Below are 54,336 nucleotides of genomic sequence, written 5' to 3'. Positions count from 1 at the left end.
GCCTCGCTGAGCACCACCGCGATCGTGGCGGCGCTGGCGACCGGAATCGTCGTGACGCTGCTGGCGTCACTGATACCCGCCCGGCGGGCCACCCACATCGCACCGATCGAGGCGATGTCGGCCGCACAGACCGAGCCCGACAAGGGCCTGGGACGACGGGCCGTGGTGGGGGTCGTGCTCGCCGGTGTCGGAGCCGTCCTCATCGTCCTCGCCCTGACGGTGAAACTGCCGGAACCGATGGTCTGGGCCGGCGCAGGCATGGCCGCAGAGATGGTCGGCGTGGCCATCGCGTCCCTGCTGCTGGGCAAGCCGCTGGTGTGGCTGGTCGGCAAGCTCTACCGCTCCGCGTTCGGTGAGGTGGGCAAGCTGGCGGCACTGAACTCGCTGCGTCAGCCCCGCCGCACGGCCGCCACAGCCTCGGCGTTGATGGTCGGACTCACCCTGGTCTCGATGATCGCGATCTTCGGCCAGTCCGCCCGTGCATCTGTCGTCGACCAGGTGAGGAGCACGGTTCGCGGCGACTACATCATCGGCCAACAGGGCTTCAAGGAGTTCCCCGCGCAGGTTGCGGAAAAGGTCGCCGCCGTGGACGAGGTCCAGGCCGTCCACCAGATGAAGCTCGGGTTGTTCTACCACGTGCCACCGGGCCAACAAGTCCCGCCAGCGGACGTGCTCGGGGACAAGGCCGGCCGCTACGTACAGCCCGTCGGCGGTATGCAGCCCACGTCCTTCAACAAGGTCTTCACCCAGACGATCACCAGCGGCCGCATGTTCAGCGCCCCCCGAGAGATCATCGTTGAGGAGGAGACCGCGACGAAGGAGAAGCTACGGGTCGGCTCCACGGTGACCCTGTACTCACGCGACGCGCAGGCGACGGTGGAGATGACGGTGGTGGGCATCTATTCCAAGGGCACCGGAACCACCATCGTCGACACGTGGGTCTCGACCTCGACGCTGGAGGAGTTGGGCCTGGGCCGCAATGACGTGTACCTGGGCATCTACCTCAAACCAGGGGCCGATGCGGCAGCCGCTCGCACGGCGCTCGACCGTGCCGTGGCAGACATGCCGCTGGTGAGCGTGATGGACCTGCAGGAGTACACCGACCAGATGCTGGCGAACCTGTCCCAGACGATGGCGCTGCTCTACGGCCTGCTCGCCTTGAGCATCGTGATTGCGGTGCTGGGCATCGTGAACACCTTGGGGCTCAGCATCGTCGAACGCACCCGGGAGATCGGGCTGCTGCGGGCGATTGCCCTGACCAGGGCGCAGGTGCGACGCATGGTCGCGTTGGAGTCGGTCGTGATCGCCCTGCTGGGCGCCGTGATCGGGATCGTGCTGGGCACCATCTTCGGGATCGTCCTGCAACGGGTTCTCCCCGAGGACCAGGGCATCACCCTGCTCAGGATTCCCGCCGGACAGCTGACCTGGTTCCTGGTCGCTGCCGTGGTGGTCGGGGTGCTGGCCGCGCTGTGGCCGGCCCACCAAGCCGCGCGAACGAACGTGCTGGAGGCCATTGCGGCGGAGTGACGATGGGCACGAGACGCACCTGACCCGGACAGCTTGGGGCGGCCGATGCTCGCTAGGACTGGGGGTCCACCAGAGCTTCCAAGGCGTCCGCATCCATGATTTCGACCGCAGCGCCCTCCACTCGGATCGCCCCATCTCGCTGCAGACGATCCAGCGCCCGACTCAACGATTCCGGAGTCGTGCCCAAGTAGGAGGCGACGTCCTTCTTGGGCCAAGGCAGCACCACACCGACCCCACCGCCAGAGGGGACGGTTGGCAGGTCGAGCAGGAAGGCAGCCAATCGCACCGGCACGTCCACCGACGTCTGGGTCAACCGGCGCTCCGCGTCCTGCAACCGCTGGCTGAGTGAGCGCAACATGCCCGCCGCGATCGCGGGGTACCGCGCGACCAGTCCGGCCAGGTCCGATGCCCCGAACGCGCAGACCCGTGCCGCTGACAGGGCCTCGACCTCGTACCCGGGCGGCTCGCCGGTCAGGAACGCGTGTTCGCCCACCACGTCACCCGGTCCAGCCACCCGCAGCACCCGTTGGTGGCCACTCGCCGCGACATGGGTCACCTTGAGTTTCCCCCGGTGGACGACGAACAGCGCCCGGCTGGCCTCACCGGCCCGGTGCAACAGCGCTCCTCGTGGCACGTCGACCGAGTGGGCGAAGGCGGCCACCGCGTCCTGCTGGGGGGTCGTCAGCTGCGCGAAGATCGGCACCCGGCGCACACAGGAGCCGTGGGACGGGTCGTCCACGATCGGCAGCAGTGTGGCCATGGGCCTCATCCTTCCACCGGGCCCGGTCTGGCGAATCGCCCGGTGGGTCAGTCAGCCGCGCAGCAACTCCTCCAGGGCGGCGGCCTCCTCGGCGCACACCCCGCACCCGGCCAAGTGCGTCTCCAGTCGATCGTCGCGGAAATCGCGGTCGGACACCCTCCGCTCGACGTACTCGTCGATGCGGGCGAAGCACTCGTCGCAGGACAGATAGGGCTCGGTGTCCGCCAGCAACGCGCGGACGGCTTCTGGGGTGAGGTCTGCGGCGGCGGTCATCGCGTGCTCCGGCGGGGAAGTTGGTCGAGGAATCCACGCTCGGTGAGCGAGGCGCGCAGGCGCTGGCGGGCGTCGTGCAGGGTCTTGTAGAGGGCATTGCGGGTCGTGCCGAGGCGGTCGGCGAGCACATCGATGGGCACGTCGTCGACCAGCAGCGCGAGCGTCACGTGGCGCTGATGGGGGGTGAGGTCCCGGGCGATCGCCGACGACAGCGCCCGCGCCAGGTCGTGGCCCTCGGCCTCGGAGGCCGGAGTCGCAGTTCCTGTCACCAGCACCAGAGTGTCGGGCAGCCCCACCTCACGGTGACGCCACGCCTGTCGGCGAACCGCGACACCGGCGTGGAGCAGGCCGAACTTGAACACCCAGGTGCTGAAGCGGCTGCGTCCCTCGAAGGTTCCGAGCTTGCCGAGCACGGCGACCATCGCGTCGTCCGCGGCCTGCTGCGACAGGTCCTCGAGATCCTGGATGCCGGCGCCGGGAAGCTGGTCGCGCAGTCTACACACCTGGTGGCGGGTGGCGCGCAGCAGCAGCTCATGGAGATGCTGTCTGGCCGCATGCCCCTGCGGGCCGGGGTCGTCGAGGGCCTCCACCCACGACTCGCCAGCGTCCAGCAGGGTCGCCTCACCGTTCATGGGCTTCACGAGCGTCATTGTGTCACCGGGTCCGGGACGGGGGAGAGGATGCGAGCCGCCAGTTCCGGGGGACACCCCTTGTCGACCAGCCCCAGCAGCGCATGCAGGTCCACCCGCGCGTCGCCCGCAAGCTCGCTTGCGACGCCCTCGGGGAACCGCGCCCCGAGAAGCTGCTGGCGCCGCCAGGCCACCACCTCGGGCGGCAACCGGAGCTCGGGCTTCGCCGGTGTCATGGGGATCGGGTTCATGATTCCTTGGTGTCACGGCGCCGGCCGTTCTTACTCCACGACTGCCGGGTAAGACCTCACCCACCCCACGACACCAACGCTGCGAGGCCCATCGGGATGCACCCGCACCCGCCAGTCGTCGGCCTGTTCGAGGAGAGGACATCCCATGACCACCACCACCCCCGTCGCGAGCGTCAGAAGGTCGGCCGCGACCATGCCTCGGCTCGCGGGCGCCGACCGGGCGTTCTGGCTGCTGCGCACCGTGTTCACGGTCGCCCCGATCGTGTTCGGGCTCGACAAGTTCTTCAACGTGTTGACCGACTGGGACCGCTACCTCGCCCCGTGGATCAACAACCTCGTGCCGGGCACTGCCCACCAGGCCATGCTCGCCGTCGGCGTGATCGAGATCGTCGCGGGCATCGGCGTGGCCGTCCTGCCTCGCTGGGGTGCCCTGCTGGTCGCGGCCTGGCTGGTCGGCATCATCTTCAACCTGGTCAGCATGGGTGCCTACTACGACGTCGCCCTGCGCGACTTCGGGCTGTTCGTCGGTGCGCTCGCCCTCGCGGCGCTGGCCTTCGACCGGCCCCGAGCTGTGACGGAATCGACCGGGAGGGCTTGACGTACGTCAAGGCGCCGTGAGCAGCGCGGATCTAGCGTCGAATCAGCAACCACAACCATGGAGGACTGACATGTTCCAGCTGATCAAGCGCTTGTTCGCACTCATCCCGCAGGTCGAGGCGCACTGCGACACGGCCGATGGCCCGGCGGTCACCGACGGCCGCCGCGCACTCGAGAGCGGCAACCTCAACCACGCCCTCAAGTGGATCCCCGCCGATGGCGAGGCCGAACTGAGGCACGTCTTCGAGCAGGCGATGGTCGTCCGCTCGCTCGGTGCGGAGGCCAAGGAGGTGGCCGATCGCCTCTTCCTCGAGACCTTGGTGCGGATCCACCGGATGGCCGAAGGTGTCGGCTTCACCGGTATCCAGGGCCACGGTGCCGCCGTCGAGCCGGTGGTCACGGCGGCCGATCGTGCCCTGGAGACCGGCGACCTCGAACCGCTTCGGCCGCTGGTGCCGGCCGATCGGTTCGACGAGTTGGCACACCGGTTCGAGCACGCCCGCGAGAAGAAGAACTTCGCGGTCGACGACGTGATGGCCGGACGCGACTACATCGCCGCGTACGTCTCCTACTTCAAGTACGCGGAAGGCGAGGACCACCACCACGCCCATCACGCGCACGCCCACGGGCACCATGCCTAGGACGCCCTGGCCCGCCGTCGTGAGGGTGGCTGGACGATCGATGCAGCCCACCCTGGAGCCCGGCGACCTGCTGCTCACGCTGCCGGTCGCCGGGAGGCGGGGTGACCTCGTCGTCCTGTGCCACGAGTCCGGTGCCCGCTATGTGAAGCGCGTGGTGGCCGCCGCGGGGGACGTCGTCGAGTTGGAGGCGGGACGACTGAGGGTCAACGGTCAGGCGATGGACGGACGACCTCCGGTGGCCGGCGCTGTTGTGGCGCGGTGGGAGGTGCCGCCGGGAACCGTCTTCGTCGTCGGGGACAACCAGCTGGTCTCCGACGACTCGAGGACGTGGACGGAGCCGTTCGTGCGCCTGGGGGCGACTCGGCGGGCGATGCGGCTTCCCACGGGGTGGATGGCGCGTGCGGGCCTCAGGCCTGTTGGCGACGCCTAGCCGGGGGTCTGGCTGGAGGAGTGCCGTGTGCCCTCGGGGTCCTCGGTTCGCTCCAAGGACTCCTCGAGGATGGCCTCCGCCTGGTCCCGGGCTGATTCGCTCCCGACGGCTTGTTCCTCGGGCAGCAGTTCCGCCCGCGTCTCGACATCGCGCTCGTCCGGCTTCTGAGTCATGGTCAGGACGTTAGCCGCTCGGATGGGTGCCAGTGGCTGAACTGGTTCAGCCCTCGAGCATTTCCCTCATCGACTCCTCGGTCTGGAACGGGCGCACCTCGACCGCTCCACCGCATGCCTTCGACCCTTCGGCAGCGAGCGCCAACGCCTCGTCCAGATCAGCGGCCTCGATCACCCAGAACCCGCCCAGGTACTCCTTCGCCTCGAGATAGGGACCATCGGTGAACACGGGCGCCTCGCCACGCCCGTCGACGGTGGTGGCCGTGCTGACCTCGGCCAGCCCGTCGGCGAAGACGAAGTGACCTTCGGCCTGCAACTTGTCATTGAAGACGCCGGTGTCAGCGAACGACTGCAACATGTCCTCCTTGGACGGGTAGCCGCCGAACTTCGGACGCTCGGCCGGGCCGTAGACCGACAACAGGTATCTGGGCATGGTGTGCTCCTCAGTGAGTGGGGTCGTGGTTCCCCGGTGGTGACGGCCAGGACGACCGTTCATCTCGTCCACGAGCGAGGTTGCGCATTTCGACGGGCCCAGTCGTCCGCACTCGTGGCGTATCACTTTCCACCCTGCACCCTGGCTTCGGATCATGGGGCAACAATGGCCGCATGGAGCAGATCAAGGTCGAGGTGTTGGTCATCGGCTGGGGGAAGGGTGGCAAGACCCTGGCCGGGGTTCTCGGCCGGGGCGGCCGCCGGGTTGCGGTGGTGGAACGCTCGCAGCACATGTACGGGGGCGGCTGCATCAACATCGCCTGCGTTCCCACCAAGGCCCTCGTCCACAGCGCCGAGAACCGACGCGAGACCGACGACGCTCAGCGGTGGTTCGACCGATCCGTGGCCAGTCGCGACGCATTGACCGCCAAACTGCGGGCCCGCAACCACGCCATGCTGGCCGAGGTCGACACCGTCACCCTGATCGATGGCGAAGCCCGGTTCGTCGGCCCGAACCAGGTGGAGGTGACCGCGGGCGCCGACCTGCTCGCCGTCCGCGCCGAGACCATCATCATCAACACTGGAAGCGTGCCCAGCCGACCATCGCTGCCGGGGGCCACCGGGCCCAAGGTGCACGACTCCGAGACCCTGCAGCACGTCCGCCCGCTCCCGCGACGGTTGCTGGTCGTCGGAGCCGGCTACGTCGGGCTCGAGTTCGCCGGTATGTTCGCCCACTTCGGTTCGCACGTGACCGTCGTGGCCCGCGGGGAGCGCGTCCTGCCCCACGAAGAGCCCGAGGTGGCGACCGCCGTGCAGGCCATGTTGGGCGAGTCCTCCGTGGACTTCCTGGTGGCAACCGAGGTCGAGCGCATCGACGACACCGGCGACGAGGCGGTGGTGACCCTCACCACAGCAGACGGCTCGCGACAGGTGGGCGTCGATGCGGTCCTGTTCGCCACCGGACGACGACCCGCCACCGATGCGCTCGACCTGGCAGCCGCTGGCATCGAGTCGGACGACCGCGGGTTCGTCGTCGTGGACGAGCACCTGCGCACGTCGGTGCCCGGAGTGTTCGCCGTCGGCGACGTCAACGGTGGTCCGCAGTTCACCTACATCTCCTTGGACGACCACCGCATCGTCCTCGACCAGCTGACGGGCACCGGCACCCGCGCAACCTCTGATCGGGTGGCGGTGCCATCGACCATGTTCCTCACCCCGCCCGTCTCACGCGTCGGCATGACGTTGGCCCAGGCCAAGGCCGAGGGTCGGGACGTGCTGGTCGCCACGAAGAACATCGCCGACATTGCGGCGATGCCGCGACCGAAGATCGTGGGGGAGACCCACGGTCTGATCACGGTGGTGGTCGATGCGGCCACCGACCTGGTGCTGGGAGCGACCGTGTTCTCGGTCGACTCCCAGGAGGTGATCAACCTGCTCGCGCTGGCCATGCGTGCGGGGGTCACCGCGAGTGCCCTACGCGACGGCATCTGGACCCACCCTTCGAGCACCGAAGCGCTCAACGAAGTGCTCGGAGCGCTCCATCCCGCCTGATCAACCCACCTGACCAAGGGGGACGGTGCGAGGATCGAACCACCACATTGATCAGAGGAGATCCCCATGCAATACCGCAATCTGGGTGACACCGGGGTCCAGGTCAGCACCCTGTGCCTGGGCACGATGATGTTCGGTGGCGTCAACAATGGCGACCGCGACGACTGCGTGCGCATCATTCACACCGCCCTCGACTCGGGCATCAACTTCGTCGACACCGCCGACGTCTATTCCCAGGGCGAGTCCGAGGAGATCGTGGGCCAGGCGCTCAAGGGCCGCCGCGACGACGTGGTGCTGGCCACCAAGTTCCAGGGGGCGATGGGTGACGAGCGGAACCGCCGCGGGGCCTCCCGGCGCTGGATCGTGCGCTCGGTCGAGGACTCGCTGCGCCGACTGGGCACCGACCACATCGACCTCTACCAGCTGCACCGGCCCAACCCCGACACCAACATCGAGGAGACCCTGGGCGCGTTGGACGACCTCGTGCGTCAGGGCAAGGTGCTCTATGTCGGGCACTCCGCCTTCCAGGCCAGCCAGATCGTCGAGGCACAGTGGGCGGCCCGCGACCGCGGCACGGTGCGTCCGGTCTGCGAGCAACTCTCGTATTCGCTGTTGGTGCGTCTGCCCGAGGTGGACGTGCTGCCCACCACCCTGCGACACCACATGGGAGTGATCTGCTACTCACCGTTGGCCGGTGGTTGGCTGAGCGGGAAGTGGCGCAAGGACGCCGAGGCACCCACCCCGTCGGCCGGTCGCGGCGCCAGTGGTGTCTTCAACCGGCGCTACAACCTGGACGAACCGGCCAACGCCGGCAAGCTCGAGGCCGCCGACGCCCTGGCCTCGTTGGCCGAGGACAACGGCATGACCCTGGTCGAACTGGCGATCGCGTTCGTGGTCAACCACCCTGCAGTGACCAGCGCCATCATCGGCCCGCGCACCATGGAGCAACTCACCACCCAGGTGCCCGCGGCAGACCTGACCCTGTCGGCAGAGGTGCTCGACCGGATCGACGAGATCGTGGCACCGGGGACGACGCCGAACCCGTTCGACAGCGCGTACGTCAACCCTGCACTGCAGCCGGAGGCCCTTCGCCGCTGACACGAGCCGGCTCGCCATCATCGGGAATCGGCCGCGAGGCGTTCCCACTCCGGCCCGAGGGGCGCAGACTTGGAGCAGGGACCCTGTTCAGAGTCTCGGGGGAGCGATGGTCATGAACGGACGCGTGTCGATGTGGCCCGCCACCACGTGGTGGCGACCGGCGGTGCGGGTGACTGCGGTCGTGGCACCCCTGCTCACGGCGATGCTGCTCTCCACGATCAGGGACCGGGTGACGGCTGCCACGGCGGTGCTCGCCTTGGTCGTCTGGGTGGTGGCAGCAGCCGCCACCGGCGACCGGGTGGCGGGAGTGTTGGCAGCGGTGTCGTCCGGGGCCTGGTACGACTTCTTCCTGACCGCCCCGCACCTGCGGTTCACCATCGCCAAGGCCGACGACATCGAGGCAACCACCCTGCTTGTCCTGATCAGTCTGGTCGTCGGGGAGGTGGCACTGTGGGGCTACCGGCAACAGCGACGTGCCTCCGAACAGGCGGGCTACCTCGAGGGAGTGCTGGGCGCTGCACGAGCCGTCGCCGCCGGCAGCGCCGAACCTGACGCCCTCGTGGAGGTCGTGGCACGCCAGATCGGCACCATCCTCGTCGCGGACGGCTGCCGCTACGTCGATGGCCCCGTGGGTGACAGCCGGATCGCCGTGCTCGACCATGACGGTGGGCTGACCCGCAACGGGGAGCCGGTCGACGTGGACGCTGCGGGACTGCCCGACGACGAGTACGTCGCCGTACCGGTGCATCTCGGCAACAGAGTGGTGGGTCACTTCCTGCTCACGGCCACCGCCCGACCGAGCTATCCGACGCTCGAACAGCGCCGGGTGGCCGTGCTGCTCGCCGACCAGGTCGCCGCGGCCCATCCCTGAGGGCTGTGGTCGTCCTCCCGGGACGATCCAAATCCGTCCTGTGGCGGCGGATGTGGCTCATGGTGGGCAACATCTGGAACTTGGGCACGGTTTTGGATCGCGAGTCGAGTTCGAGTGGGTGGATCGGCAGTGGGATCGCATGCCGACAGCCCGCGCCCACCCCAAAGGGCAGAGCCCCTCCCACTTCCTGACAAGGGGTCTCAAGCGTGGGTAGCCTCGAGATCATGGCTACCAAGAAGAGCCCGTCCACGTCGGGCGGCAAGCAGAGCACCTCCACCAACGCCTCGTTCACGGTTCCCGGTGTCGACCTGGCCCAGGGCCAGGAACTGGCTCAGAAGCTGCAGCTGCGCCTGCACGCGCTGAACGACCTGCAGCTGACCCTCAAGCACGCGCACTGGAATGTGCTCGGGCCCAAGTTCATCGGTGTGCACGAAATGCTCGACCCGCAGGTCGACGCGGTCCGTGCCATGGTCGACGTGGTCGCCGAGCGCATGGCCGCCATGGGCATCTCTCCCAACGGCTGCCCCGGCGCCCTGGTCGAGGCCCGCACCTGGAACGACTACCCGATCGGACGCGCGCAGGCCGCGGAGCACCTGGGCGCGCTCGCGGTCGTCTACAGCGGAGTGATCGAGGGCCACCGGGAACTGATGGACGAGTCCGAGGACATCGACCTGGTCACCCAGGACATGCTGATCGCGCAGGTCGCGGAGCTGGAGAAGTTCCAGTGGTTCATCCGCGCCCATCTCGAGGACGACAACGGCAAGCTCGCCACCGACGGTGACAGCAGCGCCACCCAGGCGGCAGCCGATGCGCTGGCCGCCGACCGCAAGATCGACTGACACCCCTCAGTCACGACCAGGCACCGGTTGGCAGCGGGGGCAGAAGTACAGCTCCCGCTGCTCCGGTGCCTCACCGATGCTGGCCTTGGTCAACGGTGTGGCGCAGCCCGGACAGGGTCGTCCGGGTTTGCCGTAGATGTAGAGCGGGTCGCGCCAGTCGCCGGTGGACACCGACCCTTGGAAGCGCAGGGTGCCGGTCAGCAGCCGATGGGCCCGCGCCACGACCGCCGCCAGAGCCTCGTCGTTGAGACTGCCCACGGGCAGCCACGGGCTGACCTTCTCGAGGAAACAGATCTCGGCGTCCCACATGGTGCCGATCCCGGCCAGGTTGGACTGGTCGAGCAGGGCTGCACCCAAGGGTCGATCGGGTCGCTCCCGAAGCCGTCGGAGGGCTTCCTCGGCGTCCCAGTCCTCGCCGAGCAGGTCGGGCCCGAGGTGACCCACCAATTCGTGTTCCCGGTCGGTGGGGACGAGGTCGACCATGCCCAGTTTTCGTCCGGTGGCGAGGCTCTCGGCAGTGCCGACCAGCACCCTGATCGACGGGTCTGACGCGAAACCGCGTGGCCGGGCGCGTCCGACCGGGCCGACGGCCCACCGGCCGTCCATGCGCAGGTGGGTGTGCAGGGTCCACCCGTCGTCCAGCCGGTGCAGCACGTGTTTGCCGCGGGGGACGACCTCGAGGGTGGTTCGTCCGCGCTTGTCGGAGGCGCCGAGACGACCCCAGCGCAGTTCCCAGGCGGTGATGGGGCGGCGGGCCAGCGCGTCGTGCAGTCGACGCGCGGCCCGCCACACCGCATCACCTTCGGGCACGGGTCAGCCCAGCTTCTTCTCGGCCAGCCAGTCCTTGGCGATGGTCGCCGCGGGCAGTTCCTCCTTGACGGAGCGTCCGTTCATCTTGATCAGGTCTTCGGGGGTCATGGCGGCCGAGACCTTGTTGATGACCGCGGCGGCTGCGTCGTCCACGTTCTTGCTGGCCAGCGGCACCACGTGCGAGGCCAGGAACAGCCCCTTGGTGTCCTTGAGCGAGACCAGACCGTTGGCGGCGATGGTCGGGTCGGCGGTGTAGATGATGGCGAGCTGGATGTCGTTGTCCTTCAGCGCCTTGACCGTGAGGGGGCCGCCACCGTCCTCGATGGGCTTGAAGCCCACCTTGACGCCGTAGGTCGCCTCGAGCCCCTTGGGGCCGTTGGGCCGCGACTCACCCTCGGAGTTGCCGCCCATGGTCATCGGTACGGTCACCTTCTTGAAGTCGTCGATAGTGGTCAGACCCCACTTGTCGGCGAACTCCTTGGTGACGGTGTAGGAGTCCTGGTCGGTGGCCGGTGACTGGTCGAGCACCCGCAGCCCGTTCTTGGTGGACTTCTTGAGTTCGGCGTACACGTCGTCGGCCAGGCGTGCCTTGGTGTCCTTGACCCAGTACTGCAGCAGCGGGCCGGAGTACTCCGGGAACAGGTCGATCTTGCCTGCCTCGATCTCGGGCAGGTAGACCTCGCGCTGCCCGATCTTGAACTGCCGCTTCACCTTGTGGCCAGCCTTCTCGAGGGCCTGCGCGTGGGTCTCCGCGATGATCTCGTTGGAGTAGTAGTCCTGGGAGCCGATCACGATGGTCGCGCCGCCGGCCGAACCACCGGACGACGGTGCGCTGCTCGTGGTGCCCTCGGTGAGCGGGTCGGAGGAGCCGCATCCGGCGAGGGCGACTACCCCCGCCAGCGCGAGGAGGGAGCGCCGGGGCACCGGGGTGATGAACGGGATTCCGGTCATGGAAGGTTCCTTTCGGGATGTGCGACCCGGTTGGTCGCGAGTCGCTGGCAGGAGGCCAGCACGAGTTCGAGCACGAGGGTGAGGACGACCACCAACAGGGCCCCGCCGAGCATCTGGGGGTAGTCGCGGGTCTTGAGGCCGGCGAACAGGTAGCGGCCGAGGCCGGTGTCGCTGGTGTAGGCGGCGAGGGTGGCGGTGGCGACCACCTGCAGGGTGGCCGAGCGCAGCCCGCCGATGATGACGGGCAGCGCCAACGGTAGTTCGACCGAGCGGATCACCTGTGCAGGTGTCATCCCGATCGCCTTGGCGGCTTGGGGAATGGTGGCGTCGATGTTCTCGATGCCGGCGTAGGCCCCTGCCAGCAGCGAGGGGATGGCCAGCACCACGAGGGCGAGCACGGGGGCGGACAGGCCGATGCCGAGCCAGAGCCCGAACAGGGTGAGCAGCCCCAGGGTGGGGATCGCGCGGGCGCCGCCGGTAATCGCCCCGATCATCCCTGACCCGCGGCGGGTGTGGCCCACCAGCACCCCGGCCGGCCACGCGATGGCTGCGGCGATCACCAGGGTCAGCAGCGTGATTCCCAGGTGCTGCAGCACCCGGGTGGGGATGCCCGAGGAGCCCTGCCAGTGGGTTCCGTCACCGAGCCAGGCCAGTGCCTGGGCGAACAGGTTCATGCGCTCACCCGCCAGGGGGTGAGCAGTCGTCCGGCCAGCAACAACAATCCGTCGAGCACCAGGGCTAGCAGCACGGTCACCACGACCCCGGTCAGCACCTCACCGGCGATGCCCCGCTGGAACCCGTCGGTGAGCAGGTTGCCCAGGCTCGAGACCCCGATCAGTGCACCGATGGTGACCAACCCGATGGTCGAGACGGTGACCACGCGGATGCCCGACAACAGCACGGGCAGCGCCATCGGCAGGTCCACGCGCCAGAGCAGGCTTCGTGGCGAGCAGCCGATCGCGACCGCGGCGTCGCGGGTGTGGGTGTCGACGGATGCGAAGGCGTCCGCGGCCGTGCGCACCAGCAGGGCGACCCCGTAGATGCTGAGCGCGATGACCATGGTGGCCGACGACCTCAGCGGGGTGCCGAACACGGCCGGGATGATGATCAGCAGCGGTAGTGCCGGGATGGCGTACATCAGCGAGGCGGCCCCCAACAGGGGTGAACCCCAGCGCGGACGGCGGTGCGCCAGTCGTCCGATGGGGACGGCCACCAGCACGCTGATCACGATGGCGGGCACGCTGAGCAGCAGGTGGTCGACGGTGAGGTCAACGACCTGGGTCCAGTTGAGCCGCAACCAGTTCATGCGCCGTCCCGCATGACGCCCACCGGTCGTCCCTGACCGTCGACGACGACGAGTCGTCCGTCGACCCGGGTCGTGGTGAGGGACCGTTCCGAGCGGTCGGCACCGATGAAGTGTCGGACGAAGTCGTCGGCCGGGTGGGCGAGGATCTGCTCCGGCGTGCCCTGCTGGGCGATCTGGCCCCGCTCGCGCAGCACGACCACCTCGTCGCCGAGTCGGAAGGCCTCGTCGATGTCGTGGGTGACGAACAGGATGGTCTTGCCGAGATCGGCCTGCAGTCGCAGCAGTTCGTCCTGCAGATCGCGGCGCACGATCGGGTCGACGGCACCGAAGGGTTCGTCCATCAGCAGGATGTTGGGGTCGGACGCCAGCGCCCGGGCGACGCCCACGCGTTGTTGCTGGCCGCCGGAGAGTTGGGCCGGGTAGCGCTTGGCCACCTCGGACGACAACCCGACCCGCTCGAGCAGTCCCAGGGCGTCATGATGGGCCTGGCGACGGCTGGTGCCGTTGAGCACGGGCACGGTCGCGATGTTGTCGACCACGGTGCGGTGGGGGAGCAGGCCCCCTTGTTGGAGGACGTAGCCGATCCGTCGGCGCAGCTTCACCGGGTCGCCCTCGCGGACATCGACGTCATCGATCAGCACCCTGCCCGAGGTCGGGTCGACCATCCGGTTGACCATGCGCATGAGGGTCGTCTTGCCCGAACCGGACGAGCCGACCAGCACCACCGTGCGGTGGGACGGGACGACGAGCGTGAAGTCCTCGACCGCGACGGACCCGCGGGCGTACACCTTCGAGACCTGCTCGAACTGGATCACGGGGGTCCTTCCGTGGGCGGGAGTGCGGTCAGTGTATGCATCGATGCAATGGGCACAGCGGACGTTCGCCGTGACTGGGTGAGGGTGTGATGGGCACCCGGCGGGCACCTCAGGCGCGTGTGCGCGCCAGTTGTCGCTGCAGGAAGGCGACCACGTCTTCCAGTTCCGGTTCGATGATGGTGTGCCCCATCGGGTAGTCGTGCAGTTCGAGGTCGAGGTGGTCGGGTGCCCAGTCGAGGGTGGCGCGGGTCTTCTCGGCGGTGATCACCTGGTCGGCGGTGCCGAAGGCGACGAATCCCGGCAGTCCGCGAGCGGCCAGTGCCGCGTCGTTCTCGCCGCCGCCGTTGTAGACGAAGCCCGAGAGCGCGACCACGTAGGCGAACCGGTCGATGTCGGTGCGTACCAACTGGAGGGCCGTCGCGGCACCTTGGGAGAAGCCGAGCACACCCACGGACTCGAAGCCCTCGGGGCGCGCGTCGAGCCAGTCGAGGATGCCTGCGACCGAGGCGGAGATCTTGCTGGTGTCGGTCGAGTGATCGGGGGTGACGTCGAACCACGAGCGGCCGCCGTTGGGCCACGGCAGGGGTCCGGGCAGGGACGCCACCGTGAGCTGGGTCGGGAGGTACGGAGCCAGACCGATCAGGTCGTGCTCGTTGCTGCCGACACCGTGCAACATCAGCAGCAGGTGGGAGCCTTCCCGTCCGCCCTCGGCATCTCGCCACTGGACTGCTGAGTCATCGATGCGGTGCGTGTTCGCCATGGGAGTCCTTTCGTCACAACCGTGGGCACAACGCGTGACAGGTTCACATTCTTCCCCAAGCGGAGGGATCCGTACGCGTGTTCGAAAAAATGTCTGAGGGGTTTCGTAGCGTGGTCGCATGGCGGAGTTCGACGGGTTGAGCGATGGGCAGGCGTGGGCTGCCCGAACGGGTCGCGCCTCGGCCCTGGCCGGTGTGCTGTGTCAGGCACAAGCCGATCTGGTCGCGTTCACGGTCGAACTGCTGGCGTCATCGGGATGGGCCGGAGACGGTGTCCGCTCTCCGGAACACTGGCTGCAGGTCTACACCGGGCTCGGGGTCGGCCAGTGTCGTGACCTGGTGCGAGTGGCTGAGCGAGCCCCCGACCTCGGCGCCGTGGTGGCCCGGATGGAGACCGGCGCCGTCACCCTCGACCAAGCGGCGGTGATCGCCCGCCACCTGCCGGCCGAGACCCCCGAGGAGGTGGTCGACCAGGTCGCCCACCTCGCCGAGGCGACCACCACCACGCAACTGGCCAGGGTGGTCGCCCACTACCACTTCGACCGCGAGCAGCCACCACACGAGGAACCGCGCGACAAGCCCGAACACCGTCCAGCGACCCTGTCACTGCACCAACGGGACGGCCGGTTCGTGCTCCGTTACGAGTGCACTCCGACCGACGGCGTTCTCGTGGAGCAGGCCGTCCGGGAGGCCAAGGACGCCCTGTTCACCAGCGGCCAGACGGGAGCCACCCTGGCGGACGGACTGCGCGAGGTGTGCACACGATCCCTGTCGGCCGTGAGCGGCGTCGAGCGGCGTGAGACGTACCGGGTGTTGATCCATCTGGACGTCGACGACCACGCGTGGGTGAACCGCCGAGGGGCGCTGCCGGCGAACCTGGCTCGGCACGTCACCTGTGACGGGACGATCACTCCCGTGTGGGAACGAGACGGCGTCCCGGTGGCGGTCGGTCGGGGACAGCGGATCGTGCCCCGCCGGACCCGTCGGTTGATCGAGGACCGTGACCGCGGCTGCCGCTTCCCGGGATGCCCGGTCACCGGCTTCCTGGAGAACCACCACATCGTCCACTGGCGAGATGGCGGTCCGACTGATCCGCAGAACCTGGTCAGCCTGTGTCCGCACCACCACCGCGCCCATCATCAGGGCGAGTTCACGATCGCTGGGAGCCCCACCACCGCAGATGGGCTCACCTTCACCACCCCTGGGGGACACACCATCGGACGCCCCGCCCCACCGAGCCCAGCAGCGGACGGAGGCGTCGCTCCGACCGTGGCCGCCCACCTGCGCGCACACTGGCCCGACCGACCACAGGTGGCCAGGAGCCCCTTCCGTGGAGAACGTCTTTCCTGGGGCTCGATCAACTTCGACGGCTCGAACCACGACCCCCGCATCCACCGCGTGCGCCGACCACGGCGAACCCGAGTCCCGGAGCCGCACCGACGTGAGTGAGGTGGGCCTCACTCGAACTCGATGAGCAGCCCGAGCATGCGGGCCAGCGCCTCCAGTTCCCGCTCGACGTCATCGACGGTCCCCGGGGCCCAGGGCTCATCACGGTGCACGGCGTGCACCCTCAGGAATCCACCGCGGCGATCGGCCTCGGCGTCGACCTTGCCGACCAGACGATCGCCGTGCAGCACGGGAAGCGCGAAGTAGCCCCACCTTCTGCTCGCGGCCGGCTTGTACATCTCGAGGGTGTAGTCGAACTCGAACAACTCGGCCATCCGCCGTCGGTCGAAGATGAGCCGGTCGAGTGGCGAGAGCACCGCGGTTCGTCCGCTGAAGGACTCACCGGGATCGTCGATGACGGTGGCAAGGTCGGGGGACAGACGCCAGCGACCGCGCACTCCGTCGACGACGGCCTCCACCCCGATCTCACCGACGTCATTGGGCTCGCCGGGAACCTTGGCCGACGTGCCCCGGAGCAGTCCCATCGAGCCGAGCCGACGTTCCGCCTGCAGGCGGAGCGCATCGTCGAGAGCGACGGGCGACACCTCGGGGTAGATGCGTTCGGCCAGCTCCCAGACGCGTTCACGGCCTTCCCGGTGTGAGACCGCCACCTGACCGGCCTCCTCGAGTCGCTCGAGCATCATCTGCACGTTCTTGCCTGAGTTCCAGCCCGACGAACGCCACGGCCTGACGAACCCGTCCTGCGGCAGTTGACCGGACCGAAGCGGTCCCTCTGAGCGCAGGGTCTGAAGGATGTCATCGCGGGCCCGCGCATTGGTGTCCAGCCACCGGGCGGTCGCGACCTGCCAGTCGGCGGCGTGCGGGCCCGGCCATGCGTCCATCTGGGCCCGGAACAGCGCGATGTCGTCGGCAGGCCTGAGGAACCCGTGGATCTCGACGAGTTCCCTCCGCTCGAGGGCCAGCCCCAACTGCTCCGTGTCGAACCCGTCGCCCAGCCGGCTCCAGAGCACCAACTCGACGTTGGGGGCGACATGACTGGTCAGGTCCACCTGGACGGCGGCCAGCCTGTCCACCGTGTCTACGACGCCCGACGGGCGACGTGCGGTCAGGCATTGGGAGGTGAGCGCGATCCGACGAGCCTGGGCCGCTGAGAGATGCAAGGGGGTGGGTGACTCAGCCACCTGCGCCCTCCCGATCGAACGAAGCCGTGATCAGGTCGAGGTCACGGACGCAGAAGCGGTGGTGCCACCATGTCTCGTCCAGCACCACCCCAAGACACTCACCGACCGTGCGTCCGTTCGCGTAGGGCGGCCAGCCACCAGACCGGTCCAGGAATCTGGTCACGCGCTGGACGCTACCGCCGCAGGCGGGTCACGGGTGACCCTCAGCCGAAGTCCACACCCTGGGCAAGGGCGACGTGGCCCGAGTAGTTGATGGTGGCGGTCTGGCGGCGCATGTACCCCCGCCAGGCATCCGACCCCGATTCCCGGCCACCCCCGGTCTGCTTCTCGCCGCCGAATGCGCCACCGATCTCGGCCCCCGAAGTGGCCACGTTGACGTTGGCGATACCGGTGTCGGCCGCGGCGAGGTAGCGCTCGGCCTCCGCCTGATCGCGGGTGAAGATGCCCCCCGACAGGCCTTGCGGTACCGCGTTGTGCAGCGTGATGGCCTCGTCCAGGTCGTCCCAGGTCAGCACGTACAGGATCGGGGCGAACGTCTCCGTCAGCACCACCCCGGCCTGCTCCGGAAGCCGGACGAGTGCGGGCCGCACCCACACCCCGCCCATGCCGGTGTCGACCCGTTCGCCACCGGTGACGGTGCCGCCCTGCTTCCGGGCTGCGTCGAGTGCGCTCGCCATCTGGTCGGCGGCGTGTTCGCTGATCAGCGGCCCCACCAGGGTGTGTTCGTCGAACGGGTCGCCGACGGGAAGCGAGGCGAATGCGCGTTCGAGCCTGCGGCAGACCTCATCGGCGACCGAGCGATGCACGAGCAGCCTGCGCTGGGTGGTGCAACGCTGACCGGCGGTGCCGGCAGCAGCGAACACCATCGAGCTGACTGCCAGGTCCAGGTCGGCACTGGCAGTGACGATGACGGCGTTGTTCCCGCCGAGCTCGAGCAGCGAACGCCCGAACCGGGCCGCGACGCGGGGACCCACCTGCTGACCCATCCTGGTGGACCCGGTGGCACTCACCAGCGCCACCCGCGGATCGTCCACCAGCAGCTCGCCCACCGACCGATCGCCCAGCAGCAGGCGGTGCACGTCGGGGGAGTGACCTTCCTCGACCAGTGCGCGCTCCACCAGGGCCGAACAGGCCAGTGCACACAGGCTGGTCAGTTCGCTGGGCTTCCAGACGACGGTGTTCCCGCAGACCAGGGCGACAGCGGTGTTCCACGACCAGACGGCGACCGGGAAGTTGAAGGCCGAGATGACGCCGACCTCCCCCACGGGGTACCAGGTCTCCTGCAGCCGGTGCCCGATCCGCTCCGAGGGCATCGTCCGACCGAACAGTTGCCGCGAGAGCCCGACGGCGAGGTCACAGATGTCGACCATCTCCTGCACCTCACCGAGCGCCTCGGAGCGGATCTTGCCCGCCTCGATGGTGACGAGGTCGGCGAGGTGTTCCTGGTGCTCGCTGATCAGCCTGCCCAGACGCTTCACGACCCGCCCCCGCACGGGGGCGGGCACCTCCCGCCAGCCGCTGAAGGCGGCGGACGCTCGTCCGATCTCGGCCGCCGGATCGCCGCCGGCGGACAGCGGGAACAGATCGCTGCCGCTGATGGGGGAGCGGGCGCTCATGGGCGAGTCGGACATCTCGGGGAGCGAGACACCGACGGCGGTCAAGGCTCGGCGGGCGCGGTCGACGAGGTCGTCGTGGCTGGTCATTCAGGCTCCTCGGGTGTCGGTTCGGGGCTGCTGGGTTCGGGGCCGGTCGATTCGGACGCGGTCGCGTCCCAGGTCGCGGGCGCACGTGCCCAACGAGGCGGCGCGCTGCTGTTCGTAGAGGACGAACGGATCACCCAGGTCACGCCCGAGGGCCTCGGCCATCCAACCCTCGTCGCGGAGACTCCCCTGGGCGGCCGTGTCACTGGTGCCCGCATCGTCGAGGTTCGAGGCGAAGATGCCCGCGGCCGAGCGCGGCAGGAAGTCCTCGTAGACGATCGGCGTCGCCTCGAGCCATCCCTCGTCGAGCAGTGAATCGAGGTCGGCGGGCGGTTCACCGGCGGGACGATCAGCGCTCAGCCTGTACTCGAAGAACCCCAGTCCCAGCCGGTCCAGATCGGCCTCGGTGGTGGGGAGCGACTGCCAGGCCGCGAGTTTCGCCTCGTCCCGCTCGGCACCCCGGGCCACCCGCTCGTCGACCTCGACCACCAGCCGATCGTAGAGGTCACGCCCGACACGGGTGAGGGCGATGCCGCGCTGTTCGACCTCACCGAAGCGCACGCTGAGGTGACCCTCCACCACCGACCCGTCCGCCTCGCGGAAGCGTCGTGGTTCGGCCAACGCCTTGAACGAGGTTTGCCGCAGCAGCACGTCGGGTCCGTGCCAGCGTGGTGGCCCCTGGATCTCGTCGATCATCGTGATGCCCCGCTCGGTCATCCGCCGGTAGAGGTCGTCGATGTCGAGCACCCTCGGCGTGAGGTGGTTGATGTGGGTCGAGGTGACTCCGCCGATGTCGGCGGCCACCCCCGAGATCCGCGCCAGCCGTTCGTACCAGGCGCGGTCCACCGGTTCGGTCGACAGTTCGAAGCAGGCCGTGGCCCGACGCAGGAACTCCTCGGCGTCTCCCTCGTCGAGGCCGCCCTCCCGCTCGGCCCGTTCGGCCAGGGCGATGACCACGTCGGGAAACAGTTCCCGCCGTGCCAGGAAGGCGTCCAGTTCGGATTGCAGGTCGGCGTCGAAGTAGCGCCGGTCGTCGGTGACCAGCACCGAGGTGAACACCCGGAACGGGTTGATCGCCAACGCCTCACGGCTGGTCGGACGAAAGGCAGTCGACACGATCGGCAGGCTGGTGCTCTGTGAGCCCCGCAGGTCGTAGAACCCGACCGGCGACATGCCCAGCGCAGCGAAGATGGTCGCCACCCTCGCCAACTCGCGGGCGGTACCGACCCGGATGGCGCCATGGCGCTCAGCGGTCACCCGGTCGATCCGTCCCAAGCGCTGGGCGCGGGCCGGATCTGCCGCGAGCGCATCGCTGTTCACCTGCGTCGAGACCTCGACCAAGGTGGTGTAGGCAGGCACCTCGTTGCCGTACATGGACGACAGCGACCGGGCGAACGCCGCCCTCAGTCGATGGGTCTCGACGAACCTTGAGCCAGTCATGAAACACCTTCCCGCGACGCTTTCGGCCGCTGCCCCAGCACCCGTGCGGGGCGACCTGTCGTGACCTCTTTCACACCGCTGAACCATGCCCCCGGGGGTATCATTGGTTCATGTACCAGAGTGGCACTTCGGGCCGCATCGTGGCGGCCCTCGTCTCCGAGGGAATCCTCGACACAGCCCGTGCCGAGGCCGCCCTCACCGTGGTCGAGCGCTCGCTCGCGACTACGCCCGTGCCGGCCGCCACTCCCACCGCCGCCGACGCCGTGAAGACCAGCCCGGCGGAGGGGGTGCTCGCCGCTCCTCCATCCGCCCCGCCCGCGGGCAGTGGTCGCCCGCGTCTGTCGGAGGTCGCAGGCTATGCCGGCGCCGCCCTGGTGGTCGCCTCCATCGTGCTGCTGGGGGCCCAGTACTGGGGTGAGATCGAACCGCTGCCCCGTAGCATCATCATCCTGGCCATCGCCGCAGTGCTGCTCGTCGGGGCGGCCCTCACCACCCGGATCGCCGGGGGCTCCTGGAACAGCGGACGACGCCTCGCCCTTCGTCCTCGCTACTTCGTCAGCACGTTGACGTTGGCGGCTGCCGTCGGCGTCGGACTGGCCGTGGGCAGCTACCTGTTCACCACCCGGTACCACCCACCCGAGAACTACGACATGCACAACGTGTCGATGACCTGGGGTGTCTCGGTGGCCTTGGTGGTGCTGCTGGTGGCCTATCTGGTGGTCCCGAGCATCGTGGTGCACCTGGGCCTGGCGATCGCCGTGTTCAACCTGATCGTCACCACCTGGCTGGGCGAGGGTCGCGGTGCAGAACTGTGGCGCAGCCTGGCCATCCTGGTGGTCGGTGCCACGTGGCTCGTGCTGGCCGAACTGCACCGGTGGCGCGAGGTGACCCTGGGCAGGGCCGTCGGGTCGGTGTACCTGCTCGCCGGTGCGCAGTTCCTGCTCAGCCAGGAGAACCCCGGATGGGCCCACGCCATGACCTTCGCGATCGCGTTGGTGCTGTTCGGGTTGTACTGGTGGCGCGGTGACTGGCCCTTCCTCGCCGTCGGGGTGGTGGCTCTGACCGTCTCGGTCACCGAGGCACTGGTCGAGTGGACCGAGGGATCGCTGGGAGCCGGTGGGGCGGTGCTGATCGCCGGGCTGACGTTGCTGGCCTCGTCCGGTGGTGCCATCCTGCTGCGGCGCCGCCGCGAACATCACGACGGGCAGCCCCCGCTGATCAGTCATCCCATCGGGTGAGCGCGTGGTCGAGCGCGTCACAGGCTCGGTCGATGGACCCGCGGGTGACGGTCAACGGCGGCCGCACCCGCAGGGACCGTTCACCACAGCCCAGCATGATCACGTGGTCACGCAACAGGTCGCCCAGCAAGGCGTCCCGCACGACCCGGTTGGGCAGGGTGATGGCGCACATCAGTCCCAGTCCGCGCGCGTTCGAGGCTGCCGGATGGCGTTCGCACAGCTCGGTCAGGCGTGACAACAGGTGGTCGCCCTCGATGGCGGCGTTGTCCATCAGGGCCTCCGACTCGATCACCTCGAGGATGCGTCGGCTGCGCACCATGTCGGTGAGGTTGCCGCCCCACGTGGAGTTGATCCGGCTGGGGACGCGGAACACGTTGTCGGGCACCTCGTCGACCCGGCCGCCGGCCATCAGCCCGCAGACCTGCAGTTTCTTGCCGAAGCTGACCACGTCGGGTTGCACGTCGAGCACCTGGTAGGCCCACGGCTTGCCCGTCATGCCGCCCCCGGTCTGCACCTCGTCAAGCACGAACAAGGAATCGTTGGCGTGGCAGAGGTCGCGCATGGCACGGAGGAACTGCGGCCTGAAGTGGTGGTCACCCCCCTCGGCCTGGATGGGCTCGGCGATGAAGCAGGCGATGTCGTGGGGGTGGGCGGCGAAGGCCTGCTCGGCCTCGGCCAGGGTGTGTGCCTCGACGCGGTCCATGTCGCGCCCCTCGGACAGGTACGGCGACGACAGCCGCGGCCATTCGAACTTCGGGTAGCGGGCGACCTTGCCGGGCTCGGTGTTGGTCAGGCTCATGGTGTAGCCGGAGCGTCCATGGAAGGCGTCGCGCAGGTGCAGCACCCGGGTACCCAACTCGGGGGAGCGATCCTGCGACTCGTTGTGTCGTGACTTCCAGTCGAAGCACACCTTCAACGCGTTCTCGACGGCGGCGGCCCCACCCTCGATGAAGAAGTAATGGGGCAGGGCCGGATCGCCCATGACCCGGGCGAAGGTGTCGACGAAGCGGGCCATCGCCTCGGTGTAGACGTCGGAGTTCGACGGCTTGTTCATCGCTGCGTCGAGCAGTTCCTCGCGGAAGGTGGCGTCGTCCACCAGCATCGGGTGGTTCATGCCCAGCGCGCTCGAGGCGAAGAAGGTGAACATGTCGAGGTACTGCTCACCCGTGGCCTGGTCGACGAGGGTGGTGCCGTGCGAGGCCTTCAGGTCGAGCACCAGCGGCAGTCCGTCCACGAGCAGGTGGGCGCCCAGTCGTGAGCGTACATCTTCGGCGGAATCTGTCCTCATGACGTGACACTAGCCGCGATCAAGGGATCGCGCCTGAGATATCGCTGTGATGCTGCGAAAGTGGTCCAAAACCTGTCGTGGGCGGTTCAGCTGGCGTTGCGTGCGGCCCGGCGGTACTCGGCCAACTGGTCCTTCATCTCCGGGTCGTCCATCACCAGCCAGACGAGGCCGCAGTCCTGGGGACCCGTGGCACCCGGCACGCACAGGGAGCAACGGTCGCCAGGTCGCAGGGGGCACATGGGCTGGACGAACGACTTCTGGCGGGCGGGCCTGCCTGTACCCGGGTTGTGGGGCTCACGCACGTCGGTCGTCATCGGGTCATCTCCTCGCGACCATGATCTCAGGGCGCCCTCACCTGCCCGGCGGCGGGGTGGCCCTTGACTACGGTGACAGCCATGACTGCGCGCTGGCCCCACGTCCTGTTCGATCTCGACGGCACCCTCGCCAACACCATCCCGATGATCCTGGCGTCGTACCGGTGGACGATCGAGCACTTCGGCCTGGAGCCCGGCCGACGACGCCACCATCCAGTCCTGGATCGGTCGCACGCTGATCGACATGTTCACCGAACTGGCCGGACCAGAGCGAGCCCCCGACCTGGTCACGGCCTACCGCGGCTGGCAGTACGAGCACTTCGAGGAGCTGATCCGGCCATACCCGGGAGTGCTCGAGGTGGTGCACGACCTGGCCGGGGCCGGGGTGGGCATGGCCGTGGTCACCTCGCGCTACCGCGAGAGCGCCGAATGGGCCCTGCGGGGTGCTGGGATTCGACGAGCACCTGCACGTCAGCGTCGGGCTGGAGGACTCGACCCGGCACAAACCGCACCCCGAACCCCTGCTCACGGCCTGCAAGACCCTGGCCTTCGACCCGGCGGCGGCGGTGTACGTGGGCGACGCCGCCGTCGACCTGCTGGCTGCGGTGGACGCAGGCATGGACGGGCTGGCCGTCACCTGGGGTGCCGGCCTGGCCGACGACCTGCGCGCCCTGCCGAACGCTGCGGTCGTCGACACGGCCGAGCAGTTGTCGGCTGTCCTGCTGGGCTGATCTGTCCTGCTGGGGCGGGTCAGGCCTCGTCCTGCTGGCGGAGCGCCAGCTGCTCGACACCCCACCGGACGAGCTCGTGGTCCTCGTCGGAGGTCAACCCCGAAGCGGTGATCGCCGCCACCACCCCCACCCCGGTCACCCGCACGGGGAATGAACCGCCCCCGGGCGCGTAACCGTGGTCAAGCCACCCGATCTCAACGGGGTCGATGCCCCAGACCCGGAACCGCTCGCCGGCGAGGGCACTCGAGCATTCCAGTCGCAGGGTGACGCGGGCCTTGCGTTCGGCCCAGACCTCCTGGTCGGGGCGGACCCCGGGCAGTGAGGCCCGGAACAGCTGCAGGTTGGCACGGCGGATGTCGACCAGCACCGCCAGCTTGTCCGACAGGGCCCGATCGACGACGAGGCACCCCAGCTGCCAGGCGTCGGCGGCATCGAAGTGCCGCAGCCAGATGACGTCCTGGGCCTCGAGCTCGGCGAGCCGATCACCGTTCATCGGGACGCCGCGGCCGAGGCCAACACCTGACGGCGGGCCTCGTCGAGGGTGGCGATGATCGAGACGATCTCGTCGTGCGGGTGCAGGGGCGACTCGGTGCGCCCCTCGCTGATCATGCGCGCGTAGGCCGACTGTTGCCACGACAGGCCCTCCATGCCGGGTCGGCCGGTGGTGTCGGTGTACTCGCCCCAGGCCTCACCCTCGCGGGAGAGGACCTTCAGCGTGGTCGGGTTGTAGAAGCGCCCGTCGAGTTCGACGCGGGCCTCGGTGCCGACGACGGTCGCCCGGTTGGACGACACGGCGGTGATGCTGGTGGTGAGGGTGGACGGTGCGTCCGTGCCGGCGTGGGTGAGGGCCACGGTCGCCGAGGTGTCGACACCGCTGTCCACTGCCCCCACGGCGGTCACCGAGGTGGGCGCTCCGAACAGCATGGAGGCCAGTTGGGCGGGATAGATGCCGAGGTCGAGCAGGGCTCCACCGCCGAGTTCCGGGCGGAAGAGTCGATGGCCCGGGGTGTGGGGGATCAGCTGGCCGTGGTCGGCGACCACGCTGTGCAGGTCGCCCAGCACACCCTCGGAGACCAGCCGACGGCAGATGTCGGTCTGCGGCAGGTAGCGCGACCACATCGCCTCCGTGACGAACACCCCGGCGGCCCGGGCCGCCTCGACCAGGGTGCGGGCGTCGTCCGGGGTGCAGGTGAAGGGCTTCTCGATGATCACGTGCTTGCCCGCCGCGATGGCTGCCAGGCCCTGCTGCAGGTGCTCACTCTGCGGCGTTGCGATGTAGACCACGTCGACGTCGGGGTCGGCGAGCAACTGCTCGTAGGAACCGTGGGCGCGCTCGATGCCGTGGTCCTTGGCGAACACCTCGGCTCGTTCGAGTGAGCGGGATCCGACGGCGACCATCCGCTGTGGGGTGTGGCGCATCGCCCGGGTGAAGATGTCGGCGATCCAGCCGGGACCGAGCAGCCCCCAGCGAAGCGAGGGCTCCTCGGGGGGCTGGGTGAACTCTGGCCCGGGGCTGAGCAACGAGGTGAGCGAGATGGGCATCGGCGTCTCCTGGGGTACGTGGTGATCGCAGCTTAGCTCGTTCCATTGGCACGTGCCAAGAGCGCCATGAAGGCCTAGGCTGGTGGCATGTCCAGCGACCATCCCGGCGTCCTGCCCACCATGAAGGACGTGGCAGACCGGGCCGGTGTCTCGCGGCAGACCGTCTCGTTGGTGATGCGCGGCCAGCCCGGGCCCAGTGACCACTCCCGCGAGCGCGTGCTCGCCGCGGCGAAGCAACTGGGCTACCACGCCAACGCTTCCGCCCGACTGCTCAGGCAACGTCGCACCGGGCTGATCGGGGTGCTCTACACCTCGCACAATGCGTTCGAGTTGCGGGTGGTCGACCGACTGCTGGAGCGGGCAGCCGAGCAGGGTCACCTGGTCGCCCTGGGCCCGGTCACCGAGAAGCGGACGACCGAGGTGGTGGTCACCCAACTCCTGGAACGTCGCGTCGAGGCCCTGGCCTGCTACAACCCCGACCCCGGCTCTGCCGCACTGCGGGCAGCCATCGAGTTGATGCCGGTGGTCTGGCTGGGGGAGCGGACGACCGTTCCCGGGGTCGACGTCGTCCGCACCGATGACGAGAACGGTCTGCAGCTGGTGGTCGACCACCTCGTCGAGCTGGGCCACACCCGCATCACCTACGCCGGCGGCCTACCCGCCGGTGTCGGTTCGGACCGGGCGGCCGCCTACCGCAGTGCGATGGCAGCGGCCGGACTGACCGATCACATCGACGTCGTCGAGGTCGGCTTCGGTGAGGAGGACGGGGCCGCCGCGGCCAGGGTGCTGCTGGCACGCAGCCAACGGCCCACCGCGGTGGTGACAGGTTCCGACCAGTGCGCAGCGGGAGTCCTGGCGGTGCTCGCCCGCGCCGGCGTCTCGGTGCCCGAGGACATCTCGGTCACCGGCTACGACGACAGCGACGTGGCCGCCCGGTCGTACCACCAACTGACCACCGTCCGCCAGGACGTAGACCTCACCGTCGAGGCGATCCTCGACTCCATTACCAGCCGGCTGGACGACCCGACCCGATCGCCGCGGGACGTGGCCACGGTGGCGACGCTGCAGCGGCGCGCCTCGACCGCGGCGCCACACCCCCGAGCCAGCACCCCCACCGCACCGAGGACGGACGAATCGTGAGCACCCTGCACCAGTTGGCCGAACGTCTCTCACCGGGCGTCGACCCGCTCGACGTCGACGCCGTGGCCCAGGCCTGGCAGGCCGACCAGCCTGAGCGGTTGGCCGCGGTGCTGCGCCTGGCCGGGGCACCGGACGACGCGTCCGACCACCCAGCCTTCGCCGATGCCGTCGCCCTGGCCGAGCAGGCACGGTGGGCCAATCCCCGCCAACTGCCCGCCGACCAGGTGTCGTCCTGGCGTGAGGTGGGGTTCACCACCGAACCCGCCGACGGGGGAGGCTGGCCCCCGGTGAGTCTGGCCCCGCCCCGCACCACCGCCTTCGGTGACGTGCACGAGGGCTACGACGTGGTCGTCATCGGCTCGGGCATCGGCAGCCTCGCCGCCAAGGTGGCAGCGGAGTCCGGCGCGACGGTGCTGTTGGTCGAGGCGGGCAGCTGGCTCGGTGCCGAGCGGGCTCGTCCGGACGCCTTGCGCAACCAACGGTTCGTCACCGGGCTGGAGACCCCCGCCGGGCCGGAGCTCGCCCCCAACCCGCGGGTCGTGGGGGAGCCGCCCGAGCCGGCGCTCGCCACCGAGGGACGGTGGAGCAACAACGCTTTCACCGTCGGGGGCGGCACCCGCGTGTTCGGCGCCCAGGCATGGCGGTTCAGCCGGGAGGACTTCAGGATGGCGTCCACGTACGGGGTGCCCGAGGGATCGAGCCTGGCTGACTGGCCGGTGAGCGTCGACGACATCGCCCCCTGGTACCTGAGGGTGGAACACGAGTTGGGGGTGAGCGGGTCACGCGAGGGCAACCGCTTCGCCGGTACCGACGAGCCCTACCCGATGCCCCCGCTGCCGATGAACCACTCGGGTGAGGTGATGGCCGAAGCGGCGGCTCGACTGGGCTGGTCGACCAACCGGGTGCCGCTGCTGATCAACTCCGTCGAACGCGGTGGACGCCCCGCCTGCCGCGCGTGTGGGGCCTGTGTGGGCTTCCCGTGTCGGGCCGAGGCCAAGAACGGCACCCACAACACGGCGCTGCCTCTGGCTCTGGCCACGGGCCTCTGCTCGCTGGTCACGGGCACCCGCGCCGTCCGGATCACGACCCACCACGGTCGGGTCGACGGCGTCGACCTGGTCGACCTCACGACCGGGGCCCGCCGGTGGGTACGCGCCGGGAAGGTGGTGCTCGCCGCGGGGGCGGTCGAGTCGGCCCGGCTGCTCCTGCTGAGCGCGCACGACGGTGAGCCCGACGGTCTCGGCAACCGATCGGACCAGGTGGGACGACACCTGCAGGCCCACCTCTACCCGGGAGCGCTGGGACTGACCGACGAGGTGATCCAGGACGGTGTCGGTCCGGGCCCCACCATCGCCGTGTCGGGGTTCCGCCACGGCAACCCCGGCATCGTCGGGGGCGGCATGCTGGCCAACGACTTCGTCCCCCTGCCCGAGTTCACCATCTCGGTGCTGCAGCGGGCGGGAGTCCTGCCCGACCACGGAGCCGGGGTGCACGCCGGCCTGGCGCGCCACTACCGGCGACACATCATGATCTTCGGACCCATCCAGGAGGTGACGACCGCCGACGCACGCGTGCGCCTGGCGCACGGGGTGACCGATGCGTGGGGGGTCCCGGTGGCGCGGCTGTCGGGTCGCCTGCACCGGGAGGACCATCGCACCGCCGCGTTCATGCTCGAGCGTGCGGTCGAGTGGCTCGAGGCCGCCGGGTGTCGCGAGGTGTTCGGCCTGCCGTCGGGTGGCACGGGTGTCTCGGGCGGGACGGGTGTGGCAGCGAGCGACCAGGAACTCTCGGGCGGGCCGTCCGTCGGTCAGCACCAGGCGGGCACCTGCCGGATGGGGGACGATCCGGCCACCTCGGTGGTCGACCCGCGCGGACGGGTCTGGGGGCACGAAAACCTCGCCGTCGCCGACACCTCGGTCCACGTGACCAATGGGGCGGTGAACCCCGTGTTGACGGGATTGGCGCTGGGCTGGAGGACGACCGCGTTGTTGATGGCGCACTGAGTTCAAATAGGGGGGACACCGGCGTGCTGCACCTGTGCATCGATTACCGTCCGTGCATGGGCAGGCGAACACACCCTTCCGAGACCCCCGCGACGACGGTGCTGCGACGAGCGGGGGTGTCCTTCGACCCCTTGGTCTACTCGTGGGTCGACCACGGTGGCACCTCGGAGTCGGCCCGACAACTGGGCCTCGACGAGCATGCCGTCATCAAGACCCTGGTGATGCAGGACGAGGAGGCGCAGCCGCTGGTCGTCCTGATGCACGGCGACCGTGAGGTCTCGACCAAGCAGTTGGCCCGCCAGATCGGGTGCAAGTCGGTGACCCCGTGCACACCGGCGATCGCCCAGCGCCACAGCGGCTACCAGATCGGCGGCACCTCCCCGTTCGGGGTGCGCAAGCCGATGCCCGTCTTCGTGGAGTCGACGGTGCTCGACCTCGACGAGATCGCCATCAACGGTGGCCGGCGCGGGTTCCTGGTGAAGATCGACCCCACTGTGCTGACCGACGTGCTGTCGGCGACGCCGGTGCAGGTCGCCAGCCCGGACTGAGCAACCAGCCCACACTGAACCAGCCCACAGTGAACGGGGTTCGCCGTCGCCGGGTCGGTGCGACAGACTGGGACGCATGAGTGCACCCGCCCCCGACCCCGGCCTGGGTCTGGTGACGACGCACAACGTGCGGCTGTTCGACGAGGACCAGCCGCTCGAACTGGCCAGCGGGGCGACGCTGGGGCCCGTCGACGTGGCCTACGAGACCTACGGCACCCTGAATGCCGCACGCGACAACGCCGTCTACATCTGTCACGCGCTGACCGGCGACGCCCACGCGGCGGGATGGCACGAGGGTGACCGGCGACCCGGCTGGTGGGACAACCTGATCGGTCCCGGTCGGGCCGTCGACACCGACCGCTGGTTCGTGGTCAGCAGCAACCTGCTGGGCGGGTGCCAAGGGACCACCGGGCCCAGTTCCACCAATCCGGCGACCGGACGCGCCTACGGCCTCGACTTCCCCCTGGTACAGATGAGCGACTTCGTCGACGTGCACTTGGCCCTGGCCCGACACCTGGGCATCGAGACGTTCCACGCGGTTGTTGGTGGCTCGTTGGGTGGGATGCAGGCCCTGCAGTGGGCGCTACAGGCCCCCCAGACCCTGCAGCGTGCCGTGATGATCGCCTCGTCCAGCCGGTTGACGGCCCAGAACATCGCCTTCTCGGCGGTGGGACGCCAAGCCATCATGCGCGACGAGAACTTCCACGCGGGCCAGTTCGCCCAACACGGCCACAACCCCGACGTCGGGTTGGCCATCGCCCGGATGATGGCGCACATCACCTACCTGTCGGAGGAGGCCTTCCAGACCAAGTTCGGACGGGATCCGCAGACCGAACCCACCCCGGGGTTCGGGATCGACTTCGCGGTCGAGTCATACCTCGACCACCAGGGTGAGGCCTTCCTGTCGCGGTTCGACGCGCTCAGCTACCTCTACCTCACGCGGGTGATGGACTACTTCGACCCGTTCGCCGATCCGGCCGCCCTGACCACGTTGCTGGACGACCCGGTCGACTTCCTGGTGATGAGCTTCGACTCCGACTGGCGCTTCTCGACCGAGCACAGCCGCAGGATCGTCCGGGTGCTCGAACAGGCGGGGCTCCCGGTCAGCTTCCGTGAGGTGCGTTCCGACTGGGGCCACGACTCGTTCCTGCTCGAGGTGCCGACCTACCACGAGACGATCGAGGCCTTCCTGACCGCCAACCGTGAGGTGGAGGGCTTCTGATGGTGCTGCGCGCGGATCTGCAACTGCTGGCCGGGTTGGTGCCCGAGGGCTCCCGGGTGCTCGACCTGGGCTGCGGCGACGGGGCCCTGCTCGCCCACCTGTTCCGCACCAGGGCCTGCGTCGGCACCGGTGTCGAGAAGGACCCCGAGCAGGTGATCGCGGCGATCGGCCATCGCGTGCCCGTCATCGAGCTCGACCTCGACCACCAACTGGGGGAGTTCGCCGACAGCTCCTACGACGTCGTCGTGCTCTCGCGCACCCTGCAGACGGTGCACCAACCGGAACAACTGCTCAGCGAGATGGCCAGGATCGGCCACCGGCTGGTCGTCTCGATGCCCAACTTCGGGCTGTGGCGGCACCGACTCCGGCTGCTGACCGGACGGATGCCGGTCAACAAGGACCTGCCGTACCACTGGTACGACACCCCGAACCTGAGGATGTCGTCGCTCTACGAACTCGAGCTGCTCTTCGACCGGCTCGGCCTGGTCGTCGAGCGGCGGGTGCCGCTGGCCGAGGACGCGCGGGCCTCCTGGTTCTCGGGCCTTCGTCCGAACCTGACCGCCGGGGCCGCGATCTACGTGTTGCACTCGCAGCGCTGGCACGCCGACGAGTCACTGAACCCTGTCAGTGACCCAGCGCTGCGTTGAGCCGCTCGGCTGACGACCCGAGCCCCCACCGTTCACTCAGGGCCGCCACCCGCTCCCCGTCCCAGGGCAGTGACTCCAGGTCGTCGACGCTCGGCAGGTCGAGGTCGGTGACCACCTGCACCACCACCTGGGCGGGTCCGAGGTACTCGACGGCGCCCGCCAGCTTGGTGCGCAGGCCGTTGGACATGCCCGAATCGGGATCGGTGGCGGCCACCGCGATCTCGTCCAGCCCGCCGTAGGCCTGGATCAGCTGAGCGGCGGACTTCTCCCCGATCCCCGCCACGCCGGGCAGACCGTCGGAGGCGTCACCGCGGAGCACCGAGAAGTCGACGTACTGGTCGGCGTTCACCCCGTACTTGGCCTCGACCCAGGCGGAATCGACCAGGTCGTGCTTGGCGACGCCCTTGCCGACGTAGATCACCTTCACCTCACCGGTTGCCAGTTGGAACAGGTCACGATCGCCGGTCACCACCAGCACCGGACGGGTGGCCTGGTGGGCGAGGGACCCCAGCACGTCGTCGGCCTCGTGGTCGTCGACGCCGATCACCGGGATCCCGTAGGCAGCGAGCACCTCGCGGATGATCGGTACCTGCACGGCCAACTCGTCGGCGGCCTCCTCGGCCTGTCCACTGACGGCACCGGTGCCGCCTGCCCCCACCACCTCGTGTGCGGCGTCACCGACGACCTGCGCGACGCGGTGGGCCTTGTAGCTGGGCACGAGGTCGACCCGCCAGGTCGGGCGCCAGTCGTTGTCCCACGCGCAGGCGATGGCTCCAGGGTGGTACTGCTCGATGAGTCGGGCCAGCGAGTCCATCAGTCCGCGGACCGCGTTCACGGGGGTGCCATCGGGGGAGGTCACGGAATTGGGCACCCCGAAGAACGACCGGAAGTAGAGCGACGCGGTGTCGAAAACCATGAGCGGAGTCGGGGTCACACGCGGAATGGTGCCACGATGGGCGGCATGGAGACCATTGATCACCACATTCTTGCGCTCCTGGCCGAGGACGGCCGCATGTCCTACACCGACATCGGCAAGGCGACGGGGCTGTCGACCTCTGCCGCCCAACAGCGTGTGCGGAGGCTCGAGCAGCGCGGGGTGATCACCTCGTACCGGGCGGTGCTGAGCCCCGAGCAACTCGGGCGCACCCTGACGGCATTCATCTCGATCAGGCCCTTCGACCCGGCCGAGGACGAACTCGTGCCTGCGGTGATCGGGACGATGCCCGAGGTGACCGACTGCTACTCGGTGGCCGGCGACGCGTCCTACCTGTTGAAGGTGCAGGTGGCCACGCCCGCCGAACTGGACGAGTTGCTCACCCGCATGCGGCTGCAGGCCAAGGTGTCGACCGCCACAACGATCGCGCTGACGACCCTGTTCACCGATCGTCCGCTGATCGCCGCCGACCCCAGGGGTGACCAGGCGTGACCAGCGACCGCCTGCGCGCCTGGCAGCGGGTGCCGCTGCTGGTGCTTGCCGGGGTCGTGACCGCCGGGGGGTTCGCCCCGCTGCAGTGGTGGCCGCTGGCGTTGCTCGGACCGGCCGCCTTCTTCTGGCTCGCCCGCGGAGGGCTCGAGCCCGACGGCAGGGTGAGCCTGCGGGTGGCGCGGGCAGGGGTGTGGCGCGGCTTCCTGTTCGGGCTGGGCTTCTACGGCGCCCTCGTCGGCTGGATCGGGGTGCTCGGCTGGTTCGTCGTGCCCGGGCTGGTGGGACTGATGGCGCTGCACACCGGCCTGGTGGGGCTGGGCGTGGCGCTCGTCCACCGATTGCGCTGGTGGCCCGTCTGGACGGCAGCCTGCTGGTCGCTGGGGGAGTGGACGGCCGCCCGCTACCCCTTCGGCGGGTTCGCGTGGGGCCGGCTCGCCTGGACCACCGCCGACCAACCACTGGGCGGATGGCTGGGCTTCGTGGGCGCCTCGGGGGTGAGCCTGCTGTGCGCGCTGGTCGCCGCAGCCGTCGCACACTGGGTGGAGCGTCCCCGGCTGCGGCCCTCGGTCTCGGAGGCAGTCGTCGTCGCCATCGTGCTGGCCGGACTGGGGCTGGGACGGGCCCCCGCCCTCCCGGCGACGGGCCAACGGGTGGCCGTGGGCATGGTGCAGGGCAACGTCGACGGCACCGCCGGGCCGGATTCGCTGGGCTATGCCCGTTCGGTCACCAACAACCACCTCTCGGAGACGATCGCCCTGATGGCGCGCGCCCGCACCGGCCTGGATCCTCGTCCGCAGTTCGTGCTGTGGCCCGAGAACTCCACCGACATCGACCCGACCGTCGACGCCGACACCCGCGAGATGATCACCGAGGCCCAGCAGCTGTCGGGTCTGCCCATGTTCATCGGCATCGTCCGCTACGGCCCCGGCCCCGACGAACGACAGACCTCGGGGCTGTGGTGGACCCAGCAGGGACCGGGGGAGCGCTACGACAAGCGGAATCTGGTCCCCTTCGGGGAGTACATCCCGTTCCGCGACGAACTGCTCCCGCGCTTCCCGATCCTGCAGCAGGTCGGAGCGCAGGGGGTTCCCGGCACCAAGCCGGGGGTCACCAGCGCCACCGTGGCGGGCCGCACCCTGCGGGTCGGCGACATCATCTGCTTCGAGTTGGCCTACGACTCCTCGGTGCACGACGTGGCCAGACTCGACCCGCAACTGGTGGTGGTGCAGTCGAACAACTCCACCTACACCTTCACCGGACAGCCCGCCCAGCAGTTCCAGATCACCCGGGTGCGAGCCATGGAGATGAGGCGTGACGTGGTGGTCGCGACCACCGGATCCTTCTCGGGTTGGATCGACCCCCACGGACGAGTGCTCGACCGCACCCGCGAGGCCACCGCAGCCGCGCGCACCTACGACGTCCCGGTGCGCTCCGGGGTCTCCATCGGGGTACTGGTCGGACCCTGGGTGGAGTCCGCCGCGGCGCTGGTGGCCCTGCTGGCCATGCTGACCTCGCTCGTGCTCGCCCGACGAGGGGGGAGACATCGGGTCGAGGGCTCCACGCGGAACCCGGGTGGCTACGCTGGTCCGTGAGGTCCACGCAGTCGGCGTGGCCGCGGACGAGGAGCTGTCGATGACCAGGCCACCCATCACCACCGTGCTCGTGGTGATCCCGACCTACAACGAGGCCGAGAACATCGAGAGCATCGTGGGACGGCTGCGCACGGCCGTGCCCGTCGCCGACGTGCTCGTCGCCGACGACAACTCCCCCGACGGCACCGGCGCGATCGCCGACCGGCTGGCGAAGAGCGACCCGCAGATCCACGTCATGCACCGGGCCGGCAAGCAGGGTCTGGGCGCCGCCTACCTCGCCGGATTCGCCTGGGGTCTGGAACGCAACTACGACGCCATCGTCGAGATGGACGCCGACGGCTCGCACCAGCCCGAGCAACTGCCGCTGCTGCTCGATGCCCTGCGTGATGCCGACATGGTGAAGGGTTCGCGCTACGTGCGAGGGGGCAGCACCGTCAACTGGCCCGCGGCCCGCAAGGTGATCAGCCGCGGCGGTTCGCTCTGGAGCGCCGCCGTGCTCGGCCTGCCGCTGCACGACGTGACGGGTGGCTTCAACGCCTTCCGCGCCGAGACCCTGCGCACCATCGGCCTCGACGAGATCGCGTCGGCCGGTTACTGCTTCCAGATCGATCTGGCGTGGCGCACCCACAAGGCCGGCCTGGTCATCAAGGAGGTGCCGATCGAGTTCGTGGAACGGGAGTTCGGTGACTCCAAGATGAACAAGGCGATCGTCGTCGAGGCCATGATCCGCACCACCTTGTGGGGTGTTGACCATCGCGCCAAGCAGGTCAAGCGCCTGGTGACGCGCGGGGGTCGCTGACATGGCCGAGCCTGCTGACGTGAACAGGTTCTCGCGATGAGTCGTCCCCGCTGGCTGGTGCCCGCCCTACTGGTGGTGTTCATCGGTCTGCCCATCCTCGAGGTCCTCATCCTGGTGAAGGTGGGCGACCTGATCGGTCTGTGGCCGACCATCGGGCTGCTCGTGCTGACCGCGGTGCTGGGCACGTGGCTGATGCGACGTGAGGGGACGAAGGCGTGGCGGGCGCTGATCGACGCGTTCGGGTCGGGCAAGGTTCCCAGCCGCGAACTGAGCGACGGGGCGCTGGTGTTGGCGGGTGGGATGCTGTTGACCCTGCCCGGGTTCACCACCGATGTGGTCGGCCTGGTCTGCCTGTTGCCCTTCACCCGCGCCATCCCGCGACGACTGCTGACGGCGATGGCCGAGCACCAGGTCGAGAGCCTCGGTCTCGGGTCGGGGATGCTGCCGGGCGCCATGGGCGGACGAGGCGGACGGGGCAGGGGCGGCGACGTGATCCCGGGCGAGGTGGTCGAACCCGACCCCGCCCCGGGTTCGGCCAGCACCACGAAGAAAACCCCCGACGACCCGCCACAGGCCATCGAGGGTTCCGTCATCGATTGAGTCCTCAGAGCTCCTGGCTCTTGCGGTGCAGGTCGAGACGCTCCTGCAGCAGTTCCTCGAGGTCACTGACCGAGCGGCGCTCGATCAGCATGTCCCAGTGGGTGCGCGGGGGCTTCTCGTCCTTCTCGGCCGCGACGGTGCCGTCGGAACGGACGGCCTGCTTGCCGCAGCGGGGGCACTCCCACACCGCCGGCAGTTCGGCCTCGCTCGCGAAGGTCAGGTCGAAGTGGTGCCCCTGGGGGCAGTCGAACCCGATCTGCAGACGCGAGGCGAACTCGATCCCCTCCTCGTCCTCGAAGCTCTTGGACCCCAAGCCCATGCCGCGCAATGCCCGGTCAGCCATCGTCCCCTCCTCAAAGGTCGGTCTTCGTCGAGCGTAGCGATCTGCGGCAAACCCGCGCAGGGTTTCACCCCACAGCCGCATCCGATGCTGGTACCCCAGGTCAGCGGCCGGTCCAGAGACCGCGGCTGATCAGCACCGTCTTCAGCACGTCGATGGCATCGCTCACGATGCCGTCGACACCGAGGTCGATCAGGTGGTGCATCTGGTCGGGGTCGTCGATCGTCCACACGTGCACCTGCCGACCCGCTCGGTGGGCACCGCGGACGAAGCCCCTGGTCACCACCGGCACCTGACGGCCGGCCACCGCTCGTCTGACGGGTACCTGATGGGCCCCTGCGGCGCCGGGGGCGGGCAACGACACCAGCCCCGCTGCCATCTGGGCCACCACCTCGACCCTGCTGCTCGACGTGAGCGCGCGTGGCCCCGCCAGCCGCCGGTACTCAGCCAGCCGCGCCGACGAGAAGGAGCCCACGCAGACCCGGTCGAAGGCATCCCGGTCGGCGAGCAGGGCCGCCAGCGGGGCCCCGGCGCCGGGCGCCTTCAGGTCGACGTTGAGGTTGGCCCCGGGAAAGGTGTCGAGCACCTCCCGGAACAGGGGGATCGGTTCGCCGTTGACGCGCACTTGCTGCACCTGTGCCCAGGTCAACTCGGCGATCAGACCGTGGGCGTCACTGACCCGGTCGAGCCGGTCGTCGTGGAAGGCGACCAGTTCCCCATCGGCGGTGAGGTGCACGTCGGTCTCGAGATAGCGGTAGCCCAGACCGACCGCGTGTTCGAAGGCGGTCAGCGTGTTCTCCTTGCCGACGTTGTCGGGCAACAGCGACCCGCCCCGGTGGGCCATCGCCACGAATCCGTTGCTGAGGTAGGGATGGGTGCTCACGGGTCGAGTCTGGCAGGAAGCCGTCGGTGGGGGGCGGTCGAGGGCAGGTGGAAGAATGCCGGGGTGACGACCATCCTCTCGATCCAGTCCCACGTGGCCTTCGGCCACGTCGGCAACTCGGCGGCCGTGTTCCCCCTGCAGCGACTGGGGGTGGAGGTGTGGCCGGTGCACACCGTGACCTTCTCGAACCACACCGGCTACGGGGCTTGGCGCGGACCGCTGATCCCTGCCGAAGAGGTGCTCGAGGTGGTGCGCGGTATCGACGACCGAGGCGAACTGGGGCGGGCTGATGCCGTGCTCAGCGGCTACCAGGGCGGCGAGGAGGTCGGGGCCGCGATCGTTCAGGCTGTGGCGCTGATCAAGCAACGCAACCCGGCCGCTCTCTACTGCTGCGACCCGGTGATGGGTGACGTCGGTCGCGGCTTCTACGCGCGCCCCGGCATCCCGGAGTTCATCCGCGACGTCGTCACCCCGATCGCCGACGTGATGAGCCCGAACCTGTTCGAGTTGGAGTTCCTGACGGGGCGCACCATCGCCTCCATCGAGGACGCCCGCGACGCGGCCCACGCGCTGCGCTCCCAGGGCCCCGAGACGGTGCTGGTCACCTCGGTCGTCACCCCGGATGAACCGGTGATGCGCATGCTCGCCGTGAACGCGGACGAGGCGTGGGTGGTCGAGACGCCCCTGTTCGCCAGCTACTTCACCGGTTCGGGTGACCTCACCTCGGCCATGTTCCTCGCCCATCTGCTCTCGGGTGGTGGGCTGCGCCGCGCGCTGGAGCAGACGGCGGCCATCGTCCACGGCGTGTTGAGGGTGACGGTGGAGTCGGAGCACTCGGAGTTGCAGCTGGTGGCCGGCCAGGAACAGATCGTGGCCCCGAACCAACGGTTCGAGGCCACGCGTCTGGACTGAGTGGTCAGCTCACTCGTGGAAGACCTCGATGTTGGCGCCCAGCTTGTTCAACCGGGTGGGCAGGTCTTCGTAACCGCGGTTGATGACGTAGACGTCACGCAGCACTGATTCGCCGCGGGCCGCCAGCGCAGCGAGCAACAGGCAGACCGCCGGACGCAGCGCGGGCGGGCAGACCATGTCGCGGGCGCGCCAACCGGTGGGGCCGGTGACGATCAACCGGTGGGGGTCGAGCAGTTGCACCGTCGCGCCGAGCTTGCCGAGTTCGAGCAGGTGGATCGCCCGGTTCTCGTAGACCCAGTCGTGGATCATCGTCTGGCCCTCGGCCGAGGCTGCGATCACGGCGAAGAAGGGCAGGTTGTCGATGTTCAGGCCGGGGAAGGGCATCGGGTGCACCTTGTCGACCGGGGCCTTCAGCTTCGAGGGGTGCACCGTGATGTCGACCAGCCGGGTGAACTGGTTGTGGCTGCGGTACTCCTCGGAGAGGCTGAACTTCAGCCCCATCTCCTCCAGGATGGCCAACTCGATCTCGAGGAACTCGATCGGGGCCCGGGTGATGGTCAACTCCGAGTCGGTCACGATGCCGGCGGTGATCAGGCTCATCGCCTCGATCGGGTCTTCGGAGGGGTAGTACTCGACCACCTCGTTGATGTCGGTCTTGCCGGTGATGGTCAAGGTGGTGGTGCCGATGCCCTCGATGCCGACGCCGAGCTTGGCGAGGAAGACGCACAGGTCCTGCACCATGTAGTTCGGGCTGGCGTTGCGCAGCACCGTCACACCGGCGGTCTGTGCCGCCGCGAGCAGCGCGTTCTCGGTGACGGTGTCACCGCGCTCGGTGAGCGTGACGTGCCGGGTGCCCTTGATGTCGCGCGAGACCCTGGCCTGGTAGAAGCCCTCGGTCGCCTCGACGTCGAGCCCGAACTCGCGCAACACCTGCAGGTGGGGCTCGACGGTGCGGGACCCGAGGTTGCAGCCACCGGCGTAGGGCAACTGGAACTCGCTGTAGAAGCGCAGCAGCGGGCCAAGGAACATGATCACCGAGCGGGTGCGGCGGGCGGCGTCGAGGTCCATCTCGTCCAACCGGAGCTCCTCGGGGCGCACCAGGGTGAGCAACGACTTGTCATCGCTCCAGGTGCACTCCACGCCGATCGAGGTGAGCACCTCGATGATGCGGTTCACCTCTTCGATGCGGGCGACACCGCGCAGCTTGGTGGTGCCCTTGTTGATCAGGCTGGCGCACAGCAGCGCGACGGCGGCGTTCTTCGAGGAACGCACCTCGATCGAACCCGAGAGCTTCGTCTCGCCCTGGATGCGGAAGTTCATGGTGCGGGAATCGGCGCGGGCGATCAGCGGCGACTCGAGTGCCTCGGCGATCTTGTTGATCATCTCGAGGCTCAGGTTCTGGTTGCCTGCCTCGATGCGGTGGATGGCGCTCTGCGAGGTCGACAGCTCATCGGCGAGTTGCTGCTGGGTCAGTCCGCGCTGCTTGCGCGCGTCCCTGATCAGGCTTCCGATGGCGGCGGGGCTGGTGTTGGTCACCCGATCACGATAACTCATAAACGATATGAAGCAAGCCTGACGGGGGCCGGGCGAGCGAGCGCGGAGCCGACGGGGGAGCGCTGGGGGACCATCGGGGCGGTCACCCGGGCGTCCGGACGGAGCACTAGAGTGTGGCCCATGAGCTCGCATTACGACGTCGTTGTCCTGGGCGCCGGCCCGGGTGGTTACGTGGCCGCCATTCGTGCCGCCCAGCTTGGCAAGAAGACCGCCATCATCGAGAAGAAGTACTGGGGCGGTGTCTGCCTCAACGTGGGCTGCATCCCGACGAAGTCGCTGCTGCGCAACGCCGAGATCGTCAACCTCGTCACCAAGGAGGGCGACAAGTTCGGCCTCGAGGGCGAGGTGACGGCCAAGTACAACAAGGCCTACACCCGCAGCCGTGAGGTCTCGAAGCGGATGACCAACGGCGTGCACTACCTGATGAAGAAGAACAAGATCACCGAGTACGACGGCTGGGGAGAGTTCGCCGACGCCTCGTCGATCACGGTCACCAAGAACGACGGTTCGGCCGAGACCGTCACCTTCACCGACTGCATCATCGCGACGGGCGCCACCACCAAGATGCTGCCCGGCACCAAGGTGAGCGACAAGGTCGTCACCTACGAGGAGCAGATCCTGGCCGAGGAGGTGCCCGCCTCGATCATCGTCGCCGGCTCGGGCGCCATCGGCACCGAGTTCGCCTACGTGCTCAACTCCTACGGCGTTAAGGTCACCATCGTCGAGTACCTCGACCGGATCGTGCCCCTCGAGGACCCCGAGATCTCGTCGGAACTGGCCAAGGCCTACAAGAAGCTCGGCATCACCCTGATGACCTCCACCAAGGTCGAGTCGATCGACGAGTCGGGTGCCGGGGTCAAGGTGACCGTCTCGCCCGCCAAGGGTGGCGACCAGCAGGTGCTCGAGGCAGACAAGGTGCTGTCGGCGATCGGCTTCCAGCCGCGCGTCGAGGGTTACGGACTGGAGCGCACCGGGGTCAAGCTGACCGAGCGCGGTGCGATCGACATCGACGACTTCATGCGGACGAACGTCGAGCACATCTACGCCATCGGCGACGTCACCGCGAAGCTGATGCTCGCGCACAACGCCGAGGCCATGGGGGTGGTGGCGGCCGAGACCATCGCGGGTGCCGAGACCTTCCCGATCGACTACATGATGGTGCCGCGCGCCACCTACTGCCAGCCTCAGGTCGCGAGCTTCGGCTACACCGAGGCGCAGGCCAAGGAGTTGGGCCACGACGTGAAGGTGTCGAAGTTCCCCTTCTCGGCCAACGGCAAGGCCTGGGGCCTGGGCGAGGGAGGCGGCTTCGTGAAGATCGTCGCCGACGCCAAGCACGGTGAACTGCTGGGCGCCTCGATGATCGGGCCCGACGTCACCGAACTGCTGCCCGAACTCGTGCTGGCCCAGAACTGGGACCTCACGGCCGAGGAGATCGGACGCACCATCCACGCGCACCCGACCCTGTCGGAGGCGATCAAGGAAGCGGCCGAGGGAGTCGTCGGCCACATGATCAACCTCTGATCCTCACCCAGTGAACCCCCCGCGACTGAACCTGGGGGGACTGAACTTGGGGCACTGAACCTTGGGGGATCAGCTCCGCGCGAAGGCCCTGTCCGGCCGGCCGTTGTCAGTCGTCGTCAACGGCCTCACCGGCCAGGGCCTTCGCCGCGAGACCCTCCTCCTCGGCGACATCCCAGACCTCCTTGGCCGCGGATCCGTTGAGGAGCACGATGCCCAGGCCGAGGACGATGTCGGGCCAGCCTGAGTGCACCCAGGCGGTGAGGCCGGCCATCAGGATGATCGCAGCGTTCGCGAAGACGTCGTTGCGTGCGGCCAGGAAGGCGGCCGTCGACATGCTGCCACCGTGGTGGCGGATGCGCGTCAGGATCAGCGCGCAGACGGAGTTCACGATGATGGCGCCGCCGGCGGTGAGGGCCAGCGACAGCACCTCGGGTGGGTGCGGGTCGCCGAACTTGGTCACGGCCTGCCACAGCGCGGCCACCGCGGGTACCAGGATGATGACGGCCATCAGCTTGCCCATCCGGGCGCGGCGGTGGATCGTCCAGCCCAGCGCGAGGGCGATCAGCAGATTGACCGCGGTGTCCTCGAGGAAGTCGACCGAGTCGGCGAACAGCGACACCGACCCGATCCTGAGCGCGACCGCAGCCTCCACGAAGAAGTAGCCGAGGTTGAGCGCCGCCACCAGCAGCACGGTCCGACGCAGCTGCCGAGGGGTGATGAGTGGGGTGGAGGTTGCTGCTGTCACGGCGCCAGTCAATCACGGTGCTCCGGTTGCCCTCGTCCGGTGCCGTTGCCCGCGTTCCGAGCCAGGTGCCGTTGCCCTCGTCCGGTGCCGTTGCCCTCGATCCGAGCCACTTGCCCGCGTTCGGTGCAGTTGCCCCCGGGGAGGGCCAGGGCACGTGGGCCCATCGAGGGCAAGTTGGACGGCCCGCGGGCAGCCAGCACGCATCGAGGGCAAACAGGGACGGCCCGAGGACGCACCCCCGCCGGAGCCCGATCCAGGTCCCCGCCGGCCACCGGGTGGAATCGAATCACCAGCTCCACCGTGTTGAGGGCTGACCTAGGCTGACCGCATGTACCTCACCGGTGACGACGTGGCCGACCAGCTGCTCGGCAGTTCCGATTTCGCCCTGTTGGCGGGCATGCTGCTCGACCAGCAGGTGACCATGGAGAAGGCCTTCTCGGGTCCGGCCGTGCTGAAGGAGCGTCTCGGCACGGTTGACCCCAGGGCGTGGGTCGACCTGGGCGAGGACGAGTTCGTCCGACAGGCCTCGATCCCTCCGGCGATCCACCGTTTCCCCGGATCGATGGGCAAGCGGTTGTACGACCTGTGCCGGGTGTTGGTCGACGAGTACGACGGTGACGCCTCCGCGGTGTGGGCCGACGTGCAGACCGGCGCCGAGCTGAAGAAGCGGCTCACCGCCCTGCCGGGGTTCGGTGACCAGAAGGCCCGCATCTTCGTCGCCCTGTTGGCCAAGCAGCGCGGGATTCGTCCGCCGGGTTGGGAACAGGTCGCCGGTGACTACGCCCTGGACGGGTACCGCTCGGTCGCCGACATCACCTCACCGGAGACCCTGGTCAAGGTGAGGGCCACCAAGAAGGCCGTCAAGGCCGCAGCCAAGTCGGCGAACCTGCCGGCAGCCGAGTCAGCCGGCGAGCGATCATGACCGCCGTCGACTGGGTGATGCCGGCGATCGGCGAGGTCACCGACTGGCAGGAGGCGCTCTACCGCGACATCCACCAGCACCCCGAACTGTCCATGCAGGAGGTGCGCACCCGAGGCATCGTCGCCGACCACCTGCGCCAGCAGGGATTCGCCGTCGACGAGTTCGGGGGAGGGGTGGTCGGGGTGCTGGCCAACGGCGAGGGCCCCACCGTGCTGTTCAGGGCCGACATGGACGCCCTGCCGGTGCTCGAGGCGGAACGATTCGACTATCGCTCCACCGACACCGGCACCTTGGCAGGAGAGACCGTCCCGGTGATGCACGCCTGCGGGCACGACATGCACGTCGCCAGCGCGATCGGCGCCGCCGCGGTGCTGGCGGCTCACCGCGACCGGTGGCGCGGCACCTACATCGCCCTGTTCCAGCCCGGTGAGGAGGTCGCCGCCGGTGCCAGGTCGATGGTGGCCGCGGGGCTGGTCGACCGGGTGCCTCGTCCCGATGTGGCCCTGGGCCAGCACGTGCTCGCCACTCCGGTGTCGGGGAGCGTCGCCATCGCTGACGGACCGGTTCTCTCCACCGCGGTGTCGATCAGGGTCACCGTGCACGGGCACGGCTCGCACGGATCCATGCCACACCTCAGCGTCGACCCGGTGGTGCTGGCGGCGGCGATCGTCACCCGCCTGCAGACCGTGGTGGCCCGCGAGATCGCTCCCGACCAGTTCGGCGTGGTCACCGCGGGCAGCCTGCGCGCCGGGGCGTCGGCCAACATCATCCCTGACGACGCGACGCTGCTGCTCAACCTGCGGGCCTACGACCAGGGCGTACTCGAGCAGATGCAGGCGGCCGTCGAGCGGATCGTCCGGGCGGAGTGCGCCGCTGCCCGTTCACCGCGTGACCCCCTGGTCGAGACCTACGACCCCTACCCGTTGACCGACAACGACCCCGCCGCCGTGGCCCGGGTGCGAGCGGGCATGGTCGCCGTGCTGGGCCAGGATCGGGTGCTGCAGATGCAACCAGCCACAGCCTCGGAGGACTTCAGCACCCTGCCCGATGCCTTCGGTGTGCCCTACGCCTACTGGGGTTTCGGGGGTTTCGTCGAGGGACGACCGACCGTGGCCAACCACAACCCGGGATTCCTCCCCGACCTGCAACCGACCCTGACCACCGGTACCGCTGCCGCCGTCGCCGGGGCCCTGGCCTGGTTGGGCGTGGGTGACTGACATCGACGGCGATCACGACCCCAGGGGAATCGTGGTGGCCGGACTGGTCGTCCGTGACGGACGGCTGCTGGCGGCGCAACGCGCCCATCCCCCGGAACTGGCTGGTCGTTGGGAGTTCCCCGGCGGCAAGGTCGAGGTGGGTGAGTCACCCGGGCTCGCACTGGCGAGGGAACTGCGCGAGGAACTGGGCGTCGAGGTGCAGGTGGGCGACGAGTTCCCGAACGTGGACGGTGGCCGGTGGCCGATCAACCACAGGTGGGCGATGCGCGCCTACTGGTGCACCGTGGTCGCGGGGGAGCCGCGAGCCATCGAACACTCGGCGCTGACCTGGCTCGATGCCGACAGCCCCCACCCTGACTGGCTCCCCGCCGACGTGGCCCTGGCCCGAGCGGCATGCACCCGGCTGTGGGTCAGCTGAGCACGACCACCAGGGCCGGCATCACCACGATGCTGACCAGGATCGTCAACGAGGTCATGAACGCCGACAGCTTCACGTCCAGGCCCAGCTCGGAGGTGAACCCGGGAATCATCGAGGCGATCGGCGCGAAACAGATGGTGGCGAGGGTCAGCCGCAGTTCGTGGCTCCACGGCAGCAGCGTGAACGAGGCGAAGCTGAACGCGATGCACCACGAGTAGCGCAGGGCCAGGAACTTCGCCGCCGACCGCAACTGGCTGGTGTCGAGGTCGAGGTCGAGCCCGATGCCGATCATCAGCATCGCCAGGAAGGTGTTGGCATTGCCCACGGTGCCCGTGAAGTGCATCAGTTGTTCCGGCAGCCGCAGCCGGAACACCTGCATCAGCAGCACCGTCAGGTAGAGCACGAAGATGGTGGACGAGAACAGCCGCTTCACGGTGGCCCACAACGACGCCCTGCCCCGCACGATCGAGAACGCCCAGAACCGTCCCCACCCAGCGGCGACGATCGAGTTCCCGATGTCGAACAGGGTGGCATTGATCAGCGCCGACGGGCCGCCGAACCCACTGATGTAGGGGGTGGCGAAGGCCCCCATGTTGTAGCTGCCGGTGTTCAGCACGCCGAAGGCCTGCAGGTTGCGCCCCTGGGCCCGGCACAGGACGAAGGCGCTGATCTGCTGGCAGAGGTTCAGCGCCACCGCCACCAGACCCACCGCCAGCAGTCCCAGCGGGACGGTCACCCGGTTGAAGCTGGTCAGGATGGCGGCGGGCAGCGTGATGTTGAGCACGATCCTCGAGAAGATCATGAAGTGGCTGGCACTGACCCAGTGCAGCCGCCGCATCAGTTGGCCCAGCCCGATGATGGCCACCAGCGACAGGGCCTGGATCACGACGTCTTGCACGGGATGAATCTAGACGCAATCCGCCGGCCCGGACGACCGGGGTCGTCCTACGCAGCTGGCCCGTGACCCGGTCGGTGACCCGGCCAGTCAGCGGGCCAGTGGTCCAGCTGCAGCGCGCTGTGGAAATGACGCGGCGTGTCGTCCACGGGGTCGTCGAACCACAGTTCGGAGCTCAACAGCTGCAGGGGATGACGGAAGTCGCCCAGGTCGATCTCACGCGCCCGGGGGTACAGCGGGTCGTTGACAATGGGCAGTCCCAGGCCCGACAGGTGCAGCCGCAGCTGGTGGGTCCGTCCGGTGTGGGGAGTCAGTCCGTACCCCGCCAGTCGGCCGTCGTCGCAGACCCGTTCGATGGTGGTGTGGGCGTTGGGTGCCGCCCCTGCCACCTCGTAGGCCTGCACCGTTCCCACGTCCTTGGCGATGTGGCTGACCACGTCGAGGGGTAGTTCGAGATCGGGACGATGGGCGGCCACGGCGAGGTAGCGCTTGCCCACCCCCCGGTGGGCGAACACCTGCTGGTAGGCCCCCCGGAACCGTCGTTCCTTGACGAGCAGCAGCAGCCCGGCGGTGGCGCGGTCGAGACGATGGGCGGGTCCGAGCTCGGGCAGGTCGAAGCGGCGACGCAGCTTGACCACCACCGACTGCTGGATGTGTTGCCCCCGCGGGATCGAAGCCAGGAAGTGCGGCTTGTCGACGACGAGGATGCGCTCGTCCTCGTGCACGACGCCGATCTCGAAGGGCACCTCGACCTCGTCGGGCAGGTCGCGGTGGAACCAGACGAAACGGTGCGGGGCGTAGGGCTCGTCGGCCGGGTAGGGCCGTCCCTGTTCATCGCACCAGACGCCGTCGGCGAACAACTCGTCGATGCGCGCGGGGCTCATCTTCGGCAGCCGGTCGACCAGGAATTCGCGCAGGGTCGTCCAGTGCCCGGGTTCGGTGCGCAGCCAGGCGGCCTCCAGCCCGAAACGCTGGGCGAGGGGGGAGCGGGGCACCCGCCCAGCCTACGGTGGTGCCCATGGACGAACACGACCCGGCCGAGGTGAAGCCGCAGCGCAGCGACCACCAGAACCTGCGCGTGGTCGCCGGCCCCGACCTGACCCCCCGCCAACTGCACGACCTGCTGCGGTTGCGGGTGCAGGTGTTCGTGGTCGAACAGGGTGACCCCTACCAGGCGATCGACGGGGTCGACCTCGATCCGGGAACGCGCCACCTGTGGATCGAGGACGAGGCCGGTGTGGTCGAGTCGGCCATCCGGTTGGTGCGCGAGCGCTGCCCCAACCACGACAACCCTGACCACGACGAGCGGCTCGATCGGTGGCGGATCGGCGCCGTGATCACCGCTGAACCCGCACGCGGACGCGGACTCGCCGCCCGGCTGATCAACCAGGCGCTCGTCCTCACCGAACGAGACGACGCCGAGTCCGGGCTCGACGTGGTGCTGCACGCGCAGGCCCACCTGGCTGGCTGGTACTCCCGCTTCGGTTTCGAGGTCGAGGGCGAGGAACACCTGGACGGGCGGATCCCGCACCTGTGGATGCGCCGGCGCAGGTGAGCACCTGCGCCGGGTCAGCGGATTCAGTAGCGTGTCGACGTGGCCACCGATGATCTGCATGCCGATCGCACCCCCGACGAGGCGCTCGTCGACGACTTCTTCGCCGACCTGAGTTTCGACTCCCAGAGGTTCGCGGCGCGTCCGGCGAAGCTGCGTCCACGGGCGATGAGGAGGCAGCCCACCCCCGACACCATCGCTCCGCCCCCGTTCGAGGCCGACGGGCGCAACGCCGCCTACGTCGCCTGGCTGGTCGACCAGTCGATGCTGAAGGACGCCACCGTGTTGGCGCGCCAGTTGGCGGGCCACGCCAGCATGTGGTCGAACCCCTATGCCCAGCCCGACCCGCGTGCCGCCCTCGACAAGGCGCAGGTGTGGTTCGCTGCCTACCCGTTGGCGCTGGTGACCCGCACCGGTGAGTCGTTCCTGTCGGCCCTGGGATCGGACGACCTGTGGGCCGCGTTCGAGCAGATCGGCATCGACGCGGTGCACACCGGTCCGGTGAAGCTGGCCGGTGGCATCTCCGGCTGGACGCTGACACCCTCGGTCGACGGACACTTCGACCGGATCAGCATGGTCATCGACCCCATCTTCGGCACCGAGGACGAGTTCCGCGACATGTGCGAGTCAGCGGCCCGCCACCACGGCACCATCATCGACGACGTCGTCCCCGGTCATACCGGCAAGGGAGCCGACTTCCGGTTGGCCGAGGCGAACTACCAGGACTACCCCGGCATCTACCACATGGTCTCGATCCCCGAGGACGCGTGGCCGCTGCTCCCGGAGGTGCCCGAGGGTCACGACTCGGTCAACCTCGATGCCGAGACCGAGGCCAAGCTCGCCGAGGAGGGCTACATCATCGGAGCCCTGCAGCGGGTGATCTTCTACGAGCCCGGCGTCAAGGAGACCAACTGGTCGGTCACCCGGGTCGTCCACGGGGTCGACGGGGTGGCCCGGCGTTGGGTCTACCTGCACTACTTCAAGGACGGCCAACCCTCCGTCAACTGGCTCGACCCCACCTTCGCCGGCATGCGGATGGTGATGGGTGACGCCCTGCACTCGCTCACCGACCTGGGTTCGGGGGGACTGAGGCTCGACGCCAACGGCTTCCTCGGGGTGGAGAAGCGGGTCGAGGAACTGGCGTGGTCGGAGGGCCACCCCCTCTCGCAGGCCGCGAACCAGCTGATCGGCTCCATGGTGCGCAAGGTGGGGGGCTTCACCTTCCAGGAACTCAACCTGGCCATGGACGACATCCTCGCCACCGGCTCGGTCGGGCCCGACCTCTCCTACGACTTCGTCACCAGGCCCGGGTACCACGTCGCCCTGCTGACCGCCGACACGGAGTTCCTGCGGCTCACCCTCAACGAGTCACTGGCCCTCGGCATCGACCAGGCCTCGCTCGTGCACGCCATGCAGAACCACGACGAACTGACCTACGAACTCGTGCACTTCGAGTCGGCGCACGCCCACGACACCTACCGGCTGGCCGGGCAGGAGTACACGGGACGAGAACTGGCCGAACACGTCCGCCAGACCATGCGCCAGACGATGGCCGGTGACGCCGCTCCCTACAACGCCCTGTTCGTGCAGAACGGCATCGCCTGCACGACCGCATCGGTGATCACCGCCGCACTGGGCATCACCGACCTGTCGACCCTCGACGACGACCAGGTCGCCCAGATCAAGGACGCGCACCTGCTGCTGGCCAAGTACAACGCCTGGCAGCCGGGGGTGTTCGCCCTGTCGGGTTGGGACCTCGTGGGTGCCCTGCCGCTGGAGCGCCAACAGGTGCAGAGCCTGATCGCCACCGGCGACACCAGGTGGATCGAGCGCGGGGCCTACGACCTGATGGGCGCCTCGAACCCCGGGGGCACCCCCACCTCGGGCATGCCGATGGCGCGATCCCTGTACGGCTCACTGCCCGCACAACTGGACGACGAGAGCTCGTTCGTCCGTCGTCTGGCCGAGGTGCTGACGGTGCGACGGCGCCACGGGCTGGCCACCGGGACCCTGCTCGAGGTGCCCGAGGTGGAGCAGCCGTGCGTGCTGGTGATGGTCAGCCGGCTCGCCGTGGGCGCCATCCAGGTGACGGTGCTGAACTTCTCGGCCTCGCCGGTGACCACCCACGTCGCCTCGGAGTACCTGCCGCAGGGCAGGGTGCTCGATCTCGCTGCCCGCCGCACCATCGGACGGGTCGAGATCACCGACACGGGCACCCCCGGATTCAAGGTGACGCTGCCCGCCTTCGGCGGCAGGGCAGTCATCATCAAGGAATGACCGGCCTCACACCAGGGCGATGACCTGCACCAGGTCGTGGGTCTGCCCGGCGGGCAGGGTGACGGCGTGGTCGAGCACGTTGGCGGCCTCGATGCAGACCATGCCGGGCCACTCGTCGTCACCGAAGTCGGGCATGGCCGCCGCCTTGTCGACCCAGGGGTTCCAGACGACGGTGTCGGAGGACCCCTGCTTGCTGACCTCGAGGGTGCGCTGCCAGCCCGGGTCGACCACCTGGACGGTGTTCTCACTCAGGTAGACGCGGTCGGTCTCCGCGGTGAAGGTCACGTCGCCGACCTGCACGTTCTCGAGGCGCGGAGCATGCTTCGCCCGGTCGAGGTAGTCGACGCCGTCGAGACCACGCACCACCACCTGACGGATGTCGGAGACAGCCAGATAGGTGTGCAGGGCCTGTTCGAAGGTGAACTCCGACTCGCCCGTGTTGGTGACCGTCATCGTCAGCCGGAGCTCGTCCTGGGAGAACCGCACCGTCATCGACACGTCCGCGGGCTGGGGCAGGGCGCCGGTCCAGCGGTGGCGCACGGTCAGCGGACCCCCGTTGGCCAGGTCGTCCACCACCTCGTCGCGCTCCCAGGCCGCGGTGCGCACCGGGCCGTGCGCCGGCTGCTGGTCGCCGGAGCGGCCGTTGGCGAACCAGGGGAAGATCACCGGCACGCCCCCACGGATCGGCTTGCCATCGCTCGGTTCGGTGGCCGCCGACAGCCAGAGCACGGGGCGTTCGCCTGCCGGCTGCCACGCCCAGGTGTGGGCGCCGTGGTCGACCACACCGTAGTGCGCCCCCTGGTCGGTGGTGATCTCGATGCCGGGCAGGTCGCTGATGCCCCCGGACTGGCTGGTGGGTGCTGCGCTGTCGCTCATGGTGTGATCCTCTCGCGAATCCTGCCGAGGGTTGTCCCGATGTCACCATCGCCGTCGACGACCAGTGCGTGGGGACGAAGCCTGACCAGCTCCACCATCGAGTCGGCCAACTCCTCGGCCTGCTCCGGGCCGACCAAGGTGTTGTTGTGCTGGTGCTCCGGACGATGCGGTCGCTCGGCCCTCCCGGTGAGTCGCTGACGCAGCGTCGCAGGTGCCACCCGGAGCACGACCTCGCGGAAACGGCCACCGGACGCGACGGTGGTCTGCTCGAGTTGCTCGATGAAGGGTGTGCGGGCCAGGTACTGGCCGATGACGACACCGTGCCCATCGAGGAGTTGTTGGCGGACGAGCGCGAGGGCGAGGCGACGGGCCTGCAGTCCGGCAGCGTTCAGGTCGTCGGACCACCCGCCGAGTGAGAACTTGAGTTGGTCGATGTCGAGCGCGAGAGCCAGCGGCATCTCCGCGGCCAGCAGGGCGGCGATGGTCGACTTGCCCGAGCCGGGTGCCCCGTTGATGAGCACGACCCGGGGTGCGTCCGGTCGGGGTTCCTCAAGTGCCGGCATGGGCTTCGTCCTGGACGGGTTCTCTGTTCCACACGTCGGTGTAGTGGGCCAGTTTGCGTTCGTCGAGTGCGATGCCGTAGCCCGCCAGCAGTCGGTCGCGGTTGGCCCGGTGCACCTCGGGATCCTCCCCGAAGTTCCAGCCGAGGCTGAGGATGGCGGGCGCCAGGTCAGCCCACCGGTCGCCGATGCCGACCTCGCCGAGGTCGACGTAACCGGTGAACGCGCCGCTGTCGTCGAACAGGAAGTTCGGGTTGCAGGCATCCCCGTGACAGACGACCAGGTCAACGGGATCGATGTCTGCGGGAACGTAGGCGAACGGGCACTCGTCCACGGGCAGGCTGTCGTGGAAGCGGCGCAGCGCTCGTCCCAGGCCTTCGACGATGGCAGGGTCGCCACAGGTGAAGTCATGGCTGATCGCCGACCGCCCCGGCAACGCCTCGGTGACCAGGTACGAAAGGCCGTCCTCGGTGCCGTGGTCGAGCACGTGGGGCACCGGCAGGTAGGAGGCGAGCCAGCGGTAGCGGTCCACGTGGGCGCCGACCTCGAACTCACGATGAGGGGGACCGACCTTCACGAACCGCACCGGGGCACCGTCGAGGCGCCACGTCGTCGAGCAGATCGCCTCGTTCTGCCACACCTGCACCACCGGTCGTCCCGCTGAACGGTCACGAACGATGCGCGGCAGCGGTGTGGAGCCGTCGGGAAGGTTCGGGTTCGTGGAGGGTTCAGTCAGCAAGCTTGAACGCCAATTCTGTCTCCCAGGTGGTCATGTCGGCGCTCTCGTCGGAGACGTAGAACTCCAGTCGTGCGGCCCATTCGCGCTGGTCGGGGGTGCAGTCGAAGGTGAGACCGTTCGATGCAGCGTACTCGAGCAGTTGACGGGTCACCTCCACCAGGTCCTGGGGGTGACCCACGTGCGTGACGGTGAGGTAACGGCCGGCCGGCAGGGTGCCCACGAAGACGGTGTCGTCGGGCTGCTGGGGCTCATCGACGGCGAAACCCGCCACCACGGTGAGCTCGGCCTCCATGTCGATCACCTCGTACTTGTAGAAGGGTGGGCCCTCCGAGGTGGCCCCGTGCTCGGCGATCCACGCGGCGACGGTGGCGAAGCTCTGGGCGGGCTGGTCCATCTGCTGCATGGTCACCCGGTGGCGGACACCGACCCAGGGCATCTCGGGTGCGTCGACGATCTCAGGGGTGTCGATGGTGAAGGTCATGGTGCCAGCCTCGCAAGTCGCTCACGGGGACGGAGCGGTTGACGTGAAATCGTCAGCCAGCGCTCGCCGGGTCATTCGAACTGGGTCACTCGAATTGGGCGAGGTAGGCCTTGGCCACCCGCTTGGGTGCCCTCGACAACCAGGCCTCGACGATGACCTCCTCGAGCAGGGCCGGGTCGAGGCGACGGAGGTCGCTCGTCCGCACGAGCACGGCGGGATAGCCGTTGAAGTGAGGGGTGGTGAAGAAGGGGTTCTGGTCGTCGTCGAGCAGGGCCTGCTTGTCGTCGGCGCCGTGGGTACGGATGCAGATGACGTCGGTGAGCCTTTCACCGGACTCGTCGACGGCGTCGGGGCGTGGCTCCCGGAAGAAGATGAAGGTCTTGTCGTGCACGGCCCAACTGGGCAGTTCGTCGCTGCCTCCCCTCACGGCCTCGGGCAGCGATCCCGCGATCCGCTCGATGTCGGCCACGGTGGAACCTCGATGGGGAGTTGTCACACCGCGAGCCTAGGCTGGCGGGGTGGAATCAGTGATCACTCGCATCGGAAAGCTGCTGGCGAAGGCCGAGTCGACCGATTCGGTCGACGAGGCAGAGGCGCTGTTCGCCAAGGCTCAGGCCTTGGCCAGCCGGTACTCCGTCGAACTGGCGGTCGCCCGTCGCAGCCAAGCGAAGACCGAGGCGCGGGAGACACCCGAGGAGCGCACCATCGACCTGGGCCGTCCCGGCCAGCACCACCTCAAGCAGATCGCAGCCCTCTTCCTGGTGGTGGCCACCGCCAATGACGTCCGCTGCCTGATCGCCACGAACTCCTCGGTGATGTACCCGATGGGTTTCCCCTCCGACCTCGACGTGACCGAGGCGATCCACGTGGCCCTCTCCGAACAGATGGTGCGGTTCGGCAACGCCTGGCTGCGCGCCGGAGACTGGCGCCACGAGCACTACGACGCGGGCGTCGACCGATGGGGGCGGGTCGTCCGCAAGCCGATGACCGCCAGGGTGGCCCGGCGCAGTTTCTACGAAGGGTTCATCACCGAGATCCGGCGGCGGTTCACCGAGGCGAGGGACGAGGCGGTGGCCGAGTCCGAGCGACGCCACGCCGCCGAGTCAGCGGTCGCCGACGGCAAGCGGGTCTCGGTGACCAGTCTGGCCCTGCGGGAGAAGACCGAGGAGGTCAACGAGTTCCACCGCCAGCGTGTCAGGAGCCTGCGGGTGCGTTCCTCCTGGCGTGGGAGCGCGACCATGGCGACCCGGGGACCCTCGTCCGAGGCGGGACGACGCGCCGGTGCCCGCGCGTCGATGTCGTCGGCGAGGCAGGTGAGCGGTGGCTGAGCCGGTGGCAGCCGTGGCCCACGACCCCGATCGCGACGCCGTGTACCTGGCCGAACACCGGCTGGAGGCGCTGCTGGAGCGGGTCGGCACGGCCGGAGGAGCAGTCACCAGCTTCGGTGCGCGTTTCGTGCTCGAACCGGCCCTGGTCTTCACCACCTTGGTCGCCGCGCAGGGTTTCGCCACCCTGACCTGCATCGAATGGGGCCTTCGCCCGGTGGTCGTGATCCATGCCTCCGGTGTGCGGCACTCCAGCTACCGCGCTGCCCGGGGTCAACGCCCACCACAGATCAGGCTCGCCGAGTGGGGTGGCACCCGGTTGACGCTCTGCCACGAGTTGGCCCATCACGTGGTGGAGTCAGCCAACGGCCAGCCGGCGGTGGCCGTGCATGGTGGTGAGTTCAGGGGCGCGTTGACCGGGCTGCTGGAGCACGTGGGTGCGCCGGAGCAGGCTCGATGGCTGCGTCTGGCCCACCGCGACGCCGGCCTGGTGACGCCGCTGCGCCTGCCCGGTGTCGCGGATCAGGATCAGCAGGGGAGCGGGAAGGTGACATGACTCGGGACGACGACCACGGGACCTTGTTGTACGACCCCGACTGCGGCTTCTGCACCCGGGCCGCTGGCTGGCTGCGACGGATGGGGGCCAGGGCTGCCGTGATTCCGCTCAGCCTCGCCGAGCCACCGGATCCCGCGGGAGCCCTCTTGAGTGCCGAGCTCGACCTCGGACGAGCCCGACGCGAGGTGCCCTTCGTCGATGCAGGGGGTCGCGTCGTGTACGGGGCAGCGGCCATCGCCGCGGCGCTACGCACCTGCCGGTCGCCGTGGCGTGCGGCGGGCCGATTGTTGGCGACGCCACCGGGGCAGGCGATCGGTCGTCCGGTCTACGGGTGGGTCGCCCGCAACCGGCATCGCCTGCCCGGTGGCACCGCTGAGTGTGACCTCAGTGAGCAGCCGCCGCGTTGGCCGCAACCACGAGGGCAGTGAGGGCCCTGGCCGGTGCCAGGGTCTCGTTGACCGGAGTTCCGGACTGCAGGTCGGTGACCCACCGCTGGAACGGGGTGGCCGCGTCCTCGGGAACCTCGACCGACCGGCTGCCCTCGCGGGACGTGACCGTCATGGTGCGTCCCTCGAAGCCATAGCGAAGGCCACCGCGGGTGCCCTCGATCTCGATCGAGAAGGGACTGAGACCCGAGACGAACCCCGTCTCCAGCACACCGATGGCACCGGCCTCGGTCGACACGGTGACCGAGGCGTTGTCCTCGACGCCCCGTCCGGTCACGTCGGTGAAGGTGGATCGAACGCTGGCGTAGCGGCCGTCGGCGTTCTCGCCACCGAGGATCAGGTTGGTCAGGTAGACCGGGTGGGCGCCCAGGTCGGTGAACGCACCGCCGATGGTGTCCTTGGCGTCGTAGAAGCGGGCAGGCAGCCAGTCGGCGACCGACCCGTTGTGGCTCAACCGCACGCGCGAGTAGGTGAGGTCACCCAGTTCGCCCGAGTCGAGCACGGCGCGCAGGGCCAAGGTGTAGCCGTGGAACAGGCGGGGCAGCGAGACCGTGAGGGCGACGCCCTTCTCGCGGGCCGCCTCGACC

Annotated in this window: 63 protein-coding genes and 1 pseudogene (2 of these 64 running past the window's edge); 31 read left to right on the top strand and 33 right to left on the bottom strand. The window is 68.9% G+C overall.

The window, feature by feature from the left end; all coding sequences use genetic code 11:
• Positions 1-1,527, top strand: the 3' portion of a protein-coding gene (locus H507_RS0108230) for an ABC transporter permease (RefSeq protein WP_022910245.1). The gene continues 1,074 nt to the left of window position 1, outside the view; only the last 1,527 of its 2,601 coding nucleotides appear in the window; its start codon lies beyond the left edge, outside the window; it ends in the stop codon at positions 1,525-1,527.
• A gap of 52 nt (positions 1,528-1,579) precedes the next feature.
• Here H507_RS0108230 and H507_RS0108225 read toward each other — a convergent pair whose 3' ends face one another.
• From H507_RS0108225 to H507_RS0108210, 4 genes are read right to left on the bottom strand one after another with little or no spacing between them, the layout of a single operon-like run.
• Positions 1,580-2,287: a Crp/Fnr family transcriptional regulator gene (locus tag H507_RS0108225; protein ID WP_022910244.1), complete on the bottom strand. Its 708-nt coding sequence runs from the start codon at positions 2,285-2,287 to the stop codon at positions 1,580-1,582.
• Between the two features lie 51 nt (positions 2,288-2,338).
• Positions 2,339-2,560 carry a hypothetical protein gene (locus tag H507_RS0108220; RefSeq protein WP_022910243.1) on the bottom strand — a complete coding sequence of 74 codons (222 nt, stop codon included), beginning with the start codon at positions 2,558-2,560 and terminating at the stop codon, positions 2,339-2,341.
• Positions 2,557-3,192 carry an RNA polymerase sigma factor gene (locus H507_RS0108215; RefSeq protein ID WP_245558894.1) on the bottom strand — a complete coding sequence of 212 codons (636 nt, stop codon included), beginning with the start codon at positions 3,190-3,192 and terminating at the stop codon, positions 2,557-2,559. The genes H507_RS0108220 and H507_RS0108215 overlap by 4 nt, the downstream gene beginning before the upstream one ends.
• Before the next feature lie 14 nt (positions 3,193-3,206).
• Entirely contained in the window at positions 3,207-3,440 is a 234-nt protein-coding gene (locus H507_RS0108210) for a hypothetical protein (protein ID WP_022910241.1), read from the bottom strand.
• A gap of 145 nt (positions 3,441-3,585) precedes the next feature.
• Between H507_RS0108210 and H507_RS0108200 the strand changes: the two genes are divergently transcribed.
• The 3 genes from H507_RS0108200 to lepB all read left to right on the top strand — a co-directional run bounded on the left by H507_RS0108200 (position 3,586) and on the right by lepB (position 5,108).
• On the top strand, positions 3,586-4,038 hold the full coding sequence (locus tag H507_RS0108200) for a DoxX family membrane protein (protein ID WP_022910240.1): 453 nt from the start codon (positions 3,586-3,588) through the stop codon (positions 4,036-4,038).
• A 70-nt stretch (positions 4,039-4,108) separates the two neighbouring features.
• A complete protein-coding gene (locus H507_RS15660; RefSeq protein WP_022910239.1) occupies positions 4,109-4,678 on the top strand; it encodes a DUF6448 family protein in 570 nt (189 codons plus the stop codon).
• Positions 4,671-5,108 (top strand): signal peptidase I, encoded by a 438-nt coding sequence (lepB, locus tag H507_RS15655; RefSeq protein WP_084707721.1) that lies wholly within the window; start codon positions 4,671-4,673, stop codon positions 5,106-5,108. The genes H507_RS15660 and lepB overlap by 8 nt, the downstream gene beginning before the upstream one ends.
• Here lepB and H507_RS17960 read toward each other — a convergent pair.
• Together H507_RS17960 and H507_RS0108180 are read right to left on the bottom strand one after the other, a co-directional pair.
• Positions 5,105-5,281, bottom strand: coding sequence for a hypothetical protein (locus tag H507_RS17960; RefSeq protein WP_022910237.1), 177 nt, complete (start codon positions 5,279-5,281; stop codon positions 5,105-5,107). The genes lepB and H507_RS17960 overlap by 4 nt on opposite strands.
• A 46-nt stretch (positions 5,282-5,327) precedes the next feature.
• The gene (locus H507_RS0108180; protein WP_026377969.1) at positions 5,328-5,714 is read right to left on the bottom strand and encodes a YciI family protein; all 387 of its coding nucleotides are present in this window, start codon (positions 5,712-5,714) and stop codon (positions 5,328-5,330) included.
• Between the two features lie 173 nt (positions 5,715-5,887).
• Here H507_RS0108180 and H507_RS0108175 point away from each other — a divergent pair, with 173 nt between their 5' ends.
• From H507_RS0108175 to H507_RS15645, 4 genes are all read left to right on the top strand, one after another.
• Complete coding sequence (locus tag H507_RS0108175; protein WP_022910235.1) at positions 5,888-7,264, top strand: FAD-dependent oxidoreductase; 1,377 nt, start codon at positions 5,888-5,890, stop codon at positions 7,262-7,264.
• Positions 7,265-7,330: 66 nt separating this feature from the next.
• A complete protein-coding gene (locus tag H507_RS0108170) occupies positions 7,331-8,362 on the top strand; it encodes an aldo/keto reductase (protein WP_022910234.1) in 1,032 nt (343 codons plus the stop codon).
• Positions 8,363-8,474: 112 nt separating this feature from the next.
• Positions 8,475-9,233, top strand: a complete 759-nt coding sequence (locus H507_RS15650) for a DUF4118 domain-containing protein (protein ID WP_169512699.1) — start codon at positions 8,475-8,477, stop codon at positions 9,231-9,233.
• Between the two features lie 224 nt (positions 9,234-9,457).
• On the top strand, positions 9,458-10,072 hold the full coding sequence (locus H507_RS15645) for a Dps family protein (protein WP_022910232.1): 615 nt from the start codon (positions 9,458-9,460) through the stop codon (positions 10,070-10,072).
• Positions 10,073-10,078: 6 nt separating this feature from the next.
• Here H507_RS15645 and H507_RS0108155 read toward each other — a convergent pair whose 3' ends face one another.
• From H507_RS0108155 to H507_RS0108130, 6 genes are all read right to left on the bottom strand, one after another.
• Positions 10,079-10,882, bottom strand: coding sequence for a DNA-formamidopyrimidine glycosylase family protein (locus H507_RS0108155; protein ID WP_022910231.1), 804 nt, complete (start codon positions 10,880-10,882; stop codon positions 10,079-10,081).
• Between the two features lie 3 nt (positions 10,883-10,885).
• A complete protein-coding gene (locus tag H507_RS0108150; protein WP_022910230.1) occupies positions 10,886-11,833 on the bottom strand; it encodes an ABC transporter substrate-binding protein in 948 nt (315 codons plus the stop codon).
• On the bottom strand, positions 11,830-12,507 hold the full coding sequence (locus H507_RS0108145) for an ABC transporter permease (RefSeq protein WP_022910229.1): 678 nt from the start codon (positions 12,505-12,507) through the stop codon (positions 11,830-11,832). Before H507_RS0108145 ends, H507_RS0108150 begins: the two co-directional genes overlap by 4 nt.
• Positions 12,504-13,139, bottom strand: coding sequence for an ABC transporter permease (locus H507_RS0108140; RefSeq protein WP_022910228.1), 636 nt, complete (start codon positions 13,137-13,139; stop codon positions 12,504-12,506). Before H507_RS0108140 ends, H507_RS0108145 begins: the two co-directional genes overlap by 4 nt.
• Positions 13,136-13,954 (bottom strand): ABC transporter ATP-binding protein, encoded by an 819-nt coding sequence (locus tag H507_RS0108135; protein WP_022910227.1) that lies wholly within the window; start codon positions 13,952-13,954, stop codon positions 13,136-13,138. The genes H507_RS0108140 and H507_RS0108135 overlap by 4 nt, the downstream gene beginning before the upstream one ends.
• A gap of 109 nt (positions 13,955-14,063) precedes the next feature.
• The gene (locus tag H507_RS0108130) at positions 14,064-14,714 is read right to left on the bottom strand and encodes an alpha/beta hydrolase (RefSeq protein WP_022910226.1); all 651 of its coding nucleotides are present in this window, start codon (positions 14,712-14,714) and stop codon (positions 14,064-14,066) included.
• Positions 14,715-14,832: 118 nt separating this feature from the next.
• On the opposite strand from H507_RS0108130, the gene H507_RS17315 reads away from it, so the two are divergent.
• Positions 14,833-16,161: an HNH endonuclease signature motif containing protein gene (locus H507_RS17315; protein WP_022910225.1), complete on the top strand. Its 1,329-nt coding sequence runs from the start codon at positions 14,833-14,835 to the stop codon at positions 16,159-16,161.
• 8 nt (positions 16,162-16,169) lie between these two features.
• Here H507_RS17315 and H507_RS0108120 read toward each other — a convergent pair whose 3' ends face one another.
• The 4 genes from H507_RS0108120 to hglS all read right to left on the bottom strand — a co-directional run bounded on the left by H507_RS0108120 (position 16,170) and on the right by hglS (position 20,440).
• Positions 16,170-17,192, bottom strand: a complete 1,023-nt coding sequence (locus tag H507_RS0108120; protein WP_245558875.1) for a DNA glycosylase AlkZ-like family protein — start codon at positions 17,190-17,192, stop codon at positions 16,170-16,172.
• Between the two features lie 100 nt (positions 17,193-17,292).
• Entirely contained in the window at positions 17,293-17,463 is a 171-nt protein-coding gene (locus H507_RS17840) for a hypothetical protein (protein ID WP_211217323.1), read from the bottom strand.
• A 40-nt stretch (positions 17,464-17,503) separates the two neighbouring features.
• On the bottom strand, positions 17,504-19,003 hold the full coding sequence (locus H507_RS0108110) for an aldehyde dehydrogenase family protein (RefSeq protein ID WP_022910222.1): 1,500 nt from the start codon (positions 19,001-19,003) through the stop codon (positions 17,504-17,506).
• Complete coding sequence (gene hglS / locus H507_RS15635; protein WP_022910221.1) at positions 19,004-20,440, bottom strand: 2-oxoadipate dioxygenase/decarboxylase; 1,437 nt, start codon at positions 20,438-20,440, stop codon at positions 19,004-19,006.
• 110 nt (positions 20,441-20,550) lie between these two features.
• Between hglS and H507_RS0108100 the strand changes: the two genes are divergently transcribed.
• Positions 20,551-21,678: a hypothetical protein gene (locus tag H507_RS0108100; protein WP_022910220.1), complete on the top strand. Its 1,128-nt coding sequence runs from the start codon at positions 20,551-20,553 to the stop codon at positions 21,676-21,678.
• Here the strand turns inward: H507_RS0108100 and lat are convergent.
• A complete protein-coding gene (lat, locus tag H507_RS15630) occupies positions 21,659-22,966 on the bottom strand; it encodes an L-lysine 6-transaminase (RefSeq protein WP_022910219.1) in 1,308 nt (435 codons plus the stop codon). The genes H507_RS0108100 and lat overlap by 20 nt on opposite strands.
• Positions 22,967-23,052: 86 nt before the next feature.
• Entirely contained in the window at positions 23,053-23,280 is a 228-nt protein-coding gene (locus H507_RS15625; RefSeq protein WP_022910218.1) for a DUF6767 domain-containing protein, read from the bottom strand.
• A 244-nt stretch (positions 23,281-23,524) separates the two neighbouring features.
• Between H507_RS15625 and H507_RS18455 the strand changes: the two are divergent.
• Positions 23,525-23,674, top strand: a pseudogene (locus H507_RS18455) (hypothetical protein); the annotation flags it as partial.
• A 49-nt stretch (positions 23,675-23,723) separates the two neighbouring features.
• Positions 23,724-24,011, top strand: coding sequence for an HAD family hydrolase (locus H507_RS17310; RefSeq protein ID WP_022910217.1), 288 nt, complete (start codon positions 23,724-23,726; stop codon positions 24,009-24,011).
• 19 nt (positions 24,012-24,030) lie between these two features.
• Here H507_RS17310 and H507_RS0108080 read toward each other — a convergent pair whose 3' ends face one another.
• Both H507_RS0108080 and H507_RS0108075 read right to left on the bottom strand, forming a co-directional pair.
• Positions 24,031-24,504, bottom strand: a complete 474-nt coding sequence (locus H507_RS0108080) for a heme-binding protein (protein ID WP_022910216.1) — start codon at positions 24,502-24,504, stop codon at positions 24,031-24,033.
• The gene (locus H507_RS0108075; protein WP_022910215.1) at positions 24,501-25,553 is read right to left on the bottom strand and encodes a Gfo/Idh/MocA family protein; all 1,053 of its coding nucleotides are present in this window, start codon (positions 25,551-25,553) and stop codon (positions 24,501-24,503) included. The genes H507_RS0108080 and H507_RS0108075 overlap by 4 nt, the downstream gene beginning before the upstream one ends.
• Positions 25,554-25,640: 87 nt before the next feature.
• Between H507_RS0108075 and H507_RS0108070 the strand changes: the two genes are divergently transcribed.
• From H507_RS0108070 to metW, 5 genes are all read left to right on the top strand, one after another.
• Positions 25,641-26,693 (top strand): LacI family DNA-binding transcriptional regulator, encoded by a 1,053-nt coding sequence (locus H507_RS0108070; RefSeq protein ID WP_022910214.1) that lies wholly within the window; start codon positions 25,641-25,643, stop codon positions 26,691-26,693.
• Positions 26,690-28,696, top strand: a complete 2,007-nt coding sequence (locus H507_RS15615; protein WP_022910213.1) for a GMC family oxidoreductase — start codon at positions 26,690-26,692, stop codon at positions 28,694-28,696. The genes H507_RS0108070 and H507_RS15615 overlap by 4 nt, the downstream gene beginning before the upstream one ends.
• Before the next feature lie 56 nt (positions 28,697-28,752).
• Entirely contained in the window at positions 28,753-29,244 is a 492-nt protein-coding gene (locus H507_RS0108060; RefSeq protein WP_026377964.1) for an aminoacyl-tRNA deacylase, read from the top strand.
• A 76-nt stretch (positions 29,245-29,320) separates the two neighbouring features.
• Positions 29,321-30,466, top strand: coding sequence for a homoserine O-acetyltransferase MetX (gene metX / locus H507_RS15610; RefSeq protein WP_022910211.1), 1,146 nt, complete (start codon positions 29,321-29,323; stop codon positions 30,464-30,466).
• Entirely contained in the window at positions 30,466-31,113 is a 648-nt protein-coding gene (gene metW / locus H507_RS15605; RefSeq protein ID WP_022910210.1) for a methionine biosynthesis protein MetW, read from the top strand. The genes metX and metW overlap by 1 nt, the downstream gene beginning before the upstream one ends.
• Here the strand turns inward: metW and H507_RS0108045 are convergent.
• On the bottom strand, positions 31,091-32,029 hold the full coding sequence (locus H507_RS0108045; RefSeq protein WP_026377963.1) for a 5'-3' exonuclease: 939 nt from the start codon (positions 32,027-32,029) through the stop codon (positions 31,091-31,093). The two genes, metW and H507_RS0108045, sit on opposite strands and share 23 nt — an antisense overlap.
• A 45-nt stretch (positions 32,030-32,074) precedes the next feature.
• Between H507_RS0108045 and H507_RS0108040 the strand changes: the two genes are divergently transcribed.
• From H507_RS0108040 to H507_RS15590, 4 genes are read left to right on the top strand one after another with little or no spacing between them, the layout of a single operon-like run.
• A complete protein-coding gene (locus H507_RS0108040) occupies positions 32,075-32,539 on the top strand; it encodes an Lrp/AsnC family transcriptional regulator (protein ID WP_026377962.1) in 465 nt (154 codons plus the stop codon).
• Positions 32,536-34,131, top strand: a complete 1,596-nt coding sequence (gene lnt, locus H507_RS15600) for an apolipoprotein N-acyltransferase (RefSeq protein ID WP_022910207.1) — start codon at positions 32,536-32,538, stop codon at positions 34,129-34,131. The genes H507_RS0108040 and lnt overlap by 4 nt, the downstream gene beginning before the upstream one ends.
• Positions 34,132-34,171: 40 nt before the next feature.
• Positions 34,172-34,930, top strand: a complete 759-nt coding sequence (locus H507_RS15595) for a polyprenol monophosphomannose synthase (RefSeq protein ID WP_040438168.1) — start codon at positions 34,172-34,174, stop codon at positions 34,928-34,930.
• Positions 34,931-34,966: 36 nt separating this feature from the next.
• The gene (locus H507_RS15590) at positions 34,967-35,530 is read left to right on the top strand and encodes an FxsA family protein (protein ID WP_022910205.1); all 564 of its coding nucleotides are present in this window, start codon (positions 34,967-34,969) and stop codon (positions 35,528-35,530) included.
• Positions 35,531-35,534: 4 nt separating this feature from the next.
• Here the strand turns inward: H507_RS15590 and H507_RS0108020 are convergent, their stop codons facing one another.
• Together H507_RS0108020 and H507_RS0108015 are read right to left on the bottom strand one after the other, a co-directional pair.
• Complete coding sequence (locus tag H507_RS0108020) at positions 35,535-35,873, bottom strand: RNA polymerase-binding protein RbpA (RefSeq protein ID WP_026377961.1); 339 nt, start codon at positions 35,871-35,873, stop codon at positions 35,535-35,537.
• Positions 35,874-35,973: 100 nt separating this feature from the next.
• Entirely contained in the window at positions 35,974-36,753 is a 780-nt protein-coding gene (locus tag H507_RS0108015; protein ID WP_026377960.1) for a glycerophosphodiester phosphodiesterase family protein, read from the bottom strand.
• Positions 36,754-36,816: 63 nt separating this feature from the next.
• Between H507_RS0108015 and pdxY the strand changes: the two genes are divergently transcribed.
• On the top strand, positions 36,817-37,665 hold the full coding sequence (gene pdxY, locus H507_RS0108010) for a pyridoxal kinase PdxY (RefSeq protein WP_022910204.1): 849 nt from the start codon (positions 36,817-36,819) through the stop codon (positions 37,663-37,665).
• A 9-nt stretch (positions 37,666-37,674) separates the two neighbouring features.
• Here pdxY and H507_RS0108005 read toward each other — a convergent pair whose 3' ends face one another.
• Positions 37,675-39,201: a helix-turn-helix domain-containing protein gene (locus H507_RS0108005; protein ID WP_022910203.1), complete on the bottom strand. Its 1,527-nt coding sequence runs from the start codon at positions 39,199-39,201 to the stop codon at positions 37,675-37,677.
• Positions 39,202-39,339: 138 nt separating this feature from the next.
• Here H507_RS0108005 and lpdA point away from each other — a divergent pair, with 138 nt between their 5' ends.
• Positions 39,340-40,740, top strand: a complete 1,401-nt coding sequence (gene lpdA, locus H507_RS0108000; protein WP_022910202.1) for a dihydrolipoyl dehydrogenase — start codon at positions 39,340-39,342, stop codon at positions 40,738-40,740.
• Positions 40,741-40,846: 106 nt separating this feature from the next.
• Here the strand turns inward: lpdA and H507_RS0107995 are convergent, their stop codons facing one another.
• Complete coding sequence (locus H507_RS0107995) at positions 40,847-41,485, bottom strand: cation efflux transmembrane domain-containing protein (protein WP_022910201.1); 639 nt, start codon at positions 41,483-41,485, stop codon at positions 40,847-40,849.
• A 328-nt stretch (positions 41,486-41,813) separates the two neighbouring features.
• On the opposite strand from H507_RS0107995, the gene H507_RS0107990 reads away from it, so the two are divergent.
• From H507_RS0107990 to H507_RS0107980, 3 genes are read left to right on the top strand one after another with little or no spacing between them, the layout of a single operon-like run.
• The gene (locus H507_RS0107990; RefSeq protein ID WP_022910200.1) at positions 41,814-42,407 is read left to right on the top strand and encodes an HhH-GPD-type base excision DNA repair protein; all 594 of its coding nucleotides are present in this window, start codon (positions 41,814-41,816) and stop codon (positions 42,405-42,407) included.
• A complete protein-coding gene (locus tag H507_RS0107985) occupies positions 42,404-43,624 on the top strand; it encodes an amidohydrolase (RefSeq protein WP_022910199.1) in 1,221 nt (406 codons plus the stop codon). Before H507_RS0107990 ends, H507_RS0107985 begins: the two co-directional genes overlap by 4 nt.
• Positions 43,617-44,042 carry a (deoxy)nucleoside triphosphate pyrophosphohydrolase gene (locus H507_RS0107980; RefSeq protein WP_022910198.1) on the top strand — a complete coding sequence of 142 codons (426 nt, stop codon included), beginning with the start codon at positions 43,617-43,619 and terminating at the stop codon, positions 44,040-44,042. Before H507_RS0107985 ends, H507_RS0107980 begins: the two co-directional genes overlap by 8 nt.
• Here the strand turns inward: H507_RS0107980 and H507_RS0107975 are convergent.
• A complete protein-coding gene (locus tag H507_RS0107975) occupies positions 44,035-44,940 on the bottom strand; it encodes an AEC family transporter (protein ID WP_022910197.1) in 906 nt (301 codons plus the stop codon). The genes H507_RS0107980 and H507_RS0107975 overlap by 8 nt on opposite strands.
• 47 nt (positions 44,941-44,987) lie before the next feature.
• Entirely contained in the window at positions 44,988-45,854 is an 867-nt protein-coding gene (locus H507_RS15585) for a pseudouridine synthase (RefSeq protein WP_211217333.1), read from the bottom strand.
• A gap of 101 nt (positions 45,855-45,955) precedes the next feature.
• On the opposite strand from H507_RS15585, the gene H507_RS0107965 reads away from it, so the two are divergent.
• On the top strand, positions 45,956-46,492 hold the full coding sequence (locus tag H507_RS0107965) for a GNAT family N-acetyltransferase (RefSeq protein WP_022910195.1): 537 nt from the start codon (positions 45,956-45,958) through the stop codon (positions 46,490-46,492).
• Between the two features lie 39 nt (positions 46,493-46,531).
• Positions 46,532-48,766, top strand: a complete 2,235-nt coding sequence (treS, locus tag H507_RS0107960) for a maltose alpha-D-glucosyltransferase (RefSeq protein ID WP_022910194.1) — start codon at positions 46,532-46,534, stop codon at positions 48,764-48,766.
• Positions 48,767-48,772: 6 nt separating this feature from the next.
• Here the strand turns inward: treS and H507_RS0107955 are convergent, their stop codons facing one another.
• From H507_RS0107955 to H507_RS0107935, 5 genes are all read right to left on the bottom strand, one after another.
• Entirely contained in the window at positions 48,773-49,642 is an 870-nt protein-coding gene (locus tag H507_RS0107955; RefSeq protein ID WP_022910193.1) for a D-hexose-6-phosphate mutarotase, read from the bottom strand.
• The gene (locus tag H507_RS15580) at positions 49,639-50,205 is read right to left on the bottom strand and encodes a P-loop nucleotide/nucleoside kinase family protein (protein WP_022910192.1); all 567 of its coding nucleotides are present in this window, start codon (positions 50,203-50,205) and stop codon (positions 49,639-49,641) included. The genes H507_RS0107955 and H507_RS15580 overlap by 4 nt, the downstream gene beginning before the upstream one ends.
• Positions 50,192-50,941 carry a phosphotransferase gene (locus tag H507_RS15575; RefSeq protein ID WP_211217322.1) on the bottom strand — a complete coding sequence of 250 codons (750 nt, stop codon included), beginning with the start codon at positions 50,939-50,941 and terminating at the stop codon, positions 50,192-50,194. The genes H507_RS15580 and H507_RS15575 overlap by 14 nt, the downstream gene beginning before the upstream one ends.
• Complete coding sequence (locus tag H507_RS0107940; RefSeq protein ID WP_022910190.1) at positions 50,931-51,422, bottom strand: GyrI-like domain-containing protein; 492 nt, start codon at positions 51,420-51,422, stop codon at positions 50,931-50,933. The genes H507_RS15575 and H507_RS0107940 overlap by 11 nt, the downstream gene beginning before the upstream one ends.
• Positions 51,423-51,507: 85 nt before the next feature.
• Positions 51,508-51,918: an MmcQ/YjbR family DNA-binding protein gene (locus tag H507_RS0107935; protein WP_022910189.1), complete on the bottom strand. Its 411-nt coding sequence runs from the start codon at positions 51,916-51,918 to the stop codon at positions 51,508-51,510.
• A gap of 22 nt (positions 51,919-51,940) precedes the next feature.
• Between H507_RS0107935 and H507_RS0107930 the strand changes: the two genes are divergently transcribed.
• Genes H507_RS0107930 through H507_RS0107920 form a run of 3 tightly spaced genes read left to right on the top strand, consistent with a single transcriptional unit; the run spans position 51,941 to position 53,731 of the window.
• The gene (locus H507_RS0107930) at positions 51,941-52,750 is read left to right on the top strand and encodes a DUF2786 domain-containing protein (protein WP_051139719.1); all 810 of its coding nucleotides are present in this window, start codon (positions 51,941-51,943) and stop codon (positions 52,748-52,750) included.
• Positions 52,743-53,303 carry a hypothetical protein gene (locus H507_RS17305; RefSeq protein WP_022910187.1) on the top strand — a complete coding sequence of 187 codons (561 nt, stop codon included), beginning with the start codon at positions 52,743-52,745 and terminating at the stop codon, positions 53,301-53,303. Before H507_RS0107930 ends, H507_RS17305 begins: the two co-directional genes overlap by 8 nt.
• Positions 53,300-53,731, top strand: coding sequence for a thiol-disulfide oxidoreductase DCC family protein (locus tag H507_RS0107920; protein WP_022910186.1), 432 nt, complete (start codon positions 53,300-53,302; stop codon positions 53,729-53,731). The genes H507_RS17305 and H507_RS0107920 overlap by 4 nt, the downstream gene beginning before the upstream one ends.
• On the opposite strand, the gene H507_RS0107915 is transcribed toward H507_RS0107920, so the two are convergent.
• Positions 53,688-54,336, bottom strand: partial view of a Gfo/Idh/MocA family protein gene (locus H507_RS0107915; RefSeq protein ID WP_022910185.1) — the 3' portion only. Its footprint extends 326 nt past the window's final position; the window shows 649 of its 975 coding nt (coding positions 327-975); its start codon lies beyond the right edge, outside the window; its stop codon occupies positions 53,688-53,690. The genes H507_RS0107920 and H507_RS0107915 overlap by 44 nt on opposite strands.

It is taken from the genome of Aestuariimicrobium kwangyangense DSM 21549 (assembly GCF_000421525.1).
In the GTDB taxonomy this organism is placed as follows: Bacteria; Actinomycetota; Actinomycetes; order Propionibacteriales; family Propionibacteriaceae; genus Aestuariimicrobium; species Aestuariimicrobium kwangyangense.
This window is presented reverse-complemented; position numbering and strand designations above follow the sequence as displayed.

What these genes read in the sequence shown, in the direction of transcription:
- H507_RS0108225 (WP_022910244.1), bottom strand. Translation starts at nt 2,287, where the DNA reads ATGGCCACACTGCTGCCGATCGTGGACGACCCGTCCCACGGCTCCTGT.
- H507_RS0108220 (WP_022910243.1), bottom strand. Translation starts at nt 2,560, where the DNA reads ATGACCGCCGCCGCAGACCTCACCCCAGAAGCCGTCCGCGCGTTGCTG.
- H507_RS0108215 (WP_245558894.1), bottom strand. Translation starts at nt 3,192, where the DNA reads ATGAACGGTGAGGCGACCCTGCTGGACGCTGGCGAGTCGTGGGTGGAG.
- H507_RS0108210 (WP_022910241.1), bottom strand. Translation starts at nt 3,440, where the DNA reads ATGAACCCGATCCCCATGACACCGGCGAAGCCCGAGCTCCGGTTGCCG.
- H507_RS0108200 (WP_022910240.1), top strand. Translation starts at nt 3,586, where the DNA reads ATGACCACCACCACCCCCGTCGCGAGCGTCAGAAGGTCGGCCGCGACC.
- H507_RS15660 (WP_022910239.1), top strand. Translation starts at nt 4,109, where the DNA reads ATGTTCCAGCTGATCAAGCGCTTGTTCGCACTCATCCCGCAGGTCGAG.
- lepB (WP_084707721.1), top strand. Translation starts at nt 4,671, where the DNA reads ATGCCTAGGACGCCCTGGCCCGCCGTCGTGAGGGTGGCTGGACGATCG.
- H507_RS17960 (WP_022910237.1), bottom strand. Translation starts at nt 5,281, where the DNA reads ATGACTCAGAAGCCGGACGAGCGCGATGTCGAGACGCGGGCGGAACTG.
- H507_RS0108180 (WP_026377969.1), bottom strand. Translation starts at nt 5,714, where the DNA reads ATGCCCAGATACCTGTTGTCGGTCTACGGCCCGGCCGAGCGTCCGAAG.
- H507_RS0108175 (WP_022910235.1), top strand. Translation starts at nt 5,888, where the DNA reads ATGGAGCAGATCAAGGTCGAGGTGTTGGTCATCGGCTGGGGGAAGGGT.
- H507_RS0108170 (WP_022910234.1), top strand. Translation starts at nt 7,331, where the DNA reads ATGCAATACCGCAATCTGGGTGACACCGGGGTCCAGGTCAGCACCCTG.
- H507_RS15650 (WP_169512699.1), top strand. Translation starts at nt 8,475, where the DNA reads ATGAACGGACGCGTGTCGATGTGGCCCGCCACCACGTGGTGGCGACCG.
- H507_RS15645 (WP_022910232.1), top strand. Translation starts at nt 9,458, where the DNA reads ATGGCTACCAAGAAGAGCCCGTCCACGTCGGGCGGCAAGCAGAGCACC.
- H507_RS0108150 (WP_022910230.1), bottom strand. Translation starts at nt 11,833, where the DNA reads ATGACCGGAATCCCGTTCATCACCCCGGTGCCCCGGCGCTCCCTCCTC.
- H507_RS0108145 (WP_022910229.1), bottom strand. Translation starts at nt 12,507, where the DNA reads ATGAACCTGTTCGCCCAGGCACTGGCCTGGCTCGGTGACGGAACCCAC.
- H507_RS0108140 (WP_022910228.1), bottom strand. Translation starts at nt 13,139, where the DNA reads ATGAACTGGTTGCGGCTCAACTGGACCCAGGTCGTTGACCTCACCGTC.
- H507_RS0108130 (WP_022910226.1), bottom strand. Translation starts at nt 14,714, where the DNA reads ATGGCGAACACGCACCGCATCGATGACTCAGCAGTCCAGTGGCGAGAT.
- H507_RS17315 (WP_022910225.1), top strand. Translation starts at nt 14,833, where the DNA reads ATGGCGGAGTTCGACGGGTTGAGCGATGGGCAGGCGTGGGCTGCCCGA.
- H507_RS0108110 (WP_022910222.1), bottom strand. Translation starts at nt 19,003, where the DNA reads ATGACCAGCCACGACGACCTCGTCGACCGCGCCCGCCGAGCCTTGACC.
- hglS (WP_022910221.1), bottom strand. Translation starts at nt 20,440, where the DNA reads ATGACTGGCTCAAGGTTCGTCGAGACCCATCGACTGAGGGCGGCGTTC.
- H507_RS0108100 (WP_022910220.1), top strand. Translation starts at nt 20,551, where the DNA reads ATGTACCAGAGTGGCACTTCGGGCCGCATCGTGGCGGCCCTCGTCTCC.
- lat (WP_022910219.1), bottom strand. Translation starts at nt 22,966, where the DNA reads ATGAGGACAGATTCCGCCGAAGATGTACGCTCACGACTGGGCGCCCAC.
- H507_RS15625 (WP_022910218.1), bottom strand. Translation starts at nt 23,280, where the DNA reads ATGACGACCGACGTGCGTGAGCCCCACAACCCGGGTACAGGCAGGCCC.
- H507_RS0108080 (WP_022910216.1), bottom strand. Translation starts at nt 24,504, where the DNA reads ATGAACGGTGATCGGCTCGCCGAGCTCGAGGCCCAGGACGTCATCTGG.
- H507_RS0108075 (WP_022910215.1), bottom strand. Translation starts at nt 25,553, where the DNA reads ATGCCCATCTCGCTCACCTCGTTGCTCAGCCCCGGGCCAGAGTTCACC.
- H507_RS0108070 (WP_022910214.1), top strand. Translation starts at nt 25,641, where the DNA reads ATGTCCAGCGACCATCCCGGCGTCCTGCCCACCATGAAGGACGTGGCA.
- H507_RS0108060 (WP_026377964.1), top strand. Translation starts at nt 28,753, where the DNA reads ATGGGCAGGCGAACACACCCTTCCGAGACCCCCGCGACGACGGTGCTG.
- metX (WP_022910211.1), top strand. Translation starts at nt 29,321, where the DNA reads ATGAGTGCACCCGCCCCCGACCCCGGCCTGGGTCTGGTGACGACGCAC.
- metW (WP_022910210.1), top strand. Translation starts at nt 30,466, where the DNA reads ATGGTGCTGCGCGCGGATCTGCAACTGCTGGCCGGGTTGGTGCCCGAG.
- H507_RS0108045 (WP_026377963.1), bottom strand. Translation starts at nt 32,029, where the DNA reads ATGGTTTTCGACACCGCGTCGCTCTACTTCCGGTCGTTCTTCGGGGTG.
- H507_RS0108040 (WP_026377962.1), top strand. Translation starts at nt 32,075, where the DNA reads ATGGAGACCATTGATCACCACATTCTTGCGCTCCTGGCCGAGGACGGC.
- H507_RS15595 (WP_040438168.1), top strand. Translation starts at nt 34,172, where the DNA reads ATGACCAGGCCACCCATCACCACCGTGCTCGTGGTGATCCCGACCTAC.
- H507_RS15590 (WP_022910205.1), top strand. Translation starts at nt 34,967, where the DNA reads ATGAGTCGTCCCCGCTGGCTGGTGCCCGCCCTACTGGTGGTGTTCATC.
- H507_RS0108020 (WP_026377961.1), bottom strand. Translation starts at nt 35,873, where the DNA reads ATGGCTGACCGGGCATTGCGCGGCATGGGCTTGGGGTCCAAGAGCTTC.
- lpdA (WP_022910202.1), top strand. Translation starts at nt 39,340, where the DNA reads ATGAGCTCGCATTACGACGTCGTTGTCCTGGGCGCCGGCCCGGGTGGT.
- H507_RS0107990 (WP_022910200.1), top strand. Translation starts at nt 41,814, where the DNA reads ATGTACCTCACCGGTGACGACGTGGCCGACCAGCTGCTCGGCAGTTCC.
- H507_RS0107985 (WP_022910199.1), top strand. Translation starts at nt 42,404, where the DNA reads ATGACCGCCGTCGACTGGGTGATGCCGGCGATCGGCGAGGTCACCGAC.
- H507_RS0107965 (WP_022910195.1), top strand. Translation starts at nt 45,956, where the DNA reads ATGGACGAACACGACCCGGCCGAGGTGAAGCCGCAGCGCAGCGACCAC.
- H507_RS0107955 (WP_022910193.1), bottom strand. Translation starts at nt 49,642, where the DNA reads ATGAGCGACAGCGCAGCACCCACCAGCCAGTCCGGGGGCATCAGCGAC.
- H507_RS15580 (WP_022910192.1), bottom strand. Translation starts at nt 50,205, where the DNA reads ATGCCGGCACTTGAGGAACCCCGACCGGACGCACCCCGGGTCGTGCTC.
- H507_RS0107940 (WP_022910190.1), bottom strand. Translation starts at nt 51,422, where the DNA reads ATGACCTTCACCATCGACACCCCTGAGATCGTCGACGCACCCGAGATG.
- H507_RS0107920 (WP_022910186.1), top strand. Translation starts at nt 53,300, where the DNA reads ATGACTCGGGACGACGACCACGGGACCTTGTTGTACGACCCCGACTGC.